Origin of the sequence: Pseudarthrobacter sp. NPDC055928, assembly GCF_042270935.1 — a bacterium.
In the GTDB taxonomy this organism is placed as follows: domain Bacteria; phylum Actinomycetota; class Actinomycetes; order Actinomycetales; family Micrococcaceae; genus Arthrobacter.
This window is the reverse complement of sequence record NZ_JBHJZH010000003.1, coordinates 168,514-225,974: the sequence shown is the minus strand read 5'-3', so window position 1 is coordinate 225,974 and position 57,461 is coordinate 168,514. Positions and strand designations below refer to the sequence as shown.

Annotated in this window: 52 protein-coding genes (2 of these 52 only partly in view); 38 read left to right on the top strand and 14 right to left on the bottom strand. The window is 66.2% G+C overall.

Features of this window, described 5'->3' with window-relative positions; translation table 11 throughout:
• Positions 1–434, bottom strand: the 5' portion of a protein-coding gene (locus ACFC25_RS06275; protein WP_376044494.1) for a histidine phosphatase family protein. 151 nt of this gene lie to the left of the window's left edge; only the first 434 of its 585 coding nucleotides appear in the window; the start codon lies at positions 432–434; its stop codon lies beyond the left edge, outside the window.
• Between the two features lie 129 nt (positions 435–563).
• On the opposite strand from ACFC25_RS06275, the gene ACFC25_RS06270 reads away from it, so the two are divergent.
• Positions 564–1,415, top strand: coding sequence for a DUF6597 domain-containing transcriptional factor (locus ACFC25_RS06270; protein WP_376044493.1), 852 nt, complete (start codon positions 564–566; stop codon positions 1,413–1,415).
• Positions 1,416–1,533: 118 nt separating this feature from the next.
• Positions 1,534–1,926 (top strand): DUF1761 domain-containing protein, encoded by a 393-nt coding sequence (locus ACFC25_RS06265; RefSeq protein WP_337345418.1) that lies wholly within the window; start codon positions 1,534–1,536, stop codon positions 1,924–1,926.
• A 58-nt stretch (positions 1,927–1,984) separates the two neighbouring features.
• On the opposite strand, the gene ACFC25_RS06260 is transcribed toward ACFC25_RS06265, so the two are convergent.
• Entirely contained in the window at positions 1,985–2,584 is a 600-nt protein-coding gene (locus ACFC25_RS06260) for a hypothetical protein (protein WP_337345419.1), read from the bottom strand.
• Positions 2,585–3,271: 687 nt separating this feature from the next.
• On the opposite strand from ACFC25_RS06260, the gene ACFC25_RS06255 reads away from it, so the two are divergent.
• Positions 3,272–5,665 (top strand): phosphoketolase, encoded by a 2,394-nt coding sequence (locus tag ACFC25_RS06255; protein ID WP_376044492.1) that lies wholly within the window; start codon positions 3,272–3,274, stop codon positions 5,663–5,665.
• A 152-nt stretch (positions 5,666–5,817) separates the two neighbouring features.
• Here ACFC25_RS06255 and ACFC25_RS06250 read toward each other — a convergent pair whose 3' ends face one another.
• Positions 5,818–7,143, bottom strand: a complete 1,326-nt coding sequence (locus tag ACFC25_RS06250; RefSeq protein WP_376044491.1) for a carboxylesterase family protein — start codon at positions 7,141–7,143, stop codon at positions 5,818–5,820.
• 121 nt (positions 7,144–7,264) lie between these two features.
• A complete protein-coding gene (locus ACFC25_RS06245; protein WP_066287853.1) occupies positions 7,265–7,753 on the bottom strand; it encodes an inorganic diphosphatase in 489 nt (162 codons plus the stop codon).
• Positions 7,754–7,907: 154 nt separating this feature from the next.
• On the opposite strand from ACFC25_RS06245, the gene dacB reads away from it, so the two are divergent.
• From dacB to ACFC25_RS06150, 19 genes are all read left to right on the top strand, one after another.
• Positions 7,908–9,401, top strand: a complete 1,494-nt coding sequence (dacB, locus tag ACFC25_RS06240) for a D-alanyl-D-alanine carboxypeptidase/D-alanyl-D-alanine-endopeptidase (protein WP_376044490.1) — start codon at positions 7,908–7,910, stop codon at positions 9,399–9,401.
• A gap of 199 nt (positions 9,402–9,600) precedes the next feature.
• Entirely contained in the window at positions 9,601–10,734 is a 1,134-nt protein-coding gene (locus ACFC25_RS06235; protein ID WP_337345423.1) for a zinc-dependent metalloprotease, read from the top strand.
• Positions 10,735–10,794: 60 nt separating this feature from the next.
• Positions 10,795–11,886 carry a tRNA lysidine(34) synthetase TilS gene (tilS, locus tag ACFC25_RS06230; protein WP_376044550.1) on the top strand — a complete coding sequence of 364 codons (1,092 nt, stop codon included), beginning with the start codon at positions 10,795–10,797 and terminating at the stop codon, positions 11,884–11,886.
• A gap of 30 nt (positions 11,887–11,916) precedes the next feature.
• On the top strand, positions 11,917–12,468 hold the full coding sequence (hpt, locus tag ACFC25_RS06225) for a hypoxanthine phosphoribosyltransferase (RefSeq protein WP_337345424.1): 552 nt from the start codon (positions 11,917–11,919) through the stop codon (positions 12,466–12,468).
• Between the two features lie 93 nt (positions 12,469–12,561).
• Complete coding sequence (locus ACFC25_RS06220; RefSeq protein WP_376044489.1) at positions 12,562–13,605, top strand: LacI family DNA-binding transcriptional regulator; 1,044 nt, start codon at positions 12,562–12,564, stop codon at positions 13,603–13,605.
• A gap of 146 nt (positions 13,606–13,751) precedes the next feature.
• A complete protein-coding gene (ftsH, locus tag ACFC25_RS06215) occupies positions 13,752–15,815 on the top strand; it encodes an ATP-dependent zinc metalloprotease FtsH (RefSeq protein WP_337345425.1) in 2,064 nt (687 codons plus the stop codon).
• A 10-nt stretch (positions 15,816–15,825) separates the two neighbouring features.
• Positions 15,826–16,470: a GTP cyclohydrolase I FolE gene (gene folE / locus ACFC25_RS06210; RefSeq protein WP_337345426.1), complete on the top strand. Its 645-nt coding sequence runs from the start codon at positions 15,826–15,828 to the stop codon at positions 16,468–16,470.
• A 10-nt stretch (positions 16,471–16,480) separates the two neighbouring features.
• A complete protein-coding gene (gene folP, locus ACFC25_RS06205; protein WP_376044488.1) occupies positions 16,481–17,401 on the top strand; it encodes a dihydropteroate synthase in 921 nt (306 codons plus the stop codon).
• A gap of 13 nt (positions 17,402–17,414) precedes the next feature.
• The gene (gene folB / locus ACFC25_RS06200; RefSeq protein ID WP_337345428.1) at positions 17,415–17,774 is read left to right on the top strand and encodes a dihydroneopterin aldolase; all 360 of its coding nucleotides are present in this window, start codon (positions 17,415–17,417) and stop codon (positions 17,772–17,774) included.
• Positions 17,771–18,310, top strand: coding sequence for a 2-amino-4-hydroxy-6-hydroxymethyldihydropteridine diphosphokinase (gene folK, locus ACFC25_RS06195; protein WP_337345429.1), 540 nt, complete (start codon positions 17,771–17,773; stop codon positions 18,308–18,310). The genes folB and folK overlap by 4 nt, the downstream gene beginning before the upstream one ends.
• 3 nt (positions 18,311–18,313) lie before the next feature.
• Positions 18,314–18,856, top strand: coding sequence for a DUF3180 domain-containing protein (locus ACFC25_RS06190; RefSeq protein WP_376044487.1), 543 nt, complete (start codon positions 18,314–18,316; stop codon positions 18,854–18,856).
• Positions 18,837–19,349 carry a PH domain-containing protein gene (locus ACFC25_RS06185; RefSeq protein ID WP_376044486.1) on the top strand — a complete coding sequence of 171 codons (513 nt, stop codon included), beginning with the start codon at positions 18,837–18,839 and terminating at the stop codon, positions 19,347–19,349. The genes ACFC25_RS06190 and ACFC25_RS06185 overlap by 20 nt, the downstream gene beginning before the upstream one ends.
• Positions 19,350–19,438: 89 nt before the next feature.
• Complete coding sequence (locus tag ACFC25_RS06180) at positions 19,439–20,995, top strand: PH domain-containing protein (RefSeq protein WP_376044549.1); 1,557 nt, start codon at positions 19,439–19,441, stop codon at positions 20,993–20,995.
• Positions 20,988–21,881, top strand: coding sequence for a Rossmann-like and DUF2520 domain-containing protein (locus ACFC25_RS06175; RefSeq protein WP_376044485.1), 894 nt, complete (start codon positions 20,988–20,990; stop codon positions 21,879–21,881). The genes ACFC25_RS06180 and ACFC25_RS06175 overlap by 8 nt, the downstream gene beginning before the upstream one ends.
• A gap of 2 nt (positions 21,882–21,883) precedes the next feature.
• Positions 21,884–22,828 (top strand): pantoate--beta-alanine ligase, encoded by a 945-nt coding sequence (locus tag ACFC25_RS06170; protein WP_337345434.1) that lies wholly within the window; start codon positions 21,884–21,886, stop codon positions 22,826–22,828.
• A 339-nt stretch (positions 22,829–23,167) separates the two neighbouring features.
• Complete coding sequence (locus ACFC25_RS06165) at positions 23,168–23,389, top strand: hypothetical protein (RefSeq protein WP_337345435.1); 222 nt, start codon at positions 23,168–23,170, stop codon at positions 23,387–23,389.
• Positions 23,390–23,400: 11 nt separating this feature from the next.
• Positions 23,401–23,673, top strand: a complete 273-nt coding sequence (locus tag ACFC25_RS06160) for a hypothetical protein (RefSeq protein WP_376044484.1) — start codon at positions 23,401–23,403, stop codon at positions 23,671–23,673.
• A gap of 136 nt (positions 23,674–23,809) precedes the next feature.
• On the top strand, positions 23,810–24,511 hold the full coding sequence (locus ACFC25_RS06155; protein WP_337350653.1) for a GAF and ANTAR domain-containing protein: 702 nt from the start codon (positions 23,810–23,812) through the stop codon (positions 24,509–24,511).
• A 9-nt stretch (positions 24,512–24,520) separates the two neighbouring features.
• The gene (locus ACFC25_RS06150; RefSeq protein ID WP_376044483.1) at positions 24,521–25,231 is read left to right on the top strand and encodes a GAF and ANTAR domain-containing protein; all 711 of its coding nucleotides are present in this window, start codon (positions 24,521–24,523) and stop codon (positions 25,229–25,231) included.
• A 37-nt stretch (positions 25,232–25,268) separates the two neighbouring features.
• On the opposite strand, the gene ACFC25_RS06145 is transcribed toward ACFC25_RS06150, so the two are convergent.
• Positions 25,269–25,535, bottom strand: a complete 267-nt coding sequence (locus ACFC25_RS06145) for a hypothetical protein (protein ID WP_337345439.1) — start codon at positions 25,533–25,535, stop codon at positions 25,269–25,271.
• Between the two features lie 129 nt (positions 25,536–25,664).
• On the opposite strand from ACFC25_RS06145, the gene ACFC25_RS06140 reads away from it, so the two are divergent.
• Positions 25,665–26,285, top strand: coding sequence for a TetR/AcrR family transcriptional regulator (locus ACFC25_RS06140; protein WP_376044482.1), 621 nt, complete (start codon positions 25,665–25,667; stop codon positions 26,283–26,285).
• Positions 26,286–26,386: 101 nt separating this feature from the next.
• Here ACFC25_RS06140 and ACFC25_RS06135 read toward each other — a convergent pair whose 3' ends face one another.
• The 6 genes from ACFC25_RS06135 to ACFC25_RS06110 all read right to left on the bottom strand — a co-directional run bounded on the left by ACFC25_RS06135 (position 26,387) and on the right by ACFC25_RS06110 (position 32,554).
• Complete coding sequence (locus ACFC25_RS06135) at positions 26,387–27,247, bottom strand: phosphogluconate dehydrogenase C-terminal domain-containing protein (RefSeq protein ID WP_376044481.1); 861 nt, start codon at positions 27,245–27,247, stop codon at positions 26,387–26,389.
• Between the two features lies 1 nt (position 27,248).
• A complete protein-coding gene (locus tag ACFC25_RS06130; protein ID WP_376044480.1) occupies positions 27,249–28,082 on the bottom strand; it encodes a sugar phosphate isomerase/epimerase family protein in 834 nt (277 codons plus the stop codon).
• Positions 28,079–28,891, bottom strand: a complete 813-nt coding sequence (locus tag ACFC25_RS06125) for a triose-phosphate isomerase family protein (RefSeq protein WP_376044479.1) — start codon at positions 28,889–28,891, stop codon at positions 28,079–28,081. The genes ACFC25_RS06130 and ACFC25_RS06125 overlap by 4 nt, the downstream gene beginning before the upstream one ends.
• A complete protein-coding gene (locus tag ACFC25_RS06120; protein WP_337345444.1) occupies positions 28,875–29,345 on the bottom strand; it encodes a ribose-5-phosphate isomerase in 471 nt (156 codons plus the stop codon). The genes ACFC25_RS06125 and ACFC25_RS06120 overlap by 17 nt, the downstream gene beginning before the upstream one ends.
• Positions 29,342–31,084: a dihydroxyacetone kinase family protein gene (locus ACFC25_RS06115; protein WP_376044478.1), complete on the bottom strand. Its 1,743-nt coding sequence runs from the start codon at positions 31,082–31,084 to the stop codon at positions 29,342–29,344. Before ACFC25_RS06115 ends, ACFC25_RS06120 begins: the two co-directional genes overlap by 4 nt.
• 105 nt (positions 31,085–31,189) lie before the next feature.
• On the bottom strand, positions 31,190–32,554 hold the full coding sequence (locus tag ACFC25_RS06110) for an MFS transporter (RefSeq protein ID WP_337345446.1): 1,365 nt from the start codon (positions 32,552–32,554) through the stop codon (positions 31,190–31,192).
• Between the two features lie 218 nt (positions 32,555–32,772).
• Here ACFC25_RS06110 and ACFC25_RS06105 point away from each other — a divergent pair, with 218 nt between their 5' ends.
• The 3 genes from ACFC25_RS06105 (at position 32,773) to ACFC25_RS06095 (ending at position 36,419) form a co-directional block, all read left to right on the top strand.
• A complete protein-coding gene (locus tag ACFC25_RS06105; RefSeq protein ID WP_337345447.1) occupies positions 32,773–33,516 on the top strand; it encodes a FadR/GntR family transcriptional regulator in 744 nt (247 codons plus the stop codon).
• Positions 33,517–33,696: 180 nt separating this feature from the next.
• Positions 33,697–35,601 (top strand): hypothetical protein, encoded by a 1,905-nt coding sequence (locus ACFC25_RS06100; RefSeq protein WP_376044477.1) that lies wholly within the window; start codon positions 33,697–33,699, stop codon positions 35,599–35,601.
• 62 nt (positions 35,602–35,663) lie between these two features.
• On the top strand, positions 35,664–36,419 hold the full coding sequence (locus ACFC25_RS06095; RefSeq protein ID WP_376044476.1) for an SDR family NAD(P)-dependent oxidoreductase: 756 nt from the start codon (positions 35,664–35,666) through the stop codon (positions 36,417–36,419).
• 39 nt (positions 36,420–36,458) lie between these two features.
• On the opposite strand, the gene ACFC25_RS06090 is transcribed toward ACFC25_RS06095, so the two are convergent.
• A complete protein-coding gene (locus tag ACFC25_RS06090) occupies positions 36,459–37,097 on the bottom strand; it encodes a TetR/AcrR family transcriptional regulator (protein WP_337345450.1) in 639 nt (212 codons plus the stop codon).
• A 185-nt stretch (positions 37,098–37,282) separates the two neighbouring features.
• Here ACFC25_RS06090 and ACFC25_RS06085 point away from each other — a divergent pair, with 185 nt between their 5' ends.
• The 11 genes from ACFC25_RS06085 to ACFC25_RS06035 all read left to right on the top strand — a co-directional run bounded on the left by ACFC25_RS06085 (position 37,283) and on the right by ACFC25_RS06035 (position 54,624).
• Complete coding sequence (locus ACFC25_RS06085) at positions 37,283–38,803, top strand: ABC transporter substrate-binding protein (protein WP_376044475.1); 1,521 nt, start codon at positions 37,283–37,285, stop codon at positions 38,801–38,803.
• An 81-nt stretch (positions 38,804–38,884) separates the two neighbouring features.
• Entirely contained in the window at positions 38,885–39,826 is a 942-nt protein-coding gene (locus ACFC25_RS06080) for an ABC transporter permease (RefSeq protein WP_337345452.1), read from the top strand.
• Positions 39,823–41,676: a dipeptide/oligopeptide/nickel ABC transporter permease/ATP-binding protein gene (locus ACFC25_RS06075; RefSeq protein ID WP_376044474.1), complete on the top strand. Its 1,854-nt coding sequence runs from the start codon at positions 39,823–39,825 to the stop codon at positions 41,674–41,676. Before ACFC25_RS06080 ends, ACFC25_RS06075 begins: the two co-directional genes overlap by 4 nt.
• Positions 41,673–42,533, top strand: a complete 861-nt coding sequence (locus tag ACFC25_RS06070; RefSeq protein ID WP_376044473.1) for an ATP-binding cassette domain-containing protein — start codon at positions 41,673–41,675, stop codon at positions 42,531–42,533. Before ACFC25_RS06075 ends, ACFC25_RS06070 begins: the two co-directional genes overlap by 4 nt.
• Positions 42,534–42,600: 67 nt before the next feature.
• On the top strand, positions 42,601–45,102 hold the full coding sequence (locus ACFC25_RS06065; protein ID WP_376044472.1) for a beta-glucosidase: 2,502 nt from the start codon (positions 42,601–42,603) through the stop codon (positions 45,100–45,102).
• Positions 45,099–46,610, top strand: a complete 1,512-nt coding sequence (locus ACFC25_RS06060) for a family 43 glycosylhydrolase (protein ID WP_376044471.1) — start codon at positions 45,099–45,101, stop codon at positions 46,608–46,610. The genes ACFC25_RS06065 and ACFC25_RS06060 overlap by 4 nt, the downstream gene beginning before the upstream one ends.
• Positions 46,611–46,672: 62 nt before the next feature.
• Complete coding sequence (locus ACFC25_RS06055; protein WP_376044470.1) at positions 46,673–49,585, top strand: family 78 glycoside hydrolase catalytic domain; 2,913 nt, start codon at positions 46,673–46,675, stop codon at positions 49,583–49,585.
• A gap of 30 nt (positions 49,586–49,615) precedes the next feature.
• On the top strand, positions 49,616–51,388 hold the full coding sequence (locus ACFC25_RS06050) for a DUF5605 domain-containing protein (RefSeq protein ID WP_376044469.1): 1,773 nt from the start codon (positions 49,616–49,618) through the stop codon (positions 51,386–51,388).
• Positions 51,389–51,481: 93 nt separating this feature from the next.
• A complete protein-coding gene (locus ACFC25_RS06045) occupies positions 51,482–52,342 on the top strand; it encodes a hypothetical protein (protein WP_376044468.1) in 861 nt (286 codons plus the stop codon).
• Positions 52,343–52,455: 113 nt separating this feature from the next.
• The gene (locus ACFC25_RS06040; protein ID WP_376044467.1) at positions 52,456–53,022 is read left to right on the top strand and encodes a type 1 glutamine amidotransferase domain-containing protein; all 567 of its coding nucleotides are present in this window, start codon (positions 52,456–52,458) and stop codon (positions 53,020–53,022) included.
• A 126-nt stretch (positions 53,023–53,148) separates the two neighbouring features.
• A complete protein-coding gene (locus ACFC25_RS06035; protein ID WP_376044466.1) occupies positions 53,149–54,624 on the top strand; it encodes a DHA2 family efflux MFS transporter permease subunit in 1,476 nt (491 codons plus the stop codon).
• 83 nt (positions 54,625–54,707) lie between these two features.
• Here ACFC25_RS06035 and ACFC25_RS06030 read toward each other — a convergent pair whose 3' ends face one another.
• On the bottom strand, positions 54,708–55,541 hold the full coding sequence (locus ACFC25_RS06030; protein ID WP_337345462.1) for an alpha/beta hydrolase: 834 nt from the start codon (positions 55,539–55,541) through the stop codon (positions 54,708–54,710).
• Between the two features lie 76 nt (positions 55,542–55,617).
• Positions 55,618–56,481: an alpha/beta hydrolase gene (locus ACFC25_RS06025; protein ID WP_376044465.1), complete on the bottom strand. Its 864-nt coding sequence runs from the start codon at positions 56,479–56,481 to the stop codon at positions 55,618–55,620.
• Between the two features lie 115 nt (positions 56,482–56,596).
• Here ACFC25_RS06025 and lysS point away from each other — a divergent pair, with 115 nt between their 5' ends.
• On the top strand, positions 56,597–57,461 hold the 5' portion of the coding sequence (gene lysS / locus ACFC25_RS06020; RefSeq protein WP_337345464.1) for a lysine--tRNA ligase. The gene runs 662 nt beyond the window's last position; only the first 865 of its 1,527 coding nucleotides appear in the window; the start codon lies at positions 56,597–56,599; its stop codon lies off the right edge, out of view.

Below are 57,461 nucleotides of genomic sequence, written 5' to 3'. Positions count from 1 at the left end.
GTGCCGTGGGCGATAACCAGCACCCGGCCGCCGCGGAACTCCTCAGCAAGTGCTTCCAGGGCGGCCAGTCCACGGCTCGCTGCCTCGTCCTCGCTTTCGGCGCCCCGGAAGCCGCCGTCAATGCGCAATGCGTCCAGTTCCGGGCCCGCCTGCAGGCCCTCCGCGGGCCCAAAGCTGCGCTCGCTGAGTTCGGGGAGCCGACGGGCCACGGTGAGCCCAAGTCCGGCGGCGATCAGGTCTGCGGTCTCTGCGGCGCGGCTCAGCGGCGAGGACACAATCGCGTCCCATTCATGACCGGACACAACGGCGACGGCGTCACGCGCCTGGCCGCGGCCGACGTCGTTCAGCGGAATGTCGGTGGATCCCTGCAGCCTGCGCTGCGCATTCCAGTCTGTCTGGCCATGGCGGATGAGGGCGAAGGTCGTAAGGGTCATGCCCTCCATTGTCCCCGACGAGGTGCGGGCTCTGGAAACTGCAAGCGCCCGTCCCCGTCACCGATGTCCACGGGCCTCATGTTCGGCGGTGCTTCCCGCCCGGCATCCGGCTCACCGTAGACTGCTCGTGTGCTCTACGAGGAGTGTCCCGCGCCCGCCCGGCTGCAGCCCTACGTCAGCCATTTCTGGTTTGTGCGCGGCACCCCGGAGGCGAAGTACGAAAAGATCCTGCCGGGTCCTTTGGCCCACCTGATTCTGAACCTGTCCTCGCCGTACCGTCTCATCGATCCGTTTGCGGTGGCTCCGGACAAGGGAGCCAGGGAAGTGGCCGTTGGCTTCTATTCAGGCGTCCAGTCCAGCTACCTCATCAGCGAGAACCCGACGCACCTGTTCAACATCGGCGCAGCCTTGCAGCCCTACGGCATCGCGGCACTCACCGACCTGCCGCCGTCGGAACTGCAGGGAAAAGTGCAGGACACGGACGGTTTCCTGCCCGGCTTCACTGCCCTTCGCGCACGGCTGATCGGCGCCGGTCCCGCCGCCGCGTTCGACGCCCTGGAAAACTTCCTCACATCCCGGTTTAGCGGTGGAGCGGACCCGCGGACCGTGGAAGCCGTGGCCCGGTTGGCCGAGGAGGACGTTCCCGTGGCAGAGCTGGCCCGCAACCTGGGGGTCAACCCGTCCACCCTGCAGCGGCTCATGCTCCGCGACTGCGGCATCACCCCCAAAAGCTACGCCGATGTGTGCCGTTTCTACCGCTTCGCCAACGCTGCCGCCCGGCTGCCCGTGGACGGCTCAAGCGGCAAGGAGCTGCTGGCACTGGCCGACTACTACGACCAGCCCCACCTGATCCGCACCTTTCGGCGCTTCAGCGGCTTCACGCCGTCGGAATACCTCCGCCTGATCCGGGAACACGGGCCGGAATACGCCACTTTTGTGCCGCTCCAGAGCGTCGGGGACAGCCCGACGGCGGCACGCTGAGCAGGTGCGGATTCGGCCTGCGCGCGGTGCGGCTTTTGTACAATACGCCGCTGGCTGGCGGGCATAGGCTCCAAGCCAAGGACGCCGCGGAAGTGCGTCCCGGGGAAGGATGAAGGCGATGGACCTGGACATCAACTGGGTGGGTGTACTGCTTGCGGCGCTGGCGACATTCGTTGTGGGCGGTCTGTGGTACTCGGTGCTTTTTGCGAAAGTGTGGCAACGCGAGGCCGGTGTGACGGATGAGCAGCTGAAGCACGGAACCATTCGGGTTTTTGTGGGCTCGTTCCTGCTCGCAGTGGTCATGGCAGGGGTGCTGGCTGCGTTTATTGGCGACGGCGGTGCGGGCTTCGGCACATTGGCCGGGCTCGCTGCAGGGGTGGCCTGGGTGGCGGCCGCCCTGGGCATCAACTACCTCTTCGAACGCCGCAGCTTCACGCTGTTTGCCATCAATGCGAGCTACAACATCGTGGCGTTCACGGCGATGGGGGCGATCATCGGCGCCCTGCAGTAGCGGCAGCAGCGCAGTGCAGTAACCTCAGCAGCGCCGGCGGGCGTGGACGGTGCGGCGCTCAGCGCACCTCGAGGATGAGCGCCAGCAACCTGGCCGCTGCCGGCCGGGCGGCGTGCTCCTCCACCCACTGCGAGCGGGCCACTGCCTTGCTTACGGCCTGGGTGGTGATGCCAAGTTCCTGGGCAACCGCCTTCTGCTGCCCGCGGACGCCGGGAGTCATCAGGTCCAAAACGCGCCACTCAGCCCCTGACCTGTCCCGCACAATGTGCCCCAGGAGGCGCAGCACGGCTTCGGCCTCGTGGGCCACGTCAGCCAGCGGTCCCTCCACGGCCACCGGGACCCGGTCCTTGCCGTTCCGCAGCCGGTCCACGGCACGGCGTGCGTAAACCAGGCCATGGCCGGACGCGTCCTTGATGAGGTTTGGCAGCGGTTCGTTCACCGGACCCACGCCCAGCCCCACGTACCAGGAACCGGAGCGCAGGGCGATCAGCGCGGCCTCCACTGCCTGGTGCGGACAGTCCACGATGCCCTGGACTTCGTCTTCGACCGAGCGGTCGAAGTCCAGGCGCGCAGGGATATGCCGCAGGTCCTTGAGCAACTGCGGCACCCGGTCACCATCGCGCCGGCTGTCCGTTTGATTGATGGTCAGCGTGAACATTCTGGGTACACCCTACCCGGTGGTACGGATCAGGGAAGTGCCTTAATTCAGGCCTGGTCGAGCCTGGTGGCAGAGCTGATCTGAATGGGCGCAAGCGCCTGCAGCCCGGCAGATCCCGGGGGCCGGAGGCCGGATTCGGCCATGGCCTGCTGCATCGCGGTAACCAGCCGGTCCGGGGTCCGTTCCGTGCTGAAAGTAAAGAAGCCCGGCGAGGGCGCAATCCAACTCCCACAAGGGCAGGCAGCCACTTCCACGCTATATGCCAGGACAGTTCGGTGTGCCGCAGCCGCCCCAGCCTGGCCGCATAGAGCCGTTCAGCGCGGCGTACCAGCCAGGTTCTCTGGGTGTCACCCACGCTCTGCCAACCGGAGGACTCGACCACCGGCTGGCCGTTCCCCAGCGTCTTCGTCCGTTTGCGTGCATTCTGGACGAGCGCAGGATCGCCGTAGGCTTCCGTTCCTGCCGCTCCTTGGGTTCCCGCCATGGTCATCCCCCTCTGCCTGCGTCGAATCAACGCTTACGAACCTACCTGCTGCGCGGAGCGAGCCGCGATGGGGAGGACGGCCCATCACGGTGGTGGACGCGTTTGCTGAGCGTGAACCAGCTACAACGGTTGCGAGTGCGGCGGTCATCTGTTCGGATGGGAGCAACGGCCGCAGCGGCGGCAGGTGCGAGCTAAGGATGGCTATGACCGGCAACGTGGCGCAGGACGAACTCGAACTCGTGGACCGCTGGTGGCGGGCCGCGAACTACCTATCGGTGGGCCAGATCTATCTGCGCTCCAACCCGCTGCTCCGGAAACCGCTCGCCGCGGAGGACACAAAATCCCGGCTGCTGGGCCACTGGGGCACCACCCCGGGGCTGAACTTCGTGTACGCGCACCTGAACCGGCTGATCCGACGTGACGCCCAGGAGATGCTGTTTGTGGCCGGGCCTGGCCATGGCGGCCCGGCGGTGGTGGCCAACGCCTGGTTGGAGGGCACCTACTCCGAGATCTATGGGCATGTGGGCAATGACGAAACCGGCATGGCTGAGCTGTTCCGGCAGTTTTCCTATCCCGGCGGCATCCCCAGCCATGCGGCACCGGAGACCCCCGGCTCCATCAGCGAGGGCGGAGAACTGGGGTACGCGCTGGCGCACGCCTACGGGTCGGTGTTCGACAATCCCCAACTGGTCACCGCCGTCGTGATTGGGGACGGCGAGGCGGAGACCGGACCGCTGGCGGCGAGCTGGCATTCGCACAATTTCCTGGACCCCGCCACGGACGGCGCCGTGCTGCCCATCCTGCACCTGAACGGCTACAAGATCGCCAACCCCACCATCCTTGCCCGGATGCCGGAGGGCCAGTTGGAACAGCTGCTGCGGGGCTATGGCCATGAGCCGCATTTCGTGACCGTCACCGATGCGGACAACACCGCCCAGGCGCACCGGGATTTTGCGGCGGCGCTTGAGGAGTGCCTGGCCGAAATCGGGGCCATCCAGGACTCCCGCCGCGGCACTGCGGAAGGCGCTGCCACCGATGGGGACGGGGCAGCGCCGCGCTGGCCCATGATCGTGCTGCGCTCGCCGAAGGGCTGGACCGGACCGAAGATTGTGGACGGCCAGCAGGTGGAGGGCACGTGGCGGAGCCACCAGGTCCCGCTCGCCGAAGTCCGCACGAATCCTGAGCACCTCCAGCAACTCGAGGAATGGCTGCAGTCCTACCGACCGGACGAATTGTTCGACGGCGATGGCCGGCTCCGTCCTGATATCGCAGAGGCTGCTCCCACCGGCGATTTCAGGATGAGCGCCACCCCGCACGCCAACGGCGGGCTGCTGCGCCGTGCGTTGGAGCTGCCCTCGTACGGGGCCCACGCAGTAGAGGTGCCGGAGCCAGGTACGGAGCGGATCAGCCCCATGATCACGCTGGGTTCGTGGATGCGGGACGTGATCTCGCTCAACATGGAGAATTTCCGCCTTTTTGGCCCGGATGAGACAGCATCCAACCGGCTCCAGAACGTCTATGAGGTCACCGACAAGGTGTGGCAATACCGGATTGACGACGCCGACGAGCACCTTGCGCGCTCCGGCCGGGTGCTTGAGGTGCTCAGCGAGCACCTGTGCCAGGGCTGGCTGGAGGGCTACCTCCTGAGCGGACGGCATGGCGTGTTCAGCTGCTATGAGGCTTTCATCCACATTGTCGACTCGATGTTCAACCAGCACGCCAAGTGGCTGAAGGTGCACCGCAAGCTCCCGTGGCGCCAACCAGTGGCTTCGCTGAATTACCTGCTGTCCTCGCATGTCTGGCAGCAGGACCACAACGGGTTCTCGCACCAGGATCCGGGCTTCATAGACCACGCGGTGAACAAGAAGGCCGAGGTCATCCGGGTCTACCTGCCGCCGGATGTGAACACGCTGCTCTCAGTCATGGAACACTGCCTGGCATCAACGGATTATGTGAACATCGTGGTCAGCGGCAAGCAGCCCTCGCCCACGTGGCTGGGGCCGGCCGACGCTGCGAACCACTGCCAGAGGGGGCTGGGCATCTGGGGTTTTGCAGGTTCCGAGGTATCCGGCGAGGAGCCCGACGTCGTCCTGGCCTGTGCCGGCGACGTGCCCACTGTCGAGACAGTCGCGGCTGCGGAGCTGTTGAAGCGCGGCGTTCCGGGGCTAAAGGTCCGCGTGGTCAACGTGGTGGACCTGATGCGGCTCCAAGATGCGAGTGAGCACCCGCACGGCCTCCCGGCGTCGGACTTTGACGGAATCTTTACCCCGGACAAACCTGTCATTTTCGCCTACCACGGCTATCCGGCGCTGATCCATCGGCTGACGTACCGGCGGACCAACCAGGAGGGCCTGCACGTGCGCGGCTACAAGGAAGAGGGGACTACCACCACGCCGTTCGACATGGCCATGCTCAACGGCATCGACCGGTTCCAGCTGGCCATCGACGCCATCGACCGTGTACCGGGCCTGGCGGAGAAGCATTCGCTGGTCCGCCAGAGCCTCCAGGACCGGCGGATGCAAGCGCGCGAACACACCCGCATACACGGCGAGGACCCGGAGGACCTCCGCAACTGGACCCTGGGCGGCAGCAGCTAAATGTCGACGAGGCCGGCGAGCTCGACGGACGGCACATGGATCCAGCCTTCGGTCAGTGCTGCCGCGGCATGGGTTCCTGGCGGCACGACGGCCTGCTTCTGGATGACGGCCCGGGCGGGCGTCGAAATTCAGGTGTCCCCTACCCCACGGAGCTAAACGGACCGGTACTGAAGGGCCCCGGGGATGCCGCCTGTTTCGCCGAGGCTGTCACCCCGGGCAAAAGCGGCCCACAGGCTCCGCAACTCCCGGCCCACGGCATTGATCTCATCCCATGTTGCTCCCGTGAGGAGTCCGGCGGCGGCCCAGGTCTGCTGATTGCCGAACAACAGCGGCAGGTCGACGGTATGCGCGGCGCGATAGTAGTTCCCGGGGGCGCCCCAGGAGATGACGTAGCTGTGGGCCTTGCCGCCGGCGTGTGCATGGCGCCGGGCAAACTTCCGGGCTGCTCGGCCGTACACCGCCTCCGTCACGGCCCAGTTGATGGCTTTGACGGCGGCGTTTCCGATGCCGGGGACTTTGCCCAGCCGGCTGACCAGGGGGCTCCGGGGAAGGAAAAGCCGTGCCTCGTCGGCTGTATGCCCGATCAGCACCTCGATGTCCGGAGCCGTCACATTCCAGGCGGCCTCGATGTCGGCCTCCGGCGGAAGGGGAGCGTGCCCGTACTGCGTACCGAACGGCATGGCCGCCATGAGCCCGTACTTTCGGGCCACCTGGGACACGCGGTCCTCGACGGCCACCACTTCCATGGCAGGAGTGTCTTCCGTGACTGCCTCCGCAGCGATGCCCATGGCGTGGCTCATCTTGTGCCGGCCGCGGGTGATGCCAAGGGGAGCACTTTGGATGATGGCCCGCTGGAACAGCGACGGCGCTTCGGGCGTCGCCATGAGGTGGGCCACGGAGTCGCCACCGGCTGACTGGCCGAACGCGGTAACACGTCCTGGATCGCCGCCGAAGGCAGCAATATTGCGCTGCACCCAGCGGAACGCTTCCAGTTGGTCGAGCAGGCCGAGGTTGGCGGGCCGTCCGGTGCCGGTGGCCAAGTAGCCGAACAGGCCCAAGCGGTAGGTTACCGAGACAACAATCACCCGGTTTTCAGCCACCAGTGATGTGGCGTCGAAGATTGCCAGGTCACCGGAACCGGAAGTGTAGGAACCGCCGTGCAGCCACACCATGACCGGGACCCGCTCATCCTCGGCCAAGCCGGCAGGCACGGTGATGGACAGGCGCTGGCAGTCCTCGCTGCCGGGAAGCTCGCCGTAGTGGGTGCCGAGGATGTCATCCAGGAACGGGACTGGCCCCTGCGGGCAAGCGGGCGCGAGGGTAGTGGCGGCGAAGTCAGTGGCCCAGTCCGGTATGGCCGCCGGAGGTTGAAAGCGGGCCGCTGTGGCGTAGGGGATCCCCGTAGCGCGCAGCACGTCACCGTCCCGCCAACCGCTGACCGGACCGCACGGAGGATTAAACGAAGGCTCGGAACTCACAGGGCTACGATTCCACAGATTTACTTTTGGAGGGGCAACAGAAAATCCCCGCCTCCCGGACATTTCCCCCTCGCATGACGCGGGGATTTGTCCGGGAGGCGGGGATTTTGCGGCGGGGCGCTTAGTGCGCGGCCGGCACGTAACGCTTGATGGAAGCTTCCAGCTCGGCCTCGGCGGCGGCGCGGTCGCCCCAGCCTTCGGCCTTGACCCACTTGCCGGGCTCCAGGTCCTTGTAGCGGGTAAAGAAGTGCTCGATTTCCTTGATCAGGAACTCGCTGACGTCGCTGACTTCCTGGATGTGGTCAAAGCGGGCGTCAACCGGGACGCACAGGACCTTGGCGTCTCCGCCGCCGTCGTCGGTCATGTTGAAGACGCCGATGGGGCGGGACTCAACAATGACGCCGGGGAGCAGGTCAAAGTCCTGCAGGAGCACCAGTGCATCCAGCGGATCGCCGTCTTCGCCCAGGGTGTTTTCGAAGAAACCGTAGTGCGTGGGGTACTGCATGGAGGTGAAGAGGACGCGGTCCAGGCGGACGCGGCCGGTCTCGTGGTCAACTTCGTACTTGACGCGGGACCCCTTGGGGATCTCGATGGTGACGTCGTGCTTCATGGAATGCTCCTCGGCAATTGCAGGGGGTTCGCGGCACAGTAGACGCTCAGCAAAATGGAGTGTCGGTGCCGCCGACTACTATTGAGGATATAGCGAGAGGCCCAGGTTTCAGGAACTTGCGGGGAAATTTCAGGACTTGAGGACCAGCACCAACATGAAGGAAACATCGGGGCCCGCAGGGTTCGGGGCGCCGTTCACGGATGCGTTGCGGCGCACCCTCCACCGCGGAGTGAAGGCCTGGCCCACGGCGCTGCTCCTGGTTTTGATCCTTATCCTGGCGCTCCCCGCCGGCTGGCTGCTTGCCCCCGCCTTCACGGGTCCGGCTTCGGTCCAGGCGCCCGAAACGCCAGCCTGGCAGCAGGCTCCCACGTCACTTTCCACCCGGCAGGGCCTGTCCCCGTTGACGGATTCCGCGCCGGTACCGGTACCAGCAGCCGTCACGGCCCAGTTGGAACCGGTGTTAAAGCCCGACGGCGGCGGTACTTTCACCGGGATGGTCCAGGATGCGCTCACCGGCCAGGTCCTCTTTGACCGCGGCGGTTCGGAGAACCGAATTCCCGCGTCCAATATGAAGCTGTTGACCGCGGTCGCAGCCCTGCGGGTCCTGGGGCCGGACGAGCGGTTCAGCACCAGAGTGGTCGCCGGTCCCACGCCCAGCCAAGTGGTGCTGGCCGGCGGCGGCGACGTCCTCCTGGGAACGGGGAAGTCCGCGCCGGAGCAGGTAATGGGCCATGCCGGGCTTGCCACGCTGGCCGAAGCTACCGTAGCTGCCCTGCAGGAGAACGGCGCAACCGGGGAGCTGACGGTCCTGGTGGACGACTCCCTGTTCAGCGGCCCGTCCCTGAATCCGGCCTGGGCGTCCGGCGACGTTGAGGCCGGCGAAGTGGCCCCGCTGTACCCCCTGGCATTGAATTCCGCGCGGTTCGATCCCGCCGTCATCACCGGACCGCGCCCGCAGGATTCCGCGATCACCGCAGGGGAGGCGTTCGCCGAGCAGCTCAAGGCGGCAGGTGCTGCCGCGGGACTGACGGTGGCGGCTGGCGTCGGGCGTTCCAGCGCGCCGGAGGACAGTGACCCAACCGTCCTGGCCGAGGTCCAGTCCGCCACCGTGGGGGAGCAGGTCGACCTGATGTTGCAGACCTCGGACAACTACCTCGCGGAGGTCCTGGGCAGAATGGCGGCCGCCGCCCAGGGGCAACCGGCCAGCAACGACGCCGCCACCGCCACAGTCCGTGCCCAGCTCACCGAACTTGGGATCCCCACCGATGCCATGCGGCTCGCGGACGTGTCCGGGCTGGCGCTGGACAACCAGGTCTCGGCCCGCCAGTTCTCCGAAGTGGTGCGGGCCATCACCTCCGGAACGGACCTCAGGCTGCGGGCCGCGCTGGCCGGATTCCCGGTGGCCGGCCTGACCGGAACGCTGGACACGCGTTACGGGGACAGCTCCACCGCAGGCGGTGCCGGGCTGGTGCGGGCCAAAACCGGGACGCTGAATTCGGTGATCGCCCTCAGCGGTTACGTGGTGGACGCCGACGGCCGGCTGCTGGTGTTCTCGTTTATCGGCAACGGGCTCACCCCCGGGGCGGGCGGGAACAAGGAAGCCCTCGACAGGGCCGCCACGGCGCTCGCGGCCTGCGGCTGCCGCTAGGAACGTTCGCCAGGGAATCACAGAATCCGCGTGTCGGCGGCGGGAAAGTCTTAGCGGCCCTCGCCCGCATTGGCGGTGCGGCCCAGCACCGTTCATGAAGGCGGGGACCGGTCTGGCGGGCTCCGGCGGCGCCTGCCGGGGGTTCGCCGGTCAGCGAACTTAAGGACGTTCCGCGGTCTGCTGTGTTCTGATGGGAACTATGGAGTCCACCGCACGTGATTCGTCCGCACCGGCGTCGTCCAGCCCGGCCCAGGCCCTGATCAACTGGGACCTCGCCGCGTCCACAGCTGCACGGCTGACACCGGCGGGACCCATACTGTCATCGGCGGAAATCGGTGACGCCGTGGACAGCCTGCGGCGGCTGGCGGACGCCTCAGTGCACCATGTGCACCACATCACCGGGCTGGAAGCGGCGCGGGATCTGCGGGACTCGTCGGTGCTCATAGTGGACCGGGCATCCTGGGCCAAGGCCAACACCCAAAGCTTCGCGGTGATGCTGAAGCCGGCCATGGAGAAAATGCTGGAAAGCCGCCGCGGAACGGTCAGCCCGGCTGCGGCCAGCGTCAGCGGTGCCATCACGGGCAGCCAGCTGGGCGCCGTCCTGGCTTTCCTCTCCAGCAAGGTCCTGGGCCAGTACGATCCCTTCGCGGCCCTGGCCGAAGGCTCCAATGCACCGGCGGGCGGCAGGCTGCTCCTGGTGGCCCCCAATATCGTTTCCGTCGAGCGTGAACTCAACGTCACGCCGGAGGACTTCCGGCTCTGGGTCTGCCTGCACGAACAGACGCACCGCGTGCAGTTCGCCGCCGCGCCTTGGCTGCGCCACCACATGCTTTCCGAGATCGACAACCTCAGCGGGCACCTGCTGGGCAACGTTGACTCCCTCTTGGAGCGTGCCTCCGCCGCGGCGCGCTCCCTCAAGGACCGGACAGCCACGGGCAACACTCCCGGCCGCGGTGCCATCCTGGACCTCCTGCAGAACCCCGAAGAGAAGGCTTCCCTTTCCCACCTCACGGCCGTGATGAGCCTGCTGGAAGGCCACGCCAACGTGGTGATGGACGCCGTTGACGCCAGCATCGTGCCGTCGGTGAAGACCATCCGGCAGCGCTTCAACGATCGCGGCAAGGACCGTGGCGTGATCGAAAAGTTCATCCGCAGCCTGCTGGGCCTGGACGCTAAGATGCGCCAGTACTCGGACGGCGCCAAGTTCGTCCGTGCCGTGGTGGATGTTGCCGGGATGCAGGGTTTCAACCGGGTCTGGGAATCGGCAGAAAACCTTCCTACTGAACCTGAAATCCACGACGCCAAGATCTGGCTTGACCGGATGGGCCTCTAATTGCCTGAAGCGCCTCACGCCCGCTCCGGGTTTCACAGCGGACGACGGCGGCCCGGCAGGCTGGCGCCCGTCGTCGGCACTGCGCGCAAGGCGCTCCAGAACGCGCTGGCGGACGCCGGCTTTCCGGCGCACGTAGTGGTGGCCTGCAGCGGCGGGCCCGACTCCCTGGCGCTTGCCGCCGTCGCAGCCTACTTCGCCCGCCGCGGCCACGTGGACGGGCACCCGGTGACGGTGGGCGCCGTGGTGGTGGATCACCAGCTGCAGCCAGGCTCCGCTGACGTGGCCGTCCGGACCGCGCACACGCTCAAGGAGTTGGGCCTGGCCCCCGTGGAGGTGCGGACCGTTATTGTCGCGCCCAGAGGCATGGGACCGGAGGCTGCCGCCCGTGATGCCCGCCATGCCGCCCTTGAGGCTGCAGCCGCGGAACAGGGAGCCGGGGCAATCCTCCTGGGCCACACCCTGGATGACCAGGCCGAACAGGTTCTCCTGGGGTTGGCCCGCGGTTCGGGGACCAGGTCCCTGGCCGGGATGAGGCCTGCCAGGGGGATGCTGCTGCGGCCGTTCCTGGGACTTCGCCGTGCGGACACCCTGGAGATCTGCCACGCCGAGGAACTCGAACCCTGGCATGACCCCAGTAACGCGGACCCGGCGTTCGCTCGCTCCCGGACCCGCGTAGAAGTGCTGCCGCTGCTCGAAGAGAAGCTCGGGCCCGGCGTCGCAGAATCCTTGGCCAGGACGGCGTCCATCCTCCAGTTGGACGCCGACTACCTCGAGGACGTGGCGGAGCGCACGTTTGCGGCCTTGGCGGAACGCTCCGGAGCCGAAGTGAGCCTTCCGGAGGAGGCCTTGGGGGAACTTGCGCCGGCCATCAGGTTCCGGGTCATCGCGAAGGCGGCTGCCGACGTCGGGGGCCAGCAGCCCAGCTACCAGAGGCTCCTCGCGGCGGAAGCGCTGCTGCGAAGGCAGGGATCGGCCGGCCCGGTTGAGCTACCCGGAGGAGTGAGTGTCTACCGGTTGTCGCTGGCCCAGCTGCAGGCAGCAAACCGGCCCGCCAGGGACGCCGCCCAGCCCGATGGCAGCAGTCCCGTTCCCCGGGAAGCCCCCCGCTGTGGGAAGCTAGTATTCCGGCCTCAAAAACCGCCCCAAAATTAGTCGCACCCCGCATCTACACAGGAGCCATTGGTGGATTCAAACGACGTCCAGGCAGACCTCAAGCACGTTCTCTACACCAAGGAACAGATCCAGCAGCGGATCTCCGAACTCGCTGCCGAGATCGACAAGGACTACGAAGGCCGTGAAATCCTCATTGTTGGCGTGCTCAAGGGTGCGGTGATGGTCATGGCAGACCTCGCCCGCGCGCTGCACAGCCACATCTCCATGGACTGGATGGCTGTTTCCTCCTACGGCTCCGGCACCCAGTCCTCCGGGGTTGTCCGCATCCTCAAGGACCTGGACACGGACCTCATGGGCAAGGACGTCCTGATCGTCGAGGACATCATCGACTCCGGCCTGACGCTGTCTTGGCTCAAGACCAACCTGGAGTCCCGCGGCACTGCTTCGGTGGAAATCTGCACCGCCTTCCGTAAGCCCACTGCCGCCAAGGTGGAGATCGACGTTAAATACGTCGGATACGACATCCCCAACGAGTTTGTTGTGGGCTACGGCCTGGACTACGCAGAAAAGTACCGCAACCTGGACTTCGTGGGCACTTTGGCGCCGCACGTCTACGAGTAACCCGCGCTTCCCTGCCGCGCACCTGTTGTAAGGGCGGTCTCTTTCGGGAGGCCGCCTTTTGCACACCCGGACAACCAGCATGTGGAAGAGAAGTTGAACAACAAGAACATTGGCATCAAGGACGTAGCAGTCGCCGCCGGAGTGTCCGCCACCACGGTCTCGCACGTCCTCAACGATGTCCCGTACGCGCGGATAAGCGCCGAGACCCGGGAAAAGGTGAAGGCCGCGGCGGTGCAGCTCGGCTACGGCCCCAACCGCCTGGCCCAGGCGCTGCGCACGCAGCGCACCGGCTTGCTGGGGCTGGTCAGCGAGGATATCGCAACTACGCCCCATGCGGGCAGGATCATTCTGGGCGCAGATGACGCCGCACGTGCCCGCGGCTACAACCTCATGATCATCAACACGTCCGCGTCGGCCAGCCATGAATCCAGGAAGTCAGACGTTGATGCCCTGCTGGAGCGTCGGGTGGACGGCATTTTGTACGCCACCATGTACCACCGCATCCTGGATGTGCCCGGCAATCTCGCAAACGTCCCGGCGGTACTGGTGGACGCCGTCAGCAGCGGGGCAACCATCGCCGCCGTTGTCCCCGACGAAGAAGCCGGAGCCAGGACGGCGGTCACCACCCTGCTGGCCGCCGGGCACACCCGCATCGGCTTCCTCAACAACACCGACGACGTTCCGTCCACTCACGGCCGCCTCCGGGGGTTCCGGAAGGCCCTGTCCGAGGCAGGGCTCGACGGCGGTGCCGCGCCGGTGCACACCGGACCGTCCGAAGTGCAGGGCGGCTATGAGGCGGCACGCAGGATGCTGCAGCTCAGCGATCCCCCCACGGGCATCTTCTGCTACAACGACCGGATGGCCATGGGCGCCTACCGGGCCGCGGCCGAGCTGGGACGTGCCATCCCCGCTGACCTGTCCATTGTGGGCTTCGATGACCAGGAACTCATCGCCGGCAACCTGCATCCAGGCCTCACTACGCTGGCCCTGCCGCACTACGAAATGGGTGCCTGGGCCACAGGAACGCTGATTGACGCCATTGAGGGCAAAGGCGACCTCGCCGGGCTGGCGCTGGATCCGACGGTCCTGGACTGCCCGCTGGTCACCCGCGGATCCGTCGCGCCGCCCCGGTCCTGACCGCTACGCCCACAGGGAACTTTTGTGCCATACCGTGCGTGATTTACTCCGAACGGTGTATAGCTAGAAGCTGACGCAGCACCACACGCGCGCAGACCACTCGCCGTGCAGCACTACCAGGAGGGACGGGGCGAATCCCCGAACAGATGAAAGCTAAGAGTTTCTTCAAGGGCCCGGGCATCTGGATCGTTGTTGTTATCGGCATGCTCCTTGTGGCCTTTGCAACGCTGGCTCCCGGCGGTGCCGCCCGGATCGACACGAACAAGGGCCTGGAGCTGCTGTCTGAAAACCAGGTTGAGCAGGCGAAGATCTTCGACGGCGAAAACCGCGTGGACCTGGTGCTCAAGGAAAACCTGCAGCTCAACGGCCAGGACAAGGGCAAGAGCGTCCAGTTCTTCTTCGTTGATGCCCGTGCGGTGGACGTGGTCAAGGCCGTCACCGATGCCAAACCTGCCAGCGGCTACACGGACCAGCCAATCGAGAGCAACTGGTTCTCCGGACTGCTCTCGCTCCTGATCCCGGTCATCCTCCTCGGTGCCTTGTTCTGGTTCCTGATGACCCGCATGCAGGGCGGCGGTTCCAAGATCATGCAGTTCGGCAAGTCCAAGGCCAAGATGGTCAACAAGGACATGCCGCAAGTGACTTTTGTTGACGTTGCCGGTGCGGACGAGGCCGTTGAGGAGCTCCAGGAAATCAAGGAGTTCCTGCAGGAGCCGGCAAAGTTCCAGGCGGTGGGGGCCAAGATCCCCAAGGGCGTGCTGCTCTACGGCGCTCCCGGAACCGGCAAAACCCTCCTGGCCCGGGCCGTTGCGGGCGAAGCCGGCGTGCCTTTCTTCTCCATCTCCGGCTCGGACTTCGTTGAGATGTTCGTCGGTGTGGGCGCGTCCCGCGTCCGCGACCTCTTCGAGCAGGCCAAGGCCAACTCTCCCGCCATTATCTTCGTTGACGAAATCGACGCAGTGGGCCGCCACCGTGGCGCCGGCATCGGCGGCGGCAATGACGAACGCGAGCAGACCCTCAACCAGCTGCTGGTTGAAATGGACGGCTTCGACGTAAAGACCAACGTCATCCTGATCGCCGCCACCAACCGTCCCGATGTCCTGGACCCGGCACTGTTGCGTCCCGGCCGTTTTGACCGCCAGATTTCTGTGGACGCCCCGGACCTGATCGGACGCGACCAAATCCTGCAGGTGCACGCCAAGGGAAAGCCGATGGCCCCGGGTGTTGACCTCAAGGCTGTGGCCAAGAAAACCCCGGGCTACACCGGTGCAGACCTCGCCAACGTACTCAATGAAGCGGCGCTCCTCACGGCACGTTCCAACGCCAACCTCATCGATGACCGCGCCTTGGACGAGGCCATCGACCGCGTCATGGCAGGCCCGCAGAAGCGCAGCCGCGTTATGAAGGAACACGAACGCAAGATCACCGCGTACCACGAGGGCGGACACGCCCTGGTGGCAGCGGCGCTGCGGAACTCGGCCCCGGTCACCAAGATCACCATCCTGCCCCGTGGCCGCGCCCTGGGCTACACGATGGTGGTTCCGGATAACGACAAATACTCCGTCACCCGCAACGAGCTCTTGGACCAGATGGCCTACGCCATGGGTGGCCGCGTGGCTGAGGAGATCGTGTTCCATGACCCCTCTACTGGGGCATCGAATGACATCGAGAAGGCCACGGCGACGGCCCGCAAGATGGTCACCGAGTACGGCATGAGCGAACGCGTGGGTGCCGTCCGCCTCGGCCAGGGCGGCGGCGAGCCGTTCCTTGGCCGCGACGCCGGGCACGAGCGCAACTATTCCGACCAGATCGCCTACGTGGTGGATGAGGAAGTGCGCCGCCTCATCGACCAGGCGCACGACGAGGCTTACGCCATCCTCACCGAGAACCGCGACGTCCTGGACCAGTTGGCACTGGAACTCCTGGAACGCGAAACCCTCAACCAGTCCGAGATCGCCGATATCTTCGCCGACATCCGCAAGCGTGACTTCCGCGAAGTCTGGTTGTCCAAGGAGACCCGCCCGGTCCAGCAGGCGGGCCCAGTGGAATCCCGCCAGGAGAAGGCTGAGCGCGAAGCCCAAGAGGAAGCAAAGCAGGCCCGCCTCGAGGAGCCGCTGGACGCGCAGCCCCCGCACCCGCAGGGTGTCCCGGAGGACGCAGCGTTCCAGGGCGGCGTCCCCGACTCGGGGCCTGACGGCGTCCACGGCTAAGCTTTCTTCTGTGAACCACTTCGACGACGACGACATCCACTCCTCCGCCGGACACCCGGCGGAGGACGGCCACCACCACAAAAAGCATGAGAAAGTGGACCGGCCGCGGATCGAAGCTGCTGTCCGCGAAATCCTGCTGGCTATCGGCGAGGACCCGGACCGCGGCGGCCTGCAGGACACCCCGAAGCGCGTGGCCAAGGCCTACGCCGAGGTGTTCGCCGGGCTGCACCACGATCCGGCGGACATCCTGTCCACCAAGTTCGACCTCGACCACGAAGAATTGGTCCTGGTCAAGGACATCCCGTTCTATTCCACGTGCGAGCACCACCTGGTCCCGTTCCACGGGGTGGCGCACGTGGGCTACATTCCCTCGCACGATGGCAAAGTGACCGGGCTCAGCAAGCTGGCACGGCTTGTGGACATGTACGCCCGTCGCCCGCAGGTGCAGGAGCGACTCACCACCCAGATCGTTGAAGCAATGGTCAGCCACCTCAAACCCCGCGGCGCGATCGTCGTGGTTGAATGCGAGCACATGTGCATGTCCATGCGCGGTGTCCGCAAGCCCGGAGCGAAAACCGTCACCAGTGCGGTACGCGGGCAGCTCCATGACCCGGCCACCCGCGCCGAAGCCATGAGCCTCATCCTCGGAAGGTAAGTATCAGACCATGGACTCACTAGCTGCAGCCCCGGGAACCGGGCCCGCAACATCTCCGCTGCCCATCCTGCGCAAACCGCGTCCGGCCGCGAAGTTCTCCGACCTGCCCACCGACCGCACCCTGGTCATGGGCATCCTCAACGTCACCCCGGACTCCTTCAGCGATGGCGGCAAGCATCCGACGGCGGACACCGCCATCGCCGCCGGCCTCCGGATGTTCTACGCAGGGGCTGACATCATCGACGTCGGCGGTGAGTCGACCCGTCCCGGCGCCGAGGACGTCAGCCCGGAAGAGGAACAGCGGCGGGTGATCCCCGTGATCGAGGCCCTGGTCAAGGCAGGCGCGCTGGTCAGCATAGACACCACCCATGCCTCTACGGCAGCTGCTGCGGTGGAAGCCGGCGCAGCCATCATCAACGACGTTTCCGGCCTCACCCTGGAGCCGGAAATGGCCGAGCTCGTGGCAGCGTCCAAGGTGCCCTACGTGCTGACGCACCGCCGCGGCGACGCCCGCACCATGAATTCGCTGGCCGAGTACAAGGACGTTGCCGGGGAAGTGGTGGCAGAACTCGCCGGGGTACGGGACAAGCTCTACGCAGCCGGGGTCGGGCAGGACCAGATCATTGTGGACCCGGGCCTGGGCTTCGCCAAGAACGACGCCCAGAACTGGGAGCTCCTGCAAAACCTGGACCAACTGGAGAGCTTGGGGCACAAAATCCTGATAGGTGCCTCCCGGAAGCGATTCCTGGGCACCCTGCTCACGGTGGCAGGAAAGTCCGCCGCCCCGGAGGAGCGGGACGCCGCCACCGCGGCCATCACTGCCATCAGCGCGTTCCGCGGGGCCTGGGCGGTCCGCGTGCACGACGTCGGCCCCAGCCTTGACGCCGTCAAGGTTGCCTCACGCTTGGCTTCCGCCCGCACAACACACTAGGGCCGGGGGACCCATGGACAGGATTACGCTGAGCGGTGTCACCGCCGTCGGCCATCATGGCGTGTTCGATTTCGAACGCCGCGACGGCCAGCCCTTTGTGGTGGACGCCGTGCTGCACCTGGACTTTTCCGGTGCGGCCGCCTCGGATGATGTCCGGGACACCGCGCACTACGGCGAGGTGGCGGAGCGCATCACAGGCTGGATCACGGGCGAACCCGTGAACCTGATCGAGGCCCTGGCTGTGCGGATTGCCGAGGACCTGCTTAGCGAATACCGGCTCCACGCCGTGGAGATCACCGTCCACAAACCCAAGGCGCCCATCGAAGTCCCCTTCGGCGACGTGTCCGTCAGCGTGTACCGGGAGCGGACATGACCACCGGCTATACCAAGGCGGTGCTTGCGCTCGGCAGCAACCTGGGCGAACGGAACGACACCCTTTCCGAAGCAGTAGCTGACCTCGTGGATCCGCCGGAGGTCCGCCTGCTGGCCGTCTCTCCGGTGGTGCAGACGAAGGCGGTAGGTGGTCCTGCCGGCCAGCCGGACTTCCTGAACATGGTCATCACCGTGGAAACCACCCTGTCCCCGGCCAAGCTCCTGGAGCACTGCCAGTCCGTGGAGAACAAGCACCACCGTGTCCGCGAGGTGCGCTGGGGGCCGCGAACGCTCGACGTCGATATCATCACCTATGGCGACTTCACCAGCGAGGACCCGGACTTGACCCTGCCTCATCCCCGCGCTGCGGAACGCGCCTTCGTGCTTTATCCGTGGTCCCTGATCGAACCGGCCGCCATGCTGAACGGTGAACGCATCAGCGCGCTGGCCGTCCGCGCCTCCGACTTTGACGACCTTGCCCCGTTTGACGGCTTCGGCGACTTCGACGGCGTCCCCACTGCCGGGGCGGTTGAATAGGCCATGAAACCGATCAACCCCCTCCGCCTGCTGCTGATCGGCCTGATCCTGGCCGTCGCCGGCTGGGCTGCCACCGTCCTGACCAACCGGTACAGCATGGCCACGCCAGTCCTGCCCGTTACGGCCCTGGCCACCATGGGCGTGATCGTGGCCATCACCCTTATCCTTGGCATCCGGATCCTGCGGTGGCGCAACAGCAACCGGGACAGTACCAAAAAGAAGACTGTTCTTGACCCCATCCTGGCCGCCCGGACCCTGGTCCTGGCCCAGGCCTGCGCCTATGCCGGCACGGTACTCCTGGGCTGGCACGTCGGCATTTTCCTGGACCAGCTGAGGGTCTGGAGCCTGCGCAGTGACCAAGGCATTACCTGGGTGGCGCTTGCCCAGGCCGGTGGCGGCCTCGTGATGATTGTGGTGGGACTCTTAGTGGAGCGCTTTTGCAAGATTCCGCCGGAGGACACTGAAACGCCGGGCGAGGGCCAGCGTGGCCGGAGCCCGCGCGGCGAAGCCGCTGGGGAAGGCGAATATGCGTACCGAGGCGATTGATCCGCCGGGCATCACCTGGCAACGGGTGTCGCCCAAATACGTCACAGTCCGGCTGGTGGAGTGGGCCCTCGGGAACCTCATCACGGTGCTTGTGCTGTGCCTGCCGCTGGTCTTTGTGACCCTCGGGTGGTGGGTCTGGCCCCCGTTGTGGCTGGCGATCCTCGTGCCCGCTGCGGCCGTGGTCATGGCCGTCTGGCGGCTGGTGCTGATCCCGCGACAGGTACGTGCCATCGGTTACGCCGAGCGGGACGAGGACCTCCTGATCCGGGGCGGCATCTTCTTCCAGCGCACCATGGTGGTCCCGTACGGGCGGATGCAGTACGTGGACATCGGGGTGGGCCCAGTGGAGCGCGGGCTTGGATTGTGCACGTTGAAGCTGCATACGGCCTCGCCGGGAACCAACGCACTGATCCCCGGGCTGCCGGCCGCGGAAGGCGCGCGCCTGCGCGAGCAGCTTTCGGCCCGCGGCGAAGCCAGGCTGGCTGGGCTGTGACCGCTGACGGCCCCGTCCCGGAGCCGGGTTCCACGCCACTTCCGCGTAAAGCCGACGCCGCGCCTGCGCCTGCCGCACCTACGGCTGCAATGACTGCGCCCGCCGCGTCCGCACCGGAAACGCACGACGGCGAGTGGCTGCGCGTGCATCCGGCGTCGCCGTTTGTGCGCGGCTGGGTGGCCTTGGCCGCCATCGGCTTTTTCTTCGGCCGCGACTTCTTTGAGCGGATGCTGCAAGGCAGGCCCCTCTTGGAAGAGGGGTTCGCCGGCCGGATTCCCTGGCTGCTGGCCGGCGGCGGGACCGTACTGCTGATCGCCGTCCTTGGCTTCATCCTGACCTGGTACTTCACCAGGTACCAGGTTGCCGGCGGCTACGTCCGGGTCAATACCGGTTTCCTTTTCCGGCAGCAGCGGCAGGCCCGGCTGGACCGCGTCCAGGCCATTGACATCGTGCAGCCGCTGCTGGCCAGGATCTTTGGCCTGGCTGAACTCAAGTTCGAAGTCGCCGACGCCGGTGAGTCGGCTGTGCGCCTCGCCTACCTCCGGATGGACGACGCCCGCCAGCTCCGTGCCACTATCCTCGCCCGGGCCGCCGGCGTGGTCCAGGACCCGGAACGGCCCGAGGAAGCCCCGCCCGAGGCGCCGGAATTCCCCGTGCTGTCCGTGCCGCCGTCGCGCCTGGTCGGTTCGCTGCTGCTCAGCGAGCAGAGCTTCTTCGTGGTGCTGGGCGGCGTCGCGTCAGTGGTCCTCTCCGCGGTGACCGACAATCGCGGGTTCTACCTGTACCTGATTCCCGCCGCCCTGGGCCTCGCCGCGACCTACTGGAGTTCCTTCAACAAGGGCTACAACTTCACTGCCGCTATTTCCCCGGACGGCATCCGGCTGCGGTATGGACTACTGGACACCCAGGCCCAGACGCTCCCGCCCGGGAGGATCCAGGCGCTCAGGGTAGCCCAGCCGCCGTTCTGGCGTATTTTCGGCTGGTACCGCATCCAAGTCAACGTGGCCGGATATGGTGCTGCGGGAAGCAACGGCGAAACGGCGTCGCGCACCACCCTGCTGCCCGTGGGAAAGCTGGCCGACGTGATGAGCATGCTGTCCCTGGTGCTCCCGGACCCCGGAACCCCGGAACCGGGGAGTGTTTTCACCGCCGGGCTCACGGGACTGGATTCCGACGGCGGCTTTGTCACCACGCCGCGGCGCGCCCGGTTCCTGGCCCCGCTGGGGTGGCGCCGCAACGGCTACACCGCCACAGCAACCGCCCTCCTGATCCGCTCCGGCCGCTGGTGGCGGCAGCTAGTGGTAGTGCCGCACCAGCGCACCCAATCCATGGCCCTGCACCAAGGCCCGCTGGCCAGGCGGTTCGGTGTGGCCGACCTCGTTCTGCACACCACCGCCGGTCCGGTCTCGCCCCGCCTGATCCAAGCCGGGGTCGAGGAAGCCAGGACCCTCTTCGACGAACAGTCGACCCGTGCCAGGCTGGCCCGCAAACGCCAGACGAGTGAACAGTGGCTGGCCCAGGTGGCGCCGGCAACTCCCGCCGTTGAGCCCGGAACCGCGGCGATTCAGCCCGATCCAAGCCAGCCGGTTGAGTCCGCGCCGACCCCTGACACCCCCAAACGACAGGAAGGCCAGCAACATGGCTAAGCCGGGGCGCCTCGGCGTCGGAATCATTGGCGCCGGCAAGGTGGGTGCCGTGCTCGGTGCTGCGCTCCGCTCGGCCGAGCACGCCGTCGTGGGGGTGTCCGCGGTGTCTGACGCGAGCCTGGAACGTGCGGAAGCGCTTCTTCCCGGAGTGCCCATCCTGGAGATCCAGGACATCGTGGAGCGTGCCGAACTGGTACTCCTCGCCGTACCGGATGACGCCTTGGCCGGACTGGTGGACGGACTGGCCAAGCTGGGCGCCTGGCAGCCCGGGCAGCTGGTGGCCCACACGTCGGGCCGGTTTGGCGTGGGCGTCCTGCATCCGGTGCGCGCGGCCGGGTCCATCCCGCTGGCGCTGCACCCGGCCATGACCTTTACCGGCATGAGCCTGGACCTCACCCGGCTCCTGGACTGCACCTTTGGCGTCACCGCGGACGCGGCGATGCTGCCCATCGCGCAGGCCCTGGTGGTGGAAATGGGTGCCGAGCCCGTGGCCATCGCCGAAGGGGACAGGACCCTGTACCACGCTGCCCTCGCCCACGGATCCAACCACATGGTCACCCTGGTGGCACAGGCATCCCAGTTGCTCCGTGACGTGGGCGTGGATTCGCCCGAAAGGATGCTCGGGCCCCTGCTGCGGGCCACACTGGAGAACGCGTTGGCCTCCGGTGAGGCTGCGCTGACCGGGCCGGTGGCCCGGGGCGATATCGGAACAGTGGCCGCCCACGCCGAGGCCCTGCGGGAGTACGACGCCGGCGCCCACGGCGATGTGTTGGAGGCATACCTGGCCATGGCCCGCTCCACCGCACGCCGCGCCGAGAGCCGCGGGCTGCTGAAGGCGGACCAGCTGGACGGGCTGCGCCAGGCCCTCGAACCCAAGGAAGACTGAAGATGCCCATCAAACTGGTGACGACGGCGGCCGATCTGCGGTCCGAGAGCGCCCGGCTCCTGGTGAACAAGTCCGGCGCCTCGCAGGGGCTGGTGCCTACGATGGGCGCCCTGCACGAGGGGCACGCGCAGTTGGCGCGCACCGCCGTCGAAGAGAACGACGTCGTGGTGGCGTCCATCTTTGTAAACCCACTGCAGTTCGGCGACGCCGTTGACCTGGACCGGTACCCGCGCACGCTGGATGCAGACCTCGCCCTGTTGGAGTCCGAAGGCGTGGACCTGGCGTTCGCGCCGTCCGTGCAGGAGGTGTACCCCGGCGGCGAGCCATTGGTCCGGGTGACCGCCGGCCCGCTGGGGGAGAAGTGGGAAGGCGCCTCCCGGCCCGGACATTTCGACGGCGCCCTCACCGTGGTGGCCAAGCTGCTGCATTACGGCATTCCCGGAACCGGGCTGCCGCCGTCGGGCGCGTTTGCAACCTCAGGTGCGCCTTCTGCCGGCATCCCGGGACTGCCTGCCTACCGCGCCTACTTCGGCCAGAAGGATGCCCAGCAGTTGGCCTTGGTCCGGCGCATGGTGGCCGACCTGAATTTCCCCGTGGACATCGTGGGAGTGCCCACCGTCCGTTCTGCCGACGGCCTGGCCCTCTCCAGCCGCAACCGCTTCCTGTCCGACGAACAGCGGGACGCCGCCCTGGTGCTGTCCCGGGCGCTGCGGCTCCTCGAGCAGCGGGCCAACCTCCACGAGCCATTGGACCTCGAGTCCGCCCAGGCACTGGTAGCGTCCCAGCCGCTGGTTGAACTCGACTATTTCGAGGTGGTGGACCAAGGCACGCTGGAACCGCTGGCCGAGAACTGCCGCGAGACCCCGTTCCGTGGCGACGCCCTGGCGATCATCGCGGCCAAGGTGGGCCCCGTGAGGCTGATCGATAATCTGCCGCTCAGCTCCTGAAGCCTGCTGAACCCTCCTGAACCTTCCTGAACCTTCCGGCCTGGTTCCGGGGTCCGGGCGAAGCCGGTAGGGGGCCCCGGTCCCTGTTGGTTGGCCTGCCGGTCCGCTATGCTCGAATTGTTGCCCCAGACCCTGGCATGGCCTTACTCGGCGTCCACCAGGAGGAGCAGTCATCAACGCGGGCAATCCCCACATCACTTCCCGTCTTACCCTTGGCCTTTGTGCTGCCCGGTGGCCGTATGCCCGGCGCAGCCGCGTACGGGCGTGCGCCGTGCACGCCTGTACCCCCCACCAACGCCTGTGGCCGACGTGCCACACCAGACCAGGAGCAAGTTTCCGATGATTAGCACAATAGAGGACGGCCTGTCCTATGTCGTCAAAGTGACTGACGCGTCCGTCCTGGACGAGTATTTGAATTCCGCTGTGGACCTGGCACGCCAACATGCTGCCAAGAGGGGGATCTGCGGCATCATGGTGACCCGTCACGCGCCCGACACCTTCACGGTAGCGGTGAGCGAGGCCGTGCCTTTTGGCGAGACCCGCGAGCAGATCGACCCCTAAGGGAGGCGCTGATGTATGACGGTCATGCGATGTTGGCACTTGCCCCGGAAACTACAGCACCTGCGCAGTTCCCCGGCATGCCCCGGGCCACGCCGATCGGGGTGCAGGCGCTCGAGATCATCGCCTCCATCCTTGAGGACGAATCGCCCGGGCTGGCAGAGATCAAACTGCACCTCCGCAAATGTGTTGCCGCCTTCCCGGGTGCACCCGAACGGGCGTTGCTCGCCCATCTGATGGATACTTCCCAGCGCGTGAATGCGGAAGGTGGCGAAGAGACGCCCTGATTTCGGCCCGTGATGATCATGCGCGGTGGCGGTGAGTATCCTTAGGTGACGACTCCGCCATGCCGGTTCGGCCAGCAGCCGGCGTGAGAGTGGGATGAACAACCCAGCGGGATGGACCAGGGATCAGAGGCTCAGCATGGATGTTGCACCCGGGCTGGTCGCGGGTGGAGAAGACCTGTGCGGCCCCTATCTGCAGAAATTGCCCGTCACGGGAGCTGCAGTGTCCCTGTTTGGCGGCGCCACAGCCGAAACGCTCGTGTGCGCCAGTGACGCCCTCGCCGCCCAGCTGGATGAACTGCAGTTCAGCCTGGGCGAAGGGCCGCGCTGGAGGGCTGTCCGGACCCGCCTGCCCGTGCTGATCCCGGATGTGCAGGCGGTTGCGCACGCTGACTGGCCAATGTTCCACGAGGCCGTTGCCAGGACCCGGGCCGCCGCCTTGTTTGTTTTCCCACTGACGGTTGGTGCGGTGGACCTGGGCGTGGTTGAGCTCTACCACTCAGAACCCGGAGCCCTCAGCAGGTCCGAGCAGGCGACTGCGGCCGTTCTTGCAGGGCAGACCTCCTGGTACCTCCTTCGAACGATCCTCACCATCAGTTCGCCTGATACCGATCCCGCCTTGGAGCCGGCCCTCATGTCACGCCGTGAGATCCACCAAGCCACTGGAATGGTGCTCGCCCAGTCCGGTGCCACTGCAGCGGATTCCTTGCTGCTGCTGCGTGCCTACGCCTTTGCCCACGACCTCACGCTCCGCCAGACGGCCGACGCCGTCCTCGAAGGCCGCCTGAGTTTCACGTCCGACGGCGGTGTCAGCGGTCCCGGCAGCCCGCCGCTGACGTAAAATAGCGCCATGGCAACGACTACCCGCGCCGAGCGCGTCAGCGGGGCGTTCGTAAAACTTACGGACACCTTGGTTGCGGACTACGACGTCCTGGACCTGCTCCACACCCTCGTTGAGGAATCCGTGGGGCTCCTCGACGTTGCTGCCGCGGGCCTGGTGCTGGCCGACCCCAGCGGAGAACTCCAGGTCTTGGCGTCCACCAGCGAGCAAAGCCAGCTTGTGGAAGTCCTGCAGCTCCGGGCCGGCTCGGGACCGTGCGTCGAATGCTACTCCACCGGACGTCCCGTGGTGGTGGAGGACATCGGCGCACTGGAGCGCTGGGAGGACTTCAAGGCTGCGGCACTGTCCCAAGGCTTCCGTTCGGTCCACGCGGTGCCCATGCGGATCCATGACCGGACCATCGGCGCCATGGGACTCTTCGGGGCCAACCCCGGTCCGCTGACGGCGGAGGATGCTGCCATCGGCCAAGCCCTGGCAGACGTAGCCACAATCAGCCTTCTGCAGGAGCGCACCATCAGGGAAGCTTCCCTGGTCAACGAGCAGCTGCAGCGTGCGCTGAACAGCCGCGTGTTGATTGAACAGGCAAAAGGCGTCATCGCCCACACTGCGGGAGTCGATATGGAAGAGGCCTTCAACCGGCTGCGCAATCACGCGCGCGCTCATAATGAAGGCCTCCATGTGACCGCCGGCCGGATCGTGGACCGCAGCCTTAACCTCTAAAGCCGCACTGACACCCGGCCGACACGCGGCCCAGGTGTCAGGCGGGAAGTTCCCGGTTGACCATCAGCTGTTCCAGCAGGGCCTGCTCGGGTTCTCCCGGATGCCGCGCCACGCAGCGGCGGAGCCGTGCCCGCGCCATCTCTTCCCCGGGGGACTTTCCGCAGAGCACTTCATCGATAATTTCCTGCGCCTGCCATCGAAGCGACTCGATCGCAAACCGCCGGATCTCGGCTGGATTGAAGTCCTCATCCAACCAATGTTCAGGATCCGCGGGCACGCTTTGGAACATCCGCTCTGCTGACATAGGGGCCTCCTTGCACCAGACCGGCTGGGCCGAAAACGGTCCAATCGGCGTCGAAAGCACTGCGCGTAGGGGAAACATTACCGCGAGGAAGACCGGTCTGTCTCTACCTGGCGTAAACTGGTTCGTACAATGACTTCAGCCCCAGAGACTGGACCGTCCCCCGTGCAGACGCAGGTGGGGGCGGCAGTTGGCCATGCCGATGCAGTGGGCCGGATACTGGCTGTCGCTTACGAACTTTTCTCCCGCCGTGGTGTCCGGGACGTCGGCGTTAACGAACTCATCGAACGGTCCGGCGTTGCCAAGGCAACCTTCTACCGGCACTTTCCTTCCAAGGACGCCCTGGTGCTGGCCTTCCTGGAACAACGCGACCGCCAGTGGACCGTGGACGCCATTGTCTCCGAAGCCCGGCGCCGCGGGAACACGCCCACTGAGCAGCTGCTGGCCATCTTCGACGTCTTCGGCGACTGGTTCCTGCGCGAGGACTTCGAGGCCTGCTCGTTCATCAACATCCTGCTGGAGATGGGGCCGGCGCACCCCCTTGGCCAGGCGAGCATCGACTACCTGGCCAGGATCCGCAGCCACGTCCAGGCCCTTGCGGAGGAAGCGGGGCTGGCCCGAACCGAAGATTTCGCCAGGTCCTGGCACATCCTGATGAAGGGGTCCATCATCTCGGCCACAGAGGGTGACATGCAGGCGAACAAGCGTGCCCAGCAGATGGCTGCCTGGCTGATAGAACACCACCGCAGCTAGGCAGCCAACCAGTCGCGGAACTTATAGTTAAGGCCCCGGTTTCCCGGGGCCTTAACTATAAGAACGCGCCGTACGGCGGGGGCACTGGCGCCGCCTAGGGGCTAGCGCTTGACGGCGTCCAGCTTGAGCATCTTGGCGATAACGCTGTCCAGCTCGGAGTCGTCGAAGATCTTCTTCCAGTCGTCCTTGATGATGGTGTCCTTGCCGTACTGGATGGCGATTTCGCAGGCTTCGGAGAACGGGTTGGAGCCGCGCAGGGCGTTGGTGAGGGCAATCTGCACGTGACCGAACAGCATGGCCTTCGCCGCTGCCTCGGGAACACCGGCGGTGTGCACGGTCTCGTGCAGCGCCTCGTTGAGCAGGGTCCCGATCATGCAGGCGACGGTCTCCACGAGGGTGGGTTCGAGGATGGCGAGCTGCTTGACGGTGACCCAATGGACGTCGATGACGGGTGCGTAGATGATGCGGATGGTGGCCTCGGCTGCCGCCTTGGTCTCCTCCGGTGCGTTCTCGTCGATCGCGGCCACCACGTTCTGCGGGGCGCCCTCGCCGCCGAAGGTGTCGGCCCATTCTTCCTTGGTGGTGCGCTCGAGGAACACGGACGGGTGGCACGGGTGAGCCACTGCCTGGACGACGTCGTCGCGCTTTGCCAGCAGGCCGGCGTAGGCGGCGGCGGGGTCCAGGGTGAGCAGGATTGCGCCGGCCTTCATCTGGGGGACTACGCCCTGGGAGACGACGCCGAGGACGGTGTCCGGGACGGCGAGGATGACCACGTCGGCGCCCTTGACGGCGTCGTCAGTGGACGTGATTTCGCGGCCTTCTGCCTGGATGCGTTCCTGGCCTGCGGGGGAGTTCTCGCTGTAGAAGACGGTGTGGTCGCTCTTTTGGAGGTTACGGGAAACGCGCATTCCCATTTTGCCACCGGCTCCGATGACGGCGACGGTCAATTTTTCTGCTGACATTTCACTTGCTCCTTAGGAATTCGATGCTTTGTTGGGTCCACTGGTTTTCGAGGCGGATAGTGTCCGCCTCGGAGTCCTGCCACGGCAGCCAGTGTTCGACGATCTGGTTGATATTTCTTTGGTGGGGCATGAACTTGCTGACCATGTAGTCGTAGTCGAGCAGGCCTTCGCCGAGCGGTGCGCCGGCATAGGTGAATCCGACCCACCCGTCTTTGCGGCTGAACGCGAAGTCCTTGACATGCATGTTCAGGACATAAGGCGCGACGGCGTCAATCACCTCGCGAGGCATCTCCAGCGCCGCGACCGTGTTGGCCGGGTCGGCGCAGATGCCAAGGTACGGGCTGCCCACTCCGCGGATCACGTCCAGGATCCGATTGGTGGGGACCTGCTCGTAGGTTTCCACTGCGATCTTCACCCCGGCGCCCTCGAACTCGGGCAGGACCTCCTTGAAGATCGCCACCGCTTCCTCCGCCGTCGGGGTGTGGCCCGGGACGTTGAACATGGTCCGCAGCAGGGGCGAGCCCAGGATGCCGGCGATGCGCAGGAACTTCCTCAGGTGCTCCGGGCGGATGCCCTTGGTGCCGAGCTCAAGGGAAATGCCCAGCCGGTCCGCGGTGGCCCGGACGGCCTCCAGCTCGGAATCCGGCATCGCTTCGAGTGGGGCGAAGTCGCAGATTTGGAACAGTTCCACCCCGAGCGCGGCGGTCCGTTCCAGCGCCTGATGGATACTGAGCGGTTGGGAGACCTTGTCCGAGAGCTGCCAGAAGAAGGCGTAGCTGCTCAATCCAATTCTTGAACCCTGCCCGATCCGTGAGCCGGTGCCGAGGCTGGTCATACGGTCACCTCCGCAGCGGTCATCCTTGCAGCCGTCTCATCCAGGATGGTTTTCAGCGCTTTCGGGTCGTGTGCGAAGCGGCCCAGGAACAGGCCGGCGACGGCGGGGGCCAGCTTGGTGATCAGGCCTGGTCCGGCGCTTCCGCCATAAATGACGCGGCTGTCCGTCTGGCCGGGCAGGCTGCGCAGGTGCGCGTCCAGCCCGGTGATGACCGCGCTGATGTAATCCGGTGTTGCCGGTTCCGGGGCGCCGATGGCCCACTGCGGCTCGTAGGCCACGATGGTCCGGCTGGCCGGTCCCAGGGACTGCGCGCGGTGGAGGGCGGCGTCGATTTCCGCGGAGCAGCGGGTGACGGCTTCTTCCACGGATCCCTGTTGCAGTTCTCCGACGCACAGGATCGGGGTGAGGCCATTGCGGTAGGCGGCGGCCGTTTTCAGTCCGATGACTGTGTCATCCTCGCCGAAGATCCGGCGGCGTTCGGCGTGGCCCACTTCGGCATAGCGTCCGCCGAGCTCGGCTACGGTCTTGCCGCCGACTTCACCGGTGAACGCGCCTTCGTCTTCCCAGAAGATGTCCTGGGCGCCCGCGGCGGCTCCCGCCGGTCCCAGGATGCGGGCAGCTTCGGGCAGAACCGGGAGCGTAGGCAGGACGAACAGCTCGATGTCGCCGGCCTGGACCGCCGGGTGCGCGAACGCGATGGCGGCCACGTCGCGGCAGTAGTCCACCGAGCGCTGGTAGCCGAAGTACATCTTCAGGCTGACGCCGATGATGGCCTTCGGTTTTATCGGGGTATTAGCAGGAAGTGACACCCTCATAGTCCTTAATCAGGGTGACTTTCCCGGCCGAGGCCGAGGTTTCGTCAAAGGTGTAGGTGAGCCATTCCTTGGCGAGCCGGCGGGCGAGCTCCAGGCCAACAACGCGCTGGCCGAAGGTGAGGACCTGGACGTTGTTGCTCAGGATGGAACGTTCAACCGAGTAGCTGTCGTGTGCCGTGACGGCGCGGATGCCGGGGACCTTGTTCGCGGCGATAGCCACACCAAGGCCGGTGCCGCAGACCAGCAGGGCGCGGTCGGCCTTGCCGGCGGCGATGAGCTCGGCGGCGGCGATGGCCACGGACGGGTAGGGGGTGTGGCTGGTGGCGTCCACCCCAACATCGGTGACGGATTCGACCAGCTCGGAGGCCTCCAAATCAGCCTTCAGGGCTTCCTTGTACTCGAAACCGGCGTCGTCGGCCCCAACAATCAGGCGCAGTTTGGCGCTCATGCTTTCTCCTTAATGGTTGTCCGCTCGATGAGCGTGTTGTGGATGGCCCGAATGATCAGTGCCATGGATACGGCACCCGCGTCCGGCGTGCCGAGGCTCTTCTCGGCGTGCGGGCGGGCGCGGCCCATAAGGGGCAGCAGCTGGGCGGTGTCCTCGGCGGCCTGCTCCGCGGTCACTGCGGCAGCGGCCCAGGCGTCGGTGAGGGATTTACCCGCACCGACGCCGGACGCCAGCGCGTCACGGAAGGGGACCAAGACGTCCACGAGGGTTTTGTCGCCGGGTTTGGCTTTGCCGAAGTCCATGATCGCGGCCGCGGCTCCTGCGACACCGGCGGCGACAGCACCGGCGTCGGGCGCTTTGCTGTCTCCCACGGCGTCCCCAACGGCGCGCAGGGCCATGCCCCAGAGGGCGCCGGACGTGCCGCCGGCCTTGTCGGCCCAGGCATCCGCGGCAAAGTGAAGGGTAGTGGCGGCACCGGCGCCGCGGGCGACGGCGTCCGTTGCGGCTTCGACGGCGGCGCGGACGCCGCGTTCCATGCCGATGCCGTGGTCACCGTCGCCGGCGATCGCATCGATCCGGCCCAGTTCATCGGCGTTGGCATCCACGACGGCCTTCGCGGCGCCGAGGGCGGCGAGGACACGCGCGGCGCCGGCGCGGGATTCTTCCGTGGCGTCCGGGATGACCGCCTCGGCCTCGGCAAGTTCGCCGTCGCCGGCTTCCAGTGCTTCCGCGGTAACGGCGCCGCGGCGGAAGGCCGGGGCGTCGGCGGGGGCGTCCCAGAGGGCCTCGAGTTCGTCGTCGAGCCAGAAAAGGGTTAGGGACGTGCCGGCCATGTCGAAGCTGGTGACGAGTTCACCCACCTGCGGGTCGACCGCTTCCAGGCCGGCCTCGGCGAGGAGTTGTGCGACGCGGCGGTAGACGACGAAAAGCTCTTCGTACTTGACGCTGCCCAGGCCGTTCAGAATGGGGACCACGCGGGCACCTCTGGCGTCGAGCCCCTCCGGTACTTCGGTGAGGAGTTTGGCGACCAGCAGTTCGGCAAGCTCATCCGCCGTCGGAATGTCCGTTTCATCAATGCCGGGCTCGCCGTGGATGCCCATGCCCACGGCCATCCGGCCCTCCGGGACGGAGAACAAAGGATGGTCCGCGCCCGGCAGCGTGCAGCCGGTGAACGCGACGCCGAAGGAGCGCGTGCGGTCGTTGGCGCGTTCGGCGATTTCCATTGTTGCGTCCATGGAGTAACCGGCTTCCGCTGCAGCGGCGGCCACCTTGAAAACGGTCAGGTCCCCGGCGATGCCGCGGCGCTTGGTGCGCTCGGCGAGCGGGGCGGAGGAGACGTCGTCGGTGACGGCGATGCTGTGGCAGTCGATGCCTTCCGCCCGGAGGCGGTCCTGGGCCTGGTTGAAATGCAGGACGTCGCCGGCGTAGTTGCCGTAACCCAGCAGTACACCGCCGCCGTTGTTGGCGGCCTTGGCCACGTTGTAGACCTGCTGGGCGGAAGGGGAAGCAAAGAGGTTGCCCATCGCGGCGCCGTGGGCCAGGCCCTGGCCCACGAGCCCGGCGAACGCCGGGTAGTGTCCGGAGCCGCCGCCGATGACCAGCGCCACCGTGTCCGGGCTGCTCTTGGTGTTGCGGACCACGCCGCCGGAAACGCGCTTCACCCAGCGTCCGTGGGAGGCGACAAAGCCCTCGATAATTTCGTCAGCGAAAGCTGAAGGTTCGTTGAACAGGCGGGTCATGGGAAAAGGCTCCTGGAGTTATTGCTCGCTCCGGTGGCTCGACCACCGGTTAGTCGGATTGGTTCGGGGGCGTCCGCGGGTAAAACGGACGCCCCCGCGTCTGGGTTACGGCTCGGAGTGGTGTCCGGCGCCCGCAGGATCCAGGGCCTCGGCGGGGATGCCCTCGCTGACCTTGCCGGAGCGGCTGAGTGCCACCATGAGGATCGAGGAGAGGAGCATAAAGCCGCCCACGACGAACATCGGCACCGTGTAGCCTCCCGTTAGGTCCTTCAGCCAGCCGGTGACGTAGCCCGCGCTGAAGCCCGCCAGGTTGCCGATGGTGTTGATCAGGGCGATCCCTGCGGCGGCTGCTGCGCCGGTGAGGAACTGGGTGGGCACGGTCCAGAAGTTGGGCAGGGCCGCGAAGATGGACATGGCCGTGATGGTGATGACAGCGATGGTGGCCGCCGGTGAACCTGCGAACAGGGCCAGCGGGATGCTGAGGCCGCCGATGAGGGCGGGAAGTGCAATGTGCCAGGTCTTGACGCCGCGCTTGGTGGCGTCCTTGGACCAGAAGTACAGGGCGAACGCTGCCGGCAGGTACGGGATGGCCGTGATCAGGCCCTTCTGCAGGACATCGAACTTGGTGCCGTAGATGCCTTCGAAGCCCGCGATGATGGTGGGGAGGAAGAAGCCGAGGGCGTAGAGGCCGTAGATGAAGCCGAAGTAGATGGCGGAGAGCATCCAGACGCGGCCGTTGCCGAAGACGGTGCGGACGCTGACGTGCTTGTTGCTGGCCGCGGTTTCCTTCTTTTCCTTCTCCAGTGCGCCGGTCAGCCAGGTCTTCTCCTCCTGCGTCAGCCACTTGGCCTTTGCGGGGGAGTCAGCCAGGTAGAACCAGGCCACGATGCCGACGATGATTGCCGGGACTGCGACGCCGAAGAACATGACACGCCAGCCCTCAAGGCCGAAGAGGCCGTGCTGCTGGATGAGGAGGCCGGCCAGCGGGGCGCCGATCACTGTGGTCAGCGGCTGGGCCAAGTAGAACAGGGCAAGGATCTTGCTGCGGTGCCGTGACGGGACCCAGAGGCTCAGAAAGAGGATGGCGCCGGGGAAGAACCCGGCCTCGGCCACGCCGAGGATGAAGCGGAGGACGTAGAGCTGTTCCACGTTGCCCACCCAGGTGAACAACAGGGAAACGATGCCCCAGCTGACCATGATGCGGGCCAGCCAGCGGCGGGCGCCGAACTTGTGCAGGGCCAGGTTGCTGGGAACTTCCAGCAGGATGTAGCCGATAAAGAAGACGCCGGACGCAAAGCCAAACTGTGCTGCAGACAGGGCCAGGTCTGTGTTCATGCCGTTGGGGCCGGCGAACGAGATGGCCGTTCGGTCGAGGTAGTTGATGAAGAACATCAGGGCGACGAACGGCACGAGCCGGATCGCCACTTTCCTGATTGCGGATTTTTCGACCACCGATTGTGTGGTGTCCACGTTGACTCCTAGATGTTAATGTTCCCGGCAGCGTCCGTCTCTGGAGGCTTGGGGGGCTGTTTCATCGCCGGAGGGCAGGGGGGACCGGACCGGCGGCTAAAGCATGTGTGACTTCAACGATAAGAGCGAAACGTAAATTGGTCAACCGGTTGACGTGTTGTTTTTTTGGAAGTCCAGGGTTGGCGGCCGGGGCAGGGGCCGGTTGTTACGCTTGGGATATGTCCATAAACTCCGCCGCATCGACGGCCAAGATCAGCGCAGCGCTCGGTTCCGTGGGCCAGGGCTCCGTTGTCTCTGAAGTCGCAGAGCGCCTGCTCGCGTATTTCACCAGTGGTGATATCGCCGTCGGTACGCGCCTCCCCGCGGAGCGCCAGTTGGCCGCCTCCCTGGGTGTTGGCCGGTCCGCCGTGCGCGAGGCGCTTGCTGCCCTGGAGATCCTGGGGATTGTGATTGTCCGCCCCGGGTCAGGCACCTACCTTCGCGACGGCATCTCCGAACTCCTGCCGCGCACGTTGAGCTGGGGCCTGATGCTCGGCGCGCCCCGGACCCGTGAACTGGTGGAATTGCGCAGTGGCCTGGAGGTCCAGGCAGCGCAGCTCGCCGCCGACCGGATCACCGATGAGGCCCTTGAGCGCATGCGGGGAAACCTGGCCACCATGGCCGAAACGCTCAATGACCTGGCGGCCTTTGTGGAAGCCGATGCCGCATTCCACCGTGAAATCGCCGAAAGCTCCGGAAACCAGGTTCTCAAGGAGCTGCTCCAAAGCATTCGCTCCCTGCTGCGCATCTGGGTGGACCGCGCGCTGACGGACGAAGGCCATGCTGCGGCCGCACTCAAGGAGCACACCGAGATATTCACCGCCCTTGAAGCCCGCGACTCCGAGGCGGTCACCAAGACCATGCGCTCGCACATGCAAACCGCGTCCCGCCGGCTGCTCGCCGGTTTTGACGCCTCGCAGTAGCTTTCCGGCTGACCCCTTTCGGGCCCTCTGCGTCGTCCAGCTATTGGTCAACCGGTTGACTTGTATGCAGCGATAATTCCATAATCGGATATGGCCTGCCTCACAGGCCCTCTTAAGTTTGCTTTAGCGACGCCGGGCCGCCGGGCCACAGCAGCCCCGGGCCAGGCAGAGAGCAGTGACGTGTCTTCCCAGCCCTTGACCGGTCCGCCGGAACTGTCCCCCTCCGTCCAGGCCAGGCTGGCACCCCCCGTGCGGTTGCTCTCCGCCGGACCGTGGACTGCCCGGCCTGTGGGCGACGAACTCGCACACGTCAGCTACGCGGGCCGGGAGGTCCTGCGGGCCGTCAAAGCCGTAGTCCGGGACCACAATTGGCGGACTCCGAAGCCCTCGGTTCGAAACGTCGAAATCAAGCAGGACGACGACGGCCTGCAGGTACGCTGGGCCGTAGCCTTTGCCGGATACGGCGTGGAGTATGACGGCCAACTGACGGCCGAATTCACTCCCACGACCGTGGAAATTTCCTTTGAAGGTGCCGCTGTGCACGCCTTCCGCAGCAACCGGATCGGCCTAGTGGTGCTTCATTCTCCGGCTGAGACCGGCCGGGAAATCACCGTGGAACACCCCGACGGCGGCAGCACAGCCGCGCAGTTTCCTCACGACATCAGCCCGCACCAGCCCTTTACGGACATCGCGGCACTGGAGTGGGCCGATGCCGGCACCGCCTTCCGTCTTTCGTTCACCGGTGACGTCTTTGAGACCGAGGACCAGCGGAACTGGACGGATGCGTCCTTCAAGACGTACAGCACGCCGCTGTCGCTTCCCTTCCCGGTGGCCGTCGCAGCCGGGGACACTGTTCGGCAGTCCGTCCTCCTCGAGACGGCCACGCTGGAGCCGCAGGAGGCCGTGGAGGCGGCCGCAGTGGCTGCCCGCGTTGCTTCCAGTTTGCCCACAGCGGTTTCCGCGCGGATTGGCGCTGAAGCCGGCCGGGTTCCGGCCTTGGCCGTGGGGGCTGGGTCGCAGCCCGGGGTGCTCCCGGAGATCCCCGGGCTCGACGCCCTTGTGGTTGAACTTGTCGACGAAGAAAATGACGCCGACCGATCACTCTGGGCAGACCGGTTGGAGGCCGCGGCGGCCGCCGCCTCCATCCACGGAGCCGGACTGGACATCCGGGCAGTGACCGCGGACCCGGTTGGCGCCGTCGCAGACCTCGCACCCTATCTGCCGCAAGCCAAGCGGCTCGCGGTGTTCCATCCCGACACCCACATCACTGAGCCGGACAGCTGGCCGGCACTCAAGGAATCGGCACACGCCGCAGGGTTCGGCGGAAGCCTCCTGGCCGGAACCCGGGCGCACTTCACGGAACTGAACCGCGAAAGCAGCCGCACGCCGTCGGACTCCGACGCCCTCACGTTCAGCATTACGCCGCAGATGCACAGTACCGAGGCCGCACACGTCATCGACAGCGTGCCCATGCAGCGGCTCGTAGCCCAGAACGCGCTGCGCCTGGGCGGCGGAAGGCCGGTCCACGTTGGTCCAGTGACGCTGCTGCCGCGGTTCAACGCCGTGGCCACGTCCGGTACCGAATCGGAGGCGGAAGCCGATGAACTGCAGGGCGAGCCGTTCACCGCCGCATGGACGCTGGCGAGTATCAATGCGCTGACCATGGACGGGGTAGCCTCCGTCAGTTACTTCGAGGCATCCGGCCCAACGGGCATTAGCGGCGCCGATGGCCAGCTGAATCCGGCCGGTGAACTACTGAAGGAGCTCGCCGGGCTCCGGGACTCCGTGGTGTTGTCGGTCGACGCCGATGCGGGGCCGGTGACGCTGTACCCTGTGCGGTCGCGGGCAGGCCTGGTCATTTTTGCCGGAAACCTCTCCGGTTCCCCGGTTACCGTGGACGTCCGGCTTCCGGACGGTGTCAGTGCGAGCGGCGCCGTGTGCGCCGCTTTCGGGCAGGAGACCCCCGCTGTCATCCGCTTCAGTACAAATAACGACGGCGACCCCGCAGCCGGGCGGCTGACGCTCGGACCATGGTCTGCCGGCGTCGTCCACTTTCCGGAAAGCAATTTTCCGGCTCCGGGCTGATGCGCCCCCATTCTTTGCTGCCGCCTTCCGACGGCCGCGCCCCCTATGTGAAAGGAGACCCCATGGGTCTGCGTCTTGAAGGAAAAACTGCCCTTGTCACGGGGGCTGGCTCGGGGATTGGCCTGGCCGTTGCCCAGCGCTTCGTCGCCGAAGGGGCCACGGTCTACTTCGCCGACATCAACGTGGAGGCTGCGGAAAAGTTAGCCGCGGCCACCGGGGCTTCACGCGCGCGCGCCCTCCGGATGGACATCTCGGACGAAGAGGGCGTGATAGCTGCCTACGCCGAGGTTGCAGCGGCCGGGCAGCTTGATGTGGTGGTGGCGAACGCCGGTGTGCAGTTGTTCGGCCAGGACGCGAAGGTGGGGGACCTGGACCTGGCCGTCTGGGAGAAGACTGTCACCATCAACCAGCGGGGCGCGTTCCTCACGCTCAAACATGCCGTCCGGGCCATGGAAGGGCGCGGCGGCTCCATCATCTGCACGGGCAGCCCCACCGCCGTGGTGGCCTGCGGCCAGACATTCACCGCCTACACGAGCTCTAAGGCCGGGGTCCATGGCCTGGCGAGGGTAGTGGCCGCCGACTACGCGCACGCCGGCATCCGCGTCAATATCGTGGTCCCCGGTTACACCGAAACACCGCTGGTCCAGGCCATTGCCGAGGACCCCGTCAGCCGCGCCGGCCTGGTGAATTCCACCATGCTGGGCCGTCCCGGGACGGCAGCGGACGTGGAGGGCATTATGGTCTTCCTCGCCAGCGACGACTCCGCCTACGCCACCGGCGGGATCTTCACCGTGGACGGAGGCCTCACGGCGCTGTAGGGCTGCGCTGACCTGCTGTTGCCCGCTAGTAGTGCCCGGCTAAAACTTCTCCGTGGTGACGGCCTCCAGGAACGCCACCACCTCGGCCGGCATGTCCACGGAGTCGTTGTCCAGCAGCCACTGCACCTGCAGGCCGTCCATGAGTGCCACAAGCTGGCGTGCAGCGGTGGAGGGAGCGATGCCCGAACGCAGCTGGCCTTGCCTTGCCAGCTCGTCGAAGGCTTCTGTCATGGTGCCGCGGACCCAGGTGTAGCGCCGTTGGAAGTACTCGTGGGCCGGATGGTCGGGATCGGTGGCTTCAGCCGACAGGACGCAGTACAGGGCGACAAGGCCGGGAATCGTGGTGTTGTAGCGTGTGAGCTCCACGAGGCCGCGTAGCATCTCGATCCCCTGGGCAGTCAATGCGCCCGTCCGGGTGATGGATTCCTCGTCCCTCAGCGTGAGGACAGCTTCCAGCAGGGCTTCTTTGCTGGGGAAGTGGTGCAGCAGCCCAGCCTGGCTGAGGCCCACTTTGTCGGCCACATCCTTCAGCGATCCCGCGCGGTAGCCCGACGTCGAAAACACCTCGAAGGCGGCCGTGAGGATCTCCTGGCGACGGGCTTCGGTCTTGGCATAGCTACCCCGTGGCCGGCCCCGACGAGGTGCCTCGGCGACCGCAGTGGCAGGGGTGTCAGTCATCACATAACCCTAACAAGGTAGTTTTCAGGGGCGGAAAGCCAATTGGTCAACCGCTGTGGGTCGCGTCACATTACGGACGATTCAGCTTTTCAAAATAAAAACCTAGTACCCACTAGGTTTTCATGTTACGGTCTTTCCCAATGGCCGTCCATGGTGGACGCCACTGACCGTGAAAGGGACCAAAGATGTTCCGATCCAAGCGAATGGCCGCTCTTGTCGCCGCCGTTGCCCTAGGCCTCACCGGCTGCTCTGCCGGTGGAGACGCCTCCGGAGAACAGTCCTCCGAAACCCTCACCCTCGGCACGCTTCTGGCGCCGAAGACGTTTGCAGCAGACCAATCCGAGTTCGCCAACCTGTCGCCGTTCTACCAGGCCGTCTACGACACCCTCATCCGCATGGAGCCGGACGGCACGCTGGTGCCCATGCTGGCCACCGAGTGGAAGTACAACGAGGCCAAGACCGTCCTCACCCTGAAACTTCGCGACGACGTGAAGTTCACCGACGGCACTCCGTTCAACGCCGACGCCGCCAAGCAGAACCTCGAGCGCTTCAAGGCCGGCACATCACCGGACGCGCAGTTCCTCGCGGCCCTGCAGACCGCCACCGCAGTGGATGCCACCACCCTGGAACTGACTTTGTCGGCTCCGGACCCGGCGTTCCTGAACTACCTGTCCAAGGACGCGTCGTTCATGCAGAGCCCGGCTTCCTTCGGCAACGCCGACATCGCCACCAACCCAGTCGGCTCCGGACCGTACATCCTGGACACCGCCGCCACCGTCACCGGCACGTCCTACACCTACAAAACCAACCCGGACTACTGGGACAAGGATCTGGTCCACTACGACAACCTGGTCCTGAACGTCTACGGCGACCAGACCTCGCTGCTGAACGCCATCAAGTCCGGCACGCTCAACGCCGCCAACACCATTGACAACAACACGCTCACCGAAATCGAAGCAGCCGGCTACAAGGTCAACCCGCTCCAGTTGAACTGGTCCGGCCTGCTGATCTTCGACCGCGCCGGCACCACCAACCCGGCCCTGGCAGACGTCCGCGTCCGCCAGGCGCTGAACTACGCGTTCGACTCCAAGGCGATGCTGGAATCCATCGGCCAGGGCCATGGCGAGCTGACCACGCAAGTGTTCCCGCCGTCGTCGGACGCCTATGACGAGTCCCTGGACTCCCGCTACAGCTACGACCCCGCGAAGGCCAAGGCGCTGCTGGCCGAGGCCGGTTACGCCAGCGGGCTCACGCTGGAACTGCCCTCCTCCACCCTCCTGGGCAACACCATCCCGGCGCTGATCACCCAGCAGCTCAAGGACGTGGGCATCACGGCCCAGTTCACCGATGTGGGCAACAACTTCATCGCTGACCTCCTGGCGCCCAAGTTCGGCGTGAGCTACATGATCCTCGAGCAGCAGTCCGACTGGCAGCTGATCAACATGAAGCTCACTCCCAACGCACCCTGGAACCCCTACAACTACCAGGACCCGAAGGTGGATGAACTGGTCAACAAGATCCACCTGGGTTCCGAGGATGAGCAGAAGTCCGCAGCGAAGGAACTGAACAAGTACATCGTGGAGCAGGCCTGGTTTGCCCCGTGGTACCGCCCGCAGTCCAGCTTCGTGACCGACGCAAAGACCAACGTCGAGGTCCAGACGGGTAACGCGTACCCGTTCCTCTGGTCCTTCACCCCCGCCTCCTAGCGGACAGCTGCCGCGCCGGGCCGCACTTGAACAGTGCGGTCCGGTCCGGCAGCCTCAGGAACCTTCCCTAAGGATTTTCGAATGTACCGATTCGTGCTGCGGCGCCTGTTTTCCGGTGTCCTCCTGCTGTTCGTCATCACCACTGTCGCCTACCTGCTCCTCTACGCAGGCGGCGGTGACATCGCCCGCCGCATCGTGGGTCCCACGGCCAGCGATGCCCAGGTTGCGCTGAAGGCCAGCCAGCTGGGCCTGGACCGGCCGCTTCTGGTCCAGTACTGGGACTGGCTCACCAGCGCACTGACCGGCGACCTTGGCCGATCCTGGTTCAACGGCCAACTCGTTACGGCCGGTGTCAGCAGCCGGGTCTCCGTCACCATCTCCCTGGTCCTGGGCGCCACCATCATCGCCGCCGTTGTCTCGATCGTTGTGGCCGTCTGGGCAGCCGTCCGCCGCGGTTGGGTTGACCGGGTGGTCCAGTTTGTGGGCGTCCTGGGCTTCGCCATCCCCGGCTTCCTCATCGCCCTGGGGCTGGTGTCCCTGTTCGCCCTGAACCTCAAGTGGTTCAAGGCCACCGGTTATGTCCCGATTACGACGTCGTTCGGCGGCTGGGCGGCCACCGTCACCTTGCCGATCATCGCCCTTTCCATCGGCTGCATCGCCGCCGTGGTCCAGCAAGTCCGCGGCTCGCTGATCGATGCCCTCCGCCAGGATTACGTCCGGACCCTGCGGGCCCGCGGCCTGTCCTTCAACCGCGTGGTCTACAAGCATGTGCTGCGCAACGCCGGCGGCCCTGCCCTGGCTGTGCTCGCCGTGCAGTTCATCGGGCTGCTGGGCGGCGCCGTCATTGTGGAACAGATCTTCGCGCTGCCCGGCCTCGGGCAGATCACCGTCGCCGCAACCGGCCAGGGCGACATTCCGGTGGTGATGGGGGTCGTCGTCGCTACGGCCGCCATCGTGGTCACCGTCAACCTCATCATCGACCTCGCCCAGGGCTGGCTCAATCCGAAAGTTCGGCTGTCATGATCGAAACACCCCTCGCACTGCCCACCACGGCAGCCAAGGTTTCCCTTTTCCGCAGGCTCCTGACCCACCCCACGGGCGCGGCATCGCTGCTGATCCTGGTCCTGGTTGCCCTTGCCTCGGCCCTGGCGCCGCTGCTGGCAACCCACGACCCCAACACCGCAAACCTGAAGGACGTGCTGGCCAAAGCAGGGTCCGAACACCTCCTGGGTGCCGACAGCGCGGGCCGGGACGTTTTCAGCCGCCTGCTCTTCGCCGGCCAGTTCAGCCTCGCCGGCGCGCTGGTGGCCCTCGTTGTGGCAATGGTCCTCGGCGTCACCGCCGGCCTGATCGCCGGCTACTACGGCGGCTGGTTCGACGCCGTCTCCTCCTGGCTCACCGGCCTGATGATGGCCCTGCCGGGCATGGTGGTGCTGCTGGCAGCCCGGGCCGTGCTGGGCCCGTCCATGTGGCTGTCCATGATGATCTTCGGCGTGATGCTCTCGCCGGCATTCTTCCGGCTGGTCTACGCCTCCGTCACCGCTGTCCGCAACGAGCTGTACGTGGATGCGGCACGCGTTTCCGGCCTCAGTGACTTCCGGATCATCGCCCGCCACATCCTCACCGTGGTCCGGGCCCCGGTCATCATCCAGTCGGCCATGGTCCTGGGCATCGCGATCGCCATCCAGGCCGGCCTTGAGTTCCTGGGCCTGGGCGACCTGAACATCCCCACCTGGGGCAGCATGCTCAACGATGGCTTCATCAACATCTTCAAATCTCCCACCCTCGTACTGTGGCCGGCACTGGTCATCGGACTCGTTTGCATCGCCCTGACGCTGCTCGCGAACGCCATGCGCGATGAACTCGAACGCAGCCGCGGGCCGGTCAAGAAGAGCCGCAAGGCCGCGGCAGCAGCCGCAGCAGCCGACGCTGAAGGTGCCGCCGAAAAGCGCGGTGCTGCCGCTGTCGTCCATCCCGATGAACCGACCGAAACAGCGGGTGAGCTGCTGCTGGAAGTCACCGACCTGGGCGTCGGCTACGACCAGCCCGACGGGTCCACCACGCACGTGGTGAACCATGTGGGCCTGACGGTCCGCCGCGGCGAAGTGCACGGCCTGGTGGGTGAATCAGGGTCCGGCAAGACCCAGACCGCATTCTCCATCCTCCGGCTCCTGCCGCAGGGCGGACGCATCACAGGCGGTTCGATCTTCTTCGAGGGCAAGGACCTGGCGCACCTCTCCGAGAAGGAGATGACCAAGGTCCGCGGGAAGCGCATCGCGTACATCCCGCAGGAACCCATGTCCAACCTGGACGCCGCCTTCACCATCGGCAGCCAGCTGACCGAACCCATGCGGGTGTGCTTGGGGCTTTCCAAGGCCGAAGCCCGCAAGCGCGCCCTGGCCCTGCTCGCCAAGGTGGGCATCCCGCATCCGGAGCGCACCTTCAACGCCTACCCGCACCAGATCTCAGGCGGCATGGCCCAGCGCGTCCTGATCGCCGGTGCGGTGTCCTGCGAACCGGATTTGCTGATCGCCGACGAACCCACCACCGCCCTGGATGTCACCGTCCAGGCCGAAGTCCTGAACCTGCTCCGCGAACTCCAGGACGAACTGAACATGGGCGTCATCCTGGTGACGCACAACTTCGGCGTGGTGGCCGACCTCTGCGACCGCGTTTCGGTCATGCAGACCGGCCGTGTGGTGGAAACCGGACCGGTCCGGGCCATCTTCAACAACGCCCAACACCCCTACACTCGGCAGCTGCTGGACGCGATCCTTGAGGACACCGCTCCCCGCGGGAAGTACGCCACGGTTGGCCCCAACCCCGCCGAAAAAGCGGCTGAGCCCAAGGAACTGAAAGGAGTGACGTCATGACCGAGACCCTGCTGGACGTCAAGGACGTTGTTGTCGAATACCCCCTCAAGGGTTTCCGGAAGGAACCGTTCAGGGCCCTCAAAGGCGTGTCCCTGGACATCCGGCCCGGCGAAACCGTGGGACTGGTGGGGGAGTCGGGCTCGGGCAAGACCACCCTGGGCCGCGCGGTCCTCGGGCTGGCCCCGGTCACCGGGGGCAGCATCAAGTACCGCGGCCAGGAGATCTCCAAGGCCAGCCGGGCCCAGCGCAAGGAACTCAGCCATGAGATCCAAGTGGTCTTCCAGGACCCCTATACGTCACTGAACCCGTCCATGACCATCGAGCAGATCCTCACCGAGCCGCTCACGGTCCGCAAAGTTGAGCGCCAGGCAGCCAACAAGCGCGTGGCCGAACTCCTGGACCAGGTCCGGCTGCCGCACGGCGCCGCGCACCGGCTCCCGCGGGAATTCTCCGGCGGCCAGCGCCAGCGCGTCGCGATCGCCCGGGCCCTTGCCCTGGACCCGAAGCTGATCGTCTGCGACGAACCCGTCTCCGCCCTGGATCTCTCCACCCAGGCCCGGGTCATGGAACTCTTTATCGAGATCCAGGAACGCACTGGCGTCGCCTACCTCTTTGTCTCCCACGACCTCGCGGTGGTCCGGCACCTCAGCCACCGCGTGGCCGTGATGTACCACGGCGAAATCGTGGAATGGGGCGACGGCGAGCAGGTTACCGGAGCGCCCGAACACCCCTACACCCAGCGGCTGTTCATGGCCGCGCCGATTCCCGATCCCGACCGGCAGGCCAAACACCGTGCTGACCGGCTCCGCCTCCTGGAACTCCAGCACCAGCAGGACCTCCAGGCCGGCGTCGCCTGACCCGAGGCCGACCGGCCCTTAACAGCACAATCACACGTCCTCCGCAGGAACAGCCAAGAAAGCCACCATGGAAACCCTCATTACTGACTTGAATACTGACCAGAGCACCGACGCGCGATTGAAGTCCCTCCTGGCTGAACTGACCCTCGAAGAGAAGGTCCGGCTGTTGACCGGCCGCGACTTCTGGACCACCTGGCCGCTGGAAAAAATTGGCCTGCGCCGGATGCTCTTCTCTGATGGACCTACCGGTGTCCGGGGCGAGGTGTGGGATGAGCGGGAACCGTCCATGAACTTCCCCTCCGCCGCGGCGATCAGCTCCTCCTGGGACCCCGCAATCGCCGACCGGCTCGGCGCCGCGTCCGCCGTCGAGGCCCGGCGCAAGGGCGTGGACGTCGTCCTTGGCCCTACCATCAACCTGCACCGGTCCCCGTTGGGCGGCCGGCACTTCGAGGCCTTCAGCGAGGACCCGGTCCTGACGGCCGAGCTTGCCGCGGCGTACGTGACCGGGGTCCAGCGCAACGGCGTGGGCGCCACTCCGAAGCACTACATCGCCAACGACTCCGAAACCGACCGCTTCACCGTGGACGTCAAGGTTGCGGACCGGCCCCTGCGCGAGCTCTACCTGCTCGCGTTCGAGAAGGCCATTGTCGAATCCAAGGCGTGGCTGGTGATGAGCGCGTACAACTCGATCAACGGCACTACCGCCACCGAAAACGAGCTGCTGGAAACCCCGTTGAACAGTGAATGGGGCTTCGACGGCGTGGTGATCAGCGACTGGACCGCCGTGCGGAGCGTGGAGAGCGCCAGCGCGTCCCAGGACCTGGCCATGCCGGGCCCGGACGGCCCCTGGGGTGAAGCCCTGGTGGTGGCCGTAAAATCCGGCCAGGTCGCCGAAGCCGCGATCGACCGCAAGGTGTTCCGGATCCTGCAGTTGGCCGCCCGCGTCGGCGCACTCGAAGGCTTCGAGGCCGTGGCGGCCGAACCGGTGGACCGTGAGGACCCCATTGCGTTCGCCCGCGAGGCCTCCGCCGCCGGCACGGTCATGGTGAAGAACGACGGCGTGCTGCCGCTGGCTCCCGCCGCCGCCAGGACTGTCGCTGTGATCGGGCACAACGCCCGGTACGCCCGCACCCAGGGCGGCGGCTCCGCCACGGTCGTGCCCGAAAAGATCGTCACCCCGCTGGACGGGATCCGCGAAGTGTTCGGTGCGGACAATGTCAGCTACAGCGTGGGCGCCGTGGTCCAGGAAGGCATCGCCGAACTCCCGCTGGAACAGCTCACCAACCCCACCACCGGAACCCCCGGCGTGCGGGTCCGGTTCCTGGACTCTAACGGGAACGAACTCTTCGCCGAGGACCGCCGCTCCACCGCCCTGGTCTGGTTCGGCGGCGACGCCCCGATCTCGGCGTCCTCCCTGGTCCAGTTCCACACCATCTACACCCCCGATGAGACCGGCCCCGTCAGGCTCGGCTTCTCCACCGTGGGCCACGGCCGGATCTTTGTCGACGGAGTCCTGGCCCGCGAGGCCACCATCGAAGCGACTGGAACCGATCTCGGCGCCGCGTTCCTGGCACCGCCGTCCGCGTCCGTCGAAGTGCAGGCCACCGCCGGCGTCCCGCTGGAGGTCCGGATCGAACTGGACACCCATGACCGGGAGGGTGCCCTGTCCAACGCCCTTGCCATCACCATCGGCGTGGAAGCTGACGACGCCGACTCGGACTCCCTGATCCGGGATGCTGTGGAGGCTGCCCGCGCAGCCGATGTCGCCGTCGTGGTGGTCGGCACCAACTCCCGGGTGGAATCCGAAGGCTACGACCGGACCTCCCTGGAACTGCCAGGCCTGCAGGACCGGCTCGTGCACGCCGTCGCTGCGGCAAACCCCCGCACCATCGTGGTCGTGAACTCCGGCTCCCCGGTCCTGCTGCCTTGGCGCAACGAGGTGGCCGCGATCCTGATCGGCTACTTCGGCGGCCAGGAATTCGGCCACGCCCTCACCGACATCCTCACCGGCGCCACCGAACCCGGCGGGCGGCTCCCCACCACCTGGCCCGGCACCCAGGAAGACGTGCCCGTCATCAACGTCACCCCCGCACCCGACGGGACCCTGACCTACGACGAAGGCATCCACATCGGCTACCGCGCCTGGCTCAAAGCCGGCACGGAACCGGCCTACGAATTCGGCTACGGCCTCGGTTACACCACCTGGACCCTCGACGGTGTGGACGCCCCCGTTACAGCGGCCCCCGGCGCCGTCGTCCCCCTCACCGTCACCTTGGCAAACACCGGCACCCGGCTAGGCAAAAACGTCGTCCAGATCTACGCCGAAAAGCCAGGCTCCGCCGTCGACCGCCCCATCCGCTGGCTCGTTGCCTCCATCCCCGTGTGGGCCGGACCCGGCGAAACCGCCACCGCCATCCTGAACGTCCCCACCCGGCTCCTGGCCTACTGGGACAACGGCTGGACCTACGAGCCCGGCGACTACACGCTCCGCATTGGCACGTCAGTCACCGAACTGCCGCTGGAAACCGTGCTCACCCTGACCGGTGTCTCCGAGGAGGGGGCAGCATGAACCTGCCCAACCCGCTGATCCCCGGTTTCAACCCGGACCCCAGCATCGTCAAGGTGGGGAGCGACTATTACCTGGCCACTTCCACGTTCGAGTACCTGCCCGGCATCCCCGTCTACCACAGCACCGACCTGGTCAATTGGGCACGGATCGGACACGTTGTGGATCGCGAAGGGCAGCTGGATTCCCGCGACGTTCCCACCCTCGGCGGTGCCTGGGCGCCCACCATCCGCTTCCACAACGGCCTGTTCTACGTTGCCGTCACGGACGCCATGGCCCGCGGCACCCTGGTGTTCACGGCAAAGGATCCGGCGGGGCCCTGGAGCGATGGCCTCGCGATCGAAGGAGCCATCGGCATCGACCAGGATCTCGCCTGGGACGACGACGGCATGGCCTACATGACCTACTCCGGGCTGGACACTGTCACTGGAAACATGGGTGAGCACGGCGGCATCCTCCAGGTCCGCGTTGATCTAGAAGCCGGCAAGGCACTTGAGGAGCCCCGCAGTGTCTGGTCCGGCACAGGCCTGATGTTCCCGGAGGCGCCGCACCTGTACAAGCGCGGCGACTACTGGTACCTCATGATCGCCGAGGGCGGCACGGAGCGCGGGCACAGCGTCAGCATCGCCCGCGGAACCTCCCCGGCCGGTCCGTTCGAGTCCAACCCGGCCAACCCCATCCTGAGTGCCCGCAGCACAGACCGCCCCATCCAGAACACCGGCCACGGCGACCTGGTGGAGACGCCCGACGGCGGCTGGGCCATGGTCCTCCTGGGCATGCGTCCCAAGGGCATGACCCGCGCCTTCTCCGCGCTGGGCCGCGAAACGTTCATCACCCCGGTCACCTGGGTAGATGACTGGCCCGTCGCGGAGCCGGTCATTCTGAACCCCCGCGAAGGCGGCGCCTTTGAGGATGACTTCGCGGACGCGGAGCTCGACGGCGGCTGGATCGCCGTCCGGCGCTTCCCCGGCGCGTTTGCCTCAACAGAGAAAGTCCCGGGACGCCTCACGCTGACCAGCGACGGCACGAAACTGGATGATGCCCGTCCCGCGTTCCTGGGCCGCCGCCAGCAGTACCAGGTGGAGACCATCGCAGCACTCGTGGACGTGGAAGGCGCCAGCGCCAGCGAAAGCGGCTCCGGCGGCCTGGCCGTCCGCTACGACGAGGCCCACCACTACTCCATTGAAACGGACGGAACCACTCTTACGGCCCGGGCCAGGATTTCGTCGATTGAACAGACGTGGACCCACCCGGCGCCCGCCGGACCGGTGGAACTGCGGATCGAGACCCGCGAACCAAACCCGGACAATGCCATCGGCAGCCTGAGCTCAGACACCATCGCGCTCCAGGCAGTCGTCGACGGCCAACCAGTTACCCTGGCTGAACTCGACGGCCGGTATCTCTCGGCTGAGACCGCCGCGTCCTTCACCGGACGGGTGGCGGGCGTCTTTGCCAGCGCCGGCACGGTGGCGTTCGACTGGTTCCGCAGCGAAGGCCGCGAACCCCGGTAGAAACCGGCTAGGCCCCGCATCGCAGCTCTGATCACCTCCCACCTCCGCCTGAAAGGCCTTCTGTGACAAACACGACCCTGACACCGCAGTCAGCCACCCGCGAGCAGACCGTCGTGAGCCGGTTATCGGCGGAGTACCGGACAGACACCCCGTTCGTGGCCGAGCCGCGGCCCCGGCTCAGCTGGGTCACTGCCACTGGGAGCACAGACTGGCTGCAAGTTGCAGCCGAAGTCAGGGTGAGGCGGGACGGGAAGTCGGAGTCCGTGCTGCTCGAAGGTCCCGAGTCCGTGCTGGTGGATTGGCCTTTCGCGGACATCACCGCGGGCGGGCAGGTGGAGGTGGACGTCCGGGTCACCGGAAACGACGGCGGCACCACGGACTGGAGCGCGCCGCTGACCTTGGTGGGCGGTTTTGTGGACGGTCCCTGGCAGGCCGTGGCCATCGGCCTCCCGACACCGGCCGGCGAAAATCATCCCCTGGGCCAGCCCGGCCAAGTGCGACACGTGTTCATGGTGCGGGAAGGGCTGGCCAAAGCCACGCTGTTCGCTACCGCGCACGGCGTCTACCAGGCAGAAATCAACGGGACGGAAGTGGATGACCAAGTCCTCAAACCGGGCTGGACGGCTTACGCGGACCGGCTTAATCACGAAACCACCGACGTCACGGCGCTCCTGGCTCCGGGTGCCAACGCCATCGGAGTCTGGCTCGCCGGCGGCTGGTTCACGGAAAAGTACGGCTTCCACGGCTTCGCCAAACCGTTCTATGGCGAGCAGCCGGCGGTCAAGGTGGAACTGCGCCTTGACTACACCGATGGCACGAAGGACATTGTGGCCAGCAGCCGGGACTGGCGGGCCCGCACTGGCGGCCCGCTGGTATCCAGTGGCATCTACGCCGGCGAAACCTTCGACGCCCGGCGCGCGGAGGCCGGCTGGTCCGAACCAGGTTTCGACGACGCCCACTGGCTCCCCGCCGCTGTCGACTCCGATCAGAACTGGGCGGAGGCCACCCCGGCCACGGCCCCGGCCGTGCGCCGCATCGAGGAACTTCCCGTTAGGGAAGTCCTGACCACTCCCTCCGGCGCCACCGTGCTGGACTTCGGCCAGAACCTTGTGGGGCGGTTGCGGATCCGGGTTTCCGGCGAGCCCGGCCACACCATCACCCTTCGGCACGCCGAGGTCCTTGAAGATGGCGAACTGTCACTGCGCCCACTGCGCCAGGCCGCGGCCACCGACACGTATACCCTCGCGGGCCCCGGTGTTGCGGAACACGGCCTCGGGGGAGGTGGCGAGGAGGAATGGGAACCGCGCTTCACCTTCCACGGCTTCCGCTATGCGCAGGTGGACAACTGGCCCGGCGAGCTGGACCCGGCGGCGATCACCGCCGTCGTGATCCATAACGACATGCGCCGCACCGGCTGGTTCGACTGCTCAGACCCATTGCTGAACCGGCTGCACGAAAACGCCCTCTGGGGGATGCGCGGCAATTTCCTGGCGCTGCCCACTGACTGCCCGCAGCGGGACGAACGGCTGGGATGGACCGGCGACATCCAGGTATTCAGCCCCACCGCCAGCTATCTGTATGACTCGCTGGGTTTTCTCGGCTCCTGGCTGCAGGACCTCGCCCTCGAGCAGGGCCACCGCGACGGCGTGGTCCCCATTATCGTGCCGTCTGTCCTGGGCATGCTCGAATCACCTGTGGCCGCTTGGGGCGACGCCGCCACCGTGGTCCCGTGGGTGCTTTTCGAGCGCTTCGGTGACACTGGCCTGCTCCGCCGGCAGTTCGCCAGCATGCGGGACTGGGCCGACGCCCTCTTGAAGGTCCGGGACAGTTCGGGGCTGTGGCAGGGCCAGATGCAGCTGGGCGACTGGCTGGACCCCGCCGCTCCGCCGGACAAGCCCGGTGCCGCCCGCACGCACGGCGACATTGTGGCCAGCGCCTACCTGTTCCGGTCCCTGGACCTGGTGGCCCACGCGGCTGCCGTCCTGGGGAACGACGCCGACCACGGCAAGTACGCTGCGCTCGCCGAGGAGACGAGGCAGGCCTTCCTGGCCCAATACGTGACGCCGGCCGGCCGCATGGTCTCGGACGCCCAGACGGCCTATTCGTTGGCCCTGATGTTCGGCATCAGCACCGATCCGGCGCAGCGCCAGGCCCTTGGTGACCGGCTCGCCGAGCTCGCACGGTTGGGCGGCTACCGGATCGCCACCGGTTTTGTGGGTACGCCGCTGGTTGCAGACGCCCTGACTGTGACGGGCCACCTCGGTGCTGCCGAGCGGCTGCTCACGCAGACCGAATGCCCGTCCTGGCTCTACCCCGTCACGCAGGGTGCCACCACCATCTGGGAACGCTGGGATTCCATCCTGGAGGACGGCAGCGTCAACCCCGGCGAAATGACCTCGTTCAACCACTACGCGCTGGGCGCGATCGCAGACTGGATGCACCGCACCGTGGCTGGCCTGGCCCCGGCAGCGCCCGGATACCGGAAACTCCGCATCGCGCCGCGCCCGCTGAACAGCCTGACGCACGCTTCGACGTCGCACGAAACTCCTTACGGCCTGGCCCAGGTTGCGTGGAAGCGTGTGGGCGACCGGATCCTGGTGGAGGCCAAAGTGCCTCCTGGAACCACCGCGGAGGTCTCTCTGCCGGACGGCTCCGCAGGCTTCGTAGTGGGCTCGGGCCAGCACAGCTGGGATGTTCCCGACGCCGGACCGGCAGCAGAACGCGGTACGGCCTCGCTGCACTCCGCGCTTGCGGACATCATGGACGACCCCCAGGCGTATGCCGCCGTATGGCAGGCCATCGATGCCCATGATCCAGCCGCGGCCGCGGCCTTCCGCAAGGACACCGTCTGGTACCGGCAGACCACCTTGGACCAGGGCCTGATCTTCACCCAGCCCGGCGTCAAGCAGGACATCGCCGCCGCCCTCGCAGCCCTGGACGGACGCCGCTCCGAACGCACCCGTCACGACTCCTGAACTCCTGAATCACGAACCAAGAAGGCATCGATGAGCACTTTTACCGCTGAAAGCCCCCTGTACTTTGTGATGCGGCATGCCGAGGGTAACCGCATCCTCACCGAGCACGTCCCCACCCTGACCAACAACCCCCTGCTGCACACCCTGTACTTCCACGAGGTGGGACTGATCCTAGGAACCGAGGAAGCCCTGAAGGGAAAGCCTGGTCAGGTTGCAGAGATCCTCCGCCTCATCGGCGAACTCGAGCCGGAGGACACCGTGGCGCAGCGGGCCGCGGCAGCCGCCAGCGACGTCCCGGCCCCCGCCGCCGACTACGAACCGGAATCCGTTGAACGGGCCAGCGCGGCTGTTTCCCTGCCCACGGCGGCCGCAGCGCAGGACCGGCTCGAAATCACCTTCGCTGGGCCCTCGCACGGCAACCCGTTCACCGACGTCGAACTCCGTGCAGTCTTCACCGCCCCGTCCGGGAAGACGTTGGACGTGCCGGGCTTCTATGACGGAGACGGCAACTACAAGGTCAGGCTCCTGGTCCCGGAGGCGGGGGAATGGACCTTCGCCACCTCCAGCAACGCCCGCTCGCTCGACGGCATCAGCGGCTCGTTCAGCGCAGCGGAGGCTGCAGCGGGCGCCAAAGGCGTGGTTCGGGTGGCCAACACCTTCCACTTCGCGTACGACGACGGCACCCCCTACCTGCCGATTGGCACCACGGCCTACGCCTGGACCCACCAGGGCGACGCCCTGGAAAAGCAGACCCTGGACACGCTGGCCACAGGACCGTTCAACAAGATGCGGATGTGCGTGTTCCCCAAGTCCTACCTGTTCAACGAAAACGAACCGGACCTCTACCCGTTCGAGGGCTCCCTTGCCGGTGGTTTCGACTACGAGCGGCCCAACCCGGCGTTCTACCGCCACCTCGAACAGCGCATCAGCCAACTGGACGAACTTGGCATCGAGGCTGACCTCATCCTTTTCCACGCCTACGACCGCTGGGGCTTCTCCACCATGACCCCGGGCCAGGACGACCGCTACCTGAAGTACGTGGTGGCCCGGCTTGCTTCGCACCGCAACATCTGGTGGTCCCTGGCCAACGAATACGACCTGCTGTTCCGCAAGACCACCGAGGACTGGGAACGATTCGCCGGGATTGTCCAGGCCAACGACCCCAACGGCCACCTCCTCTCCATCCACAACTGCCACGCGTTCTACGACTACAGCCGGCCCTGGATCACGCACAGCAGCATCCAGCGCCAGGACGTGCACAAGACCGCGGAGTTCACGGGGGAGTGGCGCGACCGCTGGCAGAAGCCGGTGGTCATCGACGAGTGCGCTTACGAAGGCAACATCGACCAGGGCTGGGGCAACATCACCGGTGAGGAAATGACCCGGCGGTTTTGGGAAGGCGCCGTCCGCGGCGGCTACGTTGGCCACGGCGAAACATATATGCACGACCGGGACATCCTGTGGTGGGCCAAGGGCGGCGGGTTCCACGGCAGCAGCCCGGAACGCATTGCTTTCCTGCGCAGCATCCAGGAAGAGACACCCGGAGGTTTCCTTGATCCGCTGCCCAGCGCCTGGGACGTTCCCACCGCCGGCATCCGGTTCGAGTATGAGATCAGCTACTTCGGGTTCAACCAGCCCACGTACCGGAACTTCGTCATGCCAGCCGGGCGTCAGTACCAGGTGGACATCATCGACACCTGGAACATGACAGTGGAAACGCTGCCCGACGCAGTGGAAGGACGGTTCCAGGTGGAGCTTCCGGGCCGGCAGTTCATGGCTGTTCGTATCCGCGCCGTTTCCTGACATTTCCGGGAACCGCGGCAGGCCCTCAGCGGCTGGATGGCTGCGGTTCCCGGACGGGGTGTTCCCGCGGCGCCGCGCTAGAATGGATCGATCATGACCGGTGCCCAGCCCCGTTATCTTGCGTGGCTCGTCGTCCTGGCGACCCTCCTCACGGCCTGCGTGCCCGCGGTCGGCATTGACGAGGCCCTCACCGGTTCACCGATCCCGGCGTCCACGGCCCCGCCAGCCGCGAGCGACGCCACCCTCTCGCCCCAGCAGGCCGCGGCCCCCACGGCAACATCCGTTCCCACCCCATCATCGGTTCCCTCCGCACCATCGGTGCCCAGTCCGGCGTCGGTACCAATGCCGGCCCCGGTGCCCCAGGTGTTTGCCCTCAACCTCTACCAGGAGGGGGACTTCGTGCCGCAGTACACCTTCGACTGGTGTGTTGCGGCGAGCATCCAGATGGCGCACAACCTCATCGACGACACCGGTGGCGGCACGTGGACCGACCGCGCCCAGCAGAATGACCTGTGGGAGATGGCCCGGGCGCGGTCGTCCAACTCGTTCAACGGCGCCAATCCCTTCGGTTGGGCGAAGGTGCTGACCGAGGTGGGAATGGGGCCCTACGAGGTGGTCAGCATCGCCGGCTACGAGGACGCGCTGCAGGCCGCGGCACGCGCCATCGCCGCCACGGGCCGGCCGGTGGGGCTGGTCATGTGGAGTGGCCGCCATGCGTGGGTGATGAGTGGCTTCGAGTCGCTCGGCGATCCCGGCCAGTTCCCGGAATTCTCCGTCACTGGCGTCCACGTCCTGGACCCGCTCTTCCCGCACGGCAGCGGGCAGTGGGGTCCGTCGCCCGCGCCGAACACCCTGATCACCCCCGAGCAGCTGGCCACGCAGTTCGTGGTCCGGGAGCCGCGACGCTGGAGCAGCGACCTGCCCGCGGGCTACCTGCTGGTGCTGCCAAAGTAGTCAGCTTGCTTATGAGTTTGGGTTTTCCTAGGCTGGATCATGTCAGGCAAACAACTCCAGGCGGATGACGCAGTGCTTCCATGTGCTCCCTCCGCCTCACCAGAGGAGGAAAAATGTCAGAACACAGCATCGCAGGCAAGAAAGTCGCATTCCTGCTGACGGACGGCGTGGAGCAGGTTGAACTCACCAGCCCGTGGCAGGCAGTCAAGGACGCCGGCGGCGAACCCACGCTGGTGGCTCCCAAGAGCGGCAAGCTGCAGGGTTATGAGGGCACAGAGAAGGGCGACACCTTCGATGTGGACCTGACGGTTGCGGATGCCAACGCCTCGGACTTTGACGCCCTGGTGATCCCGGGCGGAGTAGTGAACGCCGACCACCTCCGGGTGGACAAGGCCGCCCAGAATTTCACCCGGGCCTTCTTCGAACAGCACAAGCCGGTGGCCTCGATCTGCCACGGACCGTGGCTGCTGATCGACGCCGGCGTGGTCCGCGGCCGGAATGTCACCTCGTACCACACGCTCCAGACCGATTTGAAAAACGCGGGTGCCAACTGGAGCGATGACGAAGTGGTGGTGGACCAGGGGCTGGTGACCAGCCGGAGCCCGAAGGACCTTCCTGCCTTCAACAGCAAGCTGGTGGAGGAAATCTCCGAAGGCCAGCACGCGGGCCAGACGGCCTAAATAAAATTGTTCCCTCAGGGTTAAGAAAAATGCCCGGCGGAGGAATTAGTCCACCGGGTAGAGTGTTTGAATCTGCAGCGACGAAGCTCGCCTGCCATCAAACTCAAACTCCCTGAGGGAACACTTATGTCTACAAAAGTCTCTTCTGACGCCCACGGAGAGCCCGTGCAGGCCACTGAGGCGCAGCCGTCCGCACCGGCGAAGATGTCCCGCGAATCGGTGACCATCATCGCCACACTGCTGGTGGCAACATTCGTGGTGATCCTCAACGAAACCATCATGAACGTTGCCCTGCAGCGGCTGATGGTGGACCTTGGCGTGGACGCGCCCACCGTACAGTGGCTGTCTACCGGCTTTATGCTCACCATGGCCGTGGTCATCCCCACCACGGGATTCATCCTGCAGAGCCTGTCCACGCGTGCAGTCTTTATGCTGGCCATGGGCCTCTTCGCCGGCGGCACCGCGCTGGCCGCAGCGGCTCCCGGCTTCGAAGTACTGCTCCTGGCACGCATCGTCCAGGCCGGTGGCACGGCAATCATGCTTCCGCTGCTGATGACCACCATCCTTACCCTCGTCCCGCTCGCCAAGCGCGGTGCCGTGATGGGCAACGTCAGCATCGCCATCTCAGTGGCCCCGGCCATGGGCCCCACCGTTTCCGGGCTGATCCTGGAGCACTTCACCTGGCGCTTTATGTTTGTGTTCGTCCTCCCGGTGGCGCTCGCGGCGCTGGCAATCGGCGCCAAGTACCTGACCAACATCGGCGAAACAGAGAAGACCAAGCTCGACTTCCTCTCCGTGCTCCTGACCGTCCCGGCCTTCGGCGGACTGGTCTACGGCCTCAGCCAGATCGGCGGCGGCCACGGAGGTCAAGGCGGCCCGAGCCCGGTAGCTATTGGTGCCTTGGTAGTGGGCGTGGCCAGCCTGGCAGTGTTTGTGCTCCGTCAGCTTCGGTTGCAGAAGGCGGAGGCTCCGCTGCTGGACCTCCGCGCCTTCAACTTCCGGATGTTCACCGTCTCGGTGCTGCTGATGGTGGTGGCCATGATGGCGCTGTTTGGCGGCGTGATCCTGTTGCCGCTCTACCTGCAGGAGATCCGCGGCCTGGGATCGTTGGAGACGGGCCTTGCCCTGCTCCCGGGCGGACTGGCCATGGGCCTGCTGGGCCCGTTCATCGGCCGGCTCTTCGACAAGGTAGGCCCGCTGCCGCTGACAGTGACCGGTTCGGTTTTGATGGTGCTGTCCCTGTGGCAGTTCTCCATGCTCGACGCCGGCACAGCGGTGTGGTGGATCGTCAGCCTGCACGTGGTGCTGAGCTTTGGCCTGGCACTGCTGTTCACCCCGGCGTTCACCACCGGCCTGAACCCGCTGCCGCCGCACCTCTACTCGCACGGCTCGGCGATCATGAGCACGACGCAGCAGGTGGCCGGCGCCGCCGGCACGGCGCTGCTGGTGTCCATCTTCGCTGTGGTTTCCGCCGCCTCCGGTTTGGTTGCCGGGATGAGCGCAGCGTTCCTGACGGCGACTGTGATAGCCCTTGCCGCCGTCGTACTTTCAGCGATGATGCGCAAGACAGAAGGCGCCGGCCCCACCCACGGCGGCCACTAACCCAACTAAGTAGCAGCAGATGTCGTTTTGAGCCCTCAAAACGACATCTGCTGCTACTTACATGGGGTTAAACGGCCAAGGGGTTAGCCGGCGAAGAAGTCGCTGAGTTCGGTGATGAGCTTGTCCGGGGCGCGGAGGACGCCGTCATGGCCGGAACCTTGGAGGATGGTATAGCTCGAACCGGACAGGACGTCGTGGATCTGGCCGCACGCCACGCCAAAGTACGCCGGGCTCTTCTCACCCACCACGATCAGGGTTTCCAGTGGCAGTTCCAGGAACGGTTCGGCCGGCATGTCCGCGGCGATGATCGCCTTGATTTCCCGGACGCCGGTGCGCATCAGTTCGCGCATCTGCTTGCCTACATGCGTGCCGGCGGTGAGCTTGTTGGCGATGGTGAGCATGGACAACGGCATCCGGGAGAACGCGCCGCCGGTTTCCAGGCCCTTGCTCAGCACGGCAAGGGCGCGATCGTCGTCCCCGGCGGCCGTGGCGCGTTCGTATTCCGCTGTCCAGTCGGCTTTGACGCTGTGGTTCACGGACACGGCGGGATCGTAGACGGCCAGCCGTTCCACGGGAAGCGTGCGGGCCGCGTGCAGGGCCACGGCGCCGCCGAAGCTGTGGCCGAACACGTCGGTGCTGGATGTGTGCTTCATGACGGCGTCAAGGTCCCGGATGTCCGCGTCAAGGGTGTAGTCATCCGGCTGCGGCGACGAGGAACCGCGGCCTCGGCGGTTGAAGGTATGCACCGGGCGGCCCAAGGCTGCGCTGAGCTTCTGCGCAAACTTGGTGTAGTCGGCTGCAGTCACCATGGAGGCCGGCACCACCACCACGCCGGAGCCGGCGGACGCCAGTTCGGCACCCGTGGAGAAGAGCTCGAGTGTGCCGCCGTCGGGGGTCTTGATGTTCTCGCGCGTCATGTTCCGAGCCTAGCCGAGGTACCTGAGTGCTGGCAGCAGGAGTGCCTTTGGCGCCGGTAAAGATTTGGGCTGGAAATCAGCCCTTGAAGTACTCCGAGATGTCCGTCACAAGCTCCTCGACGGCGGCGGGGATGGAGCCATGGAAACCCTTGGGTGACAGCTCAAACGTGCTTCCGGGCACTGCGGCATGGAGCAGCTCGGCCGTGGCTTTGTAATAGGCGGGGCTTTTTCCGCCAGCCATGAAATGCGTGTTGGAGGGCAGGACGCCGAAGTCCTTGGCGTGGTCCGGCTCGTTGTACGCGGCCCGCAGCTCACCGACGCCGCTGGGCATCACCTGGCGGAACAGCCTGTTCACCTTGGTCCGGGACATCAGGGCCATCAACCCAGCGAGAACAGGCTCGGGGATCTTGGCCAGCGCACTGCCGGGATTGGTGGCCTTCTTCATGTGAGCAAGGGCGTGACCCACGCGGCCGTTGTTAACGGCGTCCTCGAACCCGTCCAGCCAGTCGGTGTCGATGCTGCCGTCGATGTTCACCGCCGCGTCGTACACGGCCAGCTTGTCCGGCACATAAGCTGTGCCGGTAAATTCCTGGACCGCGTTCAACGCGACGGAGCCGCCCAGGCTATGCCCCAGGATGTTGCGCGCGCGGGTGGCGTCAAGGATTGTGCGGAGGTCTGCGATTTCGGTGGCCATGGAGTAGTCCGCCGGCTGTTCGCTGGACTTGCCGCGGCCCCGGCGGTCGTACACATCCACCGCCCAGCCGTCGCCCAGGCCCTCAGCCAGCGCTTCCGAAAAAGGGCGATAGATCAGGGCAGTGAGGAAGGCTCCGCCGATCAGCACCACCCGGCGCTCTCCCGGAGCGTCCTCGGTGCCGTAGCTGTACAACGCCAGCCGGCCGCCGTCGTGCGTTGGCACTACCTGTTCTTTCACCCTCCCCATCCTAGGGCGGCGTCCCTTGGAGTTTTTTGTCCACCGAACGTGGCCGGCGGCGGTCTGAACGTGCATTATCTGGACAAAAACCCGGTGGCCGGAACTCCCGGTAAACTTGGGGATTGTGACTTCCCAAAACACCCCCAAGAATGCCCCAGAGCCGCTCGACGCCAGCGAACAGATGCGCATCCGCATGGAAAAGCGCGCCAAGCTGATCGAGCGCGGAACCGAGGCATACCCGGTGGGTGTTGAACGGACGCATTCCCTCACCGAGATCCGCGAAAAGTACGCGCACCTCGAAGCCGATGACACCACCGGCGACGTTGTGGGCGTCACCGGCCGCGTGGTTTTTGTGCGCAACACCGGAAAGCTCTGCTTCGCCACGCTGCAAGAAGGCGGCGTTGACGGCAAGGGCACCCGCCTCCAGGCCATGCTTAGCCTGGCCAATGTGGGCGAGGAAGCGCTCGCTGACTGGAAAGCCCTGGTGGACCTGGGCGACCACGTGTTCATCAAGGGCGAGGTGATCTCCTCACGCCGCGGCGAGCTGTCCGTCATGGCCGAGTCCTGGTCCATGGCGTCCAAGGCGCTCCGGCCGCTGCCGGTCCTGCACGCGGAACTGAACGAGGAAACCCGCGTCCGCCAGCGCTACGTGGACCTGATGGTCCGCGACGAAGCCCGGGAAATGGTCTACACCCGCGCCGCCATCACCCGCTCCATCCGCGAAAGCCTCCACCGCCACAACTACGTGGAGGTGGAAACCCCCATCCTGCAGCTGGTCCACGGCGGCGCCCTGGCACGTCCATTCGAGACGCACATGAACGCGTTCGACCAGAAGATGACGCTCCGGATCGCCACCGAGCTCTACCTCAAGCGCGCCGTGGTGGGCGGCATCGACCGCGTGTACGACATGGGCCGTGTCTTCCGCAACGAGGGTGTGGACTCCACCCACAGCCCCGAATTCACCACGCTCGAGTGCTACGAGGCCTGGG

Coding starts and splice junctions, on each gene's coding strand:
- ACFC25_RS06265 (WP_337345418.1), top strand. CDS start 1,534: ATGGACCTGGACATCAACTGGGTGGGTGTACTGCTTGCGGCGCTGGCG.
- ACFC25_RS06260 (WP_337345419.1), bottom strand. CDS start 2,584: ATGTTCACGCTGACCATCAATCAAACGGACAGCCGGCGCGATGGTGAC.
- ACFC25_RS06255 (WP_376044492.1), top strand. CDS start 3,272: ATGACCGGCAACGTGGCGCAGGACGAACTCGAACTCGTGGACCGCTGG.
- ACFC25_RS06245 (WP_066287853.1), bottom strand. CDS start 7,753: ATGAAGCACGACGTCACCATCGAGATCCCCAAGGGGTCCCGCGTCAAG.
- dacB (WP_376044490.1), top strand. CDS start 7,908: ATGAAGGAAACATCGGGGCCCGCAGGGTTCGGGGCGCCGTTCACGGAT.
- ACFC25_RS06235 (WP_337345423.1), top strand. CDS start 9,601: ATGGAGTCCACCGCACGTGATTCGTCCGCACCGGCGTCGTCCAGCCCG.
- ftsH (WP_337345425.1), top strand. CDS start 13,752: ATGAAAGCTAAGAGTTTCTTCAAGGGCCCGGGCATCTGGATCGTTGTT.
- folP (WP_376044488.1), top strand. CDS start 16,481: ATGGACTCACTAGCTGCAGCCCCGGGAACCGGGCCCGCAACATCTCCG.
- folB (WP_337345428.1), top strand. CDS start 17,415: ATGGACAGGATTACGCTGAGCGGTGTCACCGCCGTCGGCCATCATGGC.
- folK (WP_337345429.1), top strand. CDS start 17,771: ATGACCACCGGCTATACCAAGGCGGTGCTTGCGCTCGGCAGCAACCTG.
- ACFC25_RS06190 (WP_376044487.1), top strand. CDS start 18,314: ATGAAACCGATCAACCCCCTCCGCCTGCTGCTGATCGGCCTGATCCTG.
- ACFC25_RS06185 (WP_376044486.1), top strand. CDS start 18,837: ATGCGTACCGAGGCGATTGATCCGCCGGGCATCACCTGGCAACGGGTG.
- ACFC25_RS06180 (WP_376044549.1), top strand. CDS start 19,439: ATGACTGCGCCCGCCGCGTCCGCACCGGAAACGCACGACGGCGAGTGG.
- ACFC25_RS06175 (WP_376044485.1), top strand. CDS start 20,988: ATGGCTAAGCCGGGGCGCCTCGGCGTCGGAATCATTGGCGCCGGCAAG.
- ACFC25_RS06170 (WP_337345434.1), top strand. CDS start 21,884: ATGCCCATCAAACTGGTGACGACGGCGGCCGATCTGCGGTCCGAGAGC.
- ACFC25_RS06165 (WP_337345435.1), top strand. CDS start 23,168: ATGATTAGCACAATAGAGGACGGCCTGTCCTATGTCGTCAAAGTGACT.
- ACFC25_RS06160 (WP_376044484.1), top strand. CDS start 23,401: ATGTATGACGGTCATGCGATGTTGGCACTTGCCCCGGAAACTACAGCA.
- ACFC25_RS06155 (WP_337350653.1), top strand. CDS start 23,810: ATGGATGTTGCACCCGGGCTGGTCGCGGGTGGAGAAGACCTGTGCGGC.
- ACFC25_RS06150 (WP_376044483.1), top strand. CDS start 24,521: ATGGCAACGACTACCCGCGCCGAGCGCGTCAGCGGGGCGTTCGTAAAA.
- ACFC25_RS06145 (WP_337345439.1), bottom strand. CDS start 25,535: ATGTCAGCAGAGCGGATGTTCCAAAGCGTGCCCGCGGATCCTGAACAT.
- ACFC25_RS06140 (WP_376044482.1), top strand. CDS start 25,665: ATGACTTCAGCCCCAGAGACTGGACCGTCCCCCGTGCAGACGCAGGTG.
- ACFC25_RS06135 (WP_376044481.1), bottom strand. CDS start 27,247: ATGTCAGCAGAAAAATTGACCGTCGCCGTCATCGGAGCCGGTGGCAAA.
- ACFC25_RS06130 (WP_376044480.1), bottom strand. CDS start 28,082: ATGACCAGCCTCGGCACCGGCTCACGGATCGGGCAGGGTTCAAGAATT.
- ACFC25_RS06120 (WP_337345444.1), bottom strand. CDS start 29,345: ATGAGCGCCAAACTGCGCCTGATTGTTGGGGCCGACGACGCCGGTTTC.
- ACFC25_RS06115 (WP_376044478.1), bottom strand. CDS start 31,084: ATGACCCGCCTGTTCAACGAACCTTCAGCTTTCGCTGACGAAATTATC.
- ACFC25_RS06105 (WP_337345447.1), top strand. CDS start 32,773: ATGTCCATAAACTCCGCCGCATCGACGGCCAAGATCAGCGCAGCGCTC.
- ACFC25_RS06095 (WP_376044476.1), top strand. CDS start 35,664: ATGGGTCTGCGTCTTGAAGGAAAAACTGCCCTTGTCACGGGGGCTGGC.
- ACFC25_RS06090 (WP_337345450.1), bottom strand. CDS start 37,097: ATGACTGACACCCCTGCCACTGCGGTCGCCGAGGCACCTCGTCGGGGC.
- ACFC25_RS06085 (WP_376044475.1), top strand. CDS start 37,283: ATGTTCCGATCCAAGCGAATGGCCGCTCTTGTCGCCGCCGTTGCCCTA.
- ACFC25_RS06080 (WP_337345452.1), top strand. CDS start 38,885: ATGTACCGATTCGTGCTGCGGCGCCTGTTTTCCGGTGTCCTCCTGCTG.
- ACFC25_RS06075 (WP_376044474.1), top strand. CDS start 39,823: ATGATCGAAACACCCCTCGCACTGCCCACCACGGCAGCCAAGGTTTCC.
- ACFC25_RS06070 (WP_376044473.1), top strand. CDS start 41,673: ATGACCGAGACCCTGCTGGACGTCAAGGACGTTGTTGTCGAATACCCC.
- ACFC25_RS06065 (WP_376044472.1), top strand. CDS start 42,601: ATGGAAACCCTCATTACTGACTTGAATACTGACCAGAGCACCGACGCG.
- ACFC25_RS06060 (WP_376044471.1), top strand. CDS start 45,099: ATGAACCTGCCCAACCCGCTGATCCCCGGTTTCAACCCGGACCCCAGC.
- ACFC25_RS06050 (WP_376044469.1), top strand. CDS start 49,616: ATGAGCACTTTTACCGCTGAAAGCCCCCTGTACTTTGTGATGCGGCAT.
- ACFC25_RS06045 (WP_376044468.1), top strand. CDS start 51,482: ATGACCGGTGCCCAGCCCCGTTATCTTGCGTGGCTCGTCGTCCTGGCG.
- ACFC25_RS06040 (WP_376044467.1), top strand. CDS start 52,456: ATGTCAGAACACAGCATCGCAGGCAAGAAAGTCGCATTCCTGCTGACG.
- ACFC25_RS06035 (WP_376044466.1), top strand. CDS start 53,149: ATGTCTACAAAAGTCTCTTCTGACGCCCACGGAGAGCCCGTGCAGGCC.
- ACFC25_RS06030 (WP_337345462.1), bottom strand. CDS start 55,541: ATGACGCGCGAGAACATCAAGACCCCCGACGGCGGCACACTCGAGCTC.
- ACFC25_RS06025 (WP_376044465.1), bottom strand. CDS start 56,481: ATGGGGAGGGTGAAAGAACAGGTAGTGCCAACGCACGACGGCGGCCGG.